Below are 53952 nucleotides of genomic sequence, written 5' to 3' on the forward strand. Positions count from 1 at the left end.
AGAAGGCGCTGTAGCCAAAGCCGGTCCAGGGCCGCTCGGCCACGCGCCGCATCAGGCTTTCCCAGATGTCGGTCCGCCCGGTCAGGGTCGGGTCCTTGCCCAGCAGTTCGAGGATCAGCGCGGAATTGTCGGTCCAGACCCAGGCCGCGATGCCGACAGCAGTCACCGCCCCCCAGACGGCGACGACGGACAGCACCGGTCCGCCCCGGCGCATGATCCACAGGCCCCCAATGACTCCAAGCCCGGCCATCAGACACAGCAGCGAGGTCTTGGATTGGGTGCCCAGCATCAGGCCGATGCTGAGCGCCAGGGTCAGCAGGGCCATCCAGACGGTCCGCTCGTGCCGGTCGGGGGCGGTCAGCACTGCGGCCGAGGCCACGGCGGTCGCCACCATGACGATGCCCATCTGGTTCTTCTCGTACCAGAGGCCGCGCCACAGACCGGCGTTGTCGTCCTGATGGATGCCGATGGCGGGGAAGGCCAGCACCATGACCAGACTGCCGACCGCCATCACCAGCCCCGTGTGCATCAACAGGCGCGGCAGGTGTGCACCTGTGAAGGCGACGCCCAGATAGACGGCAAAGGCACTGGTCATGAACAGGGCAATGACGCGCCGGTCGGTCACAGCCGGATCGATGGACCAGTAGCGCGAGGCCAGGGCCAGCAGGGTCAGAAGGCCCAGGATGATCCACGCCGGCCAGGCCGAGGCCATCCGCCCGAGGCGGTTGAGGATCAGCCCCAGGGTGATGGCATAGACCGGCAGCCAGATCAGTCGCAGGATCGGCGTCTCACCCTGATCCGGCGCAAAGACCGGCCCGATCAACGCCCCCGTCAGCATGACGATCACAAACCCCGCCGCCACCTGCTCCCACAGAGGCGGCGTGGGCAGGGATGAACCCGAATCTCTGGCTGTTGCGCGCACCCCCGGAAGGTGAGCGTTTGGCGTTAACGAAGCGTTGGGGAAGCGAGTTCAGTCGCGGCTCTGGCTGCTGTGGAATATCCGGCCGATGACCACCCGATCCGCTTCGATCCTGTAGATGACGACGAACCCGTCGCGTCCGAACGGGATGACCCATTTCCGCTCCGCCGCATTGATGGACCGGCCCGCCCTCGGATAGACGACCAGAGTTTCCAAACCAGCCCGGATGACGGTTTCGGCATGCAGGGCGGCCGAAGGAGACAAGCCGACCAGCCAGTCGATCTGGGCGATCAGGTCCAGATTGGCCCTTCGGCTCAGGACGACCTTCAACCGGGCGAACGCTTCAGCCGACGGTGCAGCTCAGTGCTGAAGCCATCCAAGGCTTCGTCGAGATCGACGAAAGGGCCTTCATAGTCTTTGGGCGTCGTTGGCTGATCGGCTTCACCTTCGTCCTGGCTCGCCTCCGCCCAGGCCCGGCCCGGCTCGGCGAGCCCTCCGGCCCCCTGGAGACCGTCAAGGGATACGGCCCACGCCTCAAGCGTCATCTCGGCCATACGCTCGGGCGCCACGCCTGATTCACGCGCCGTCGCAGTCAGCTTTCGGAGTGTGTCATCGCTCAGTTTGAGGGTGAGGCTCGCCATACCGATCAGTGTCGCACAGCGCCGGGTCGCAAGCCAGAAGTTGCTACCCCGGATTGCAGAAGGGCCGCCTCACGCCTTCTCGACGAAGCTGTCGATGACCTTCTTCTCGCCGGCCTTGTCGAAGGCGACACGCAGCTTGCTGCCCTCGACGCCCTGGATGCGGCCATAGCCGAACTTCTGGTGAAAGACGCGCTCGCCCCGGCTCCACTGGCCGGACGGGGCAGCGGTCGTCGGGCTCTCGACGCGGCGCGCCACACCCTCGATGGGCGGGGAGCGCTGGGCCGAGCCTGAGGTCGCGCGCTGCTGGGCGCGCTTCCAGCCGGGGCTGTCATAGCCGCCGCCAAAGGTCGTGCCTTCGGACCAGCGGTCCTGCACCTGACGGGCGCTGGGGGCGGCGCCGTAATAGCCGGTCTCGCTTTCCGGCTGGACGTTGTCGATCGGCAGTTCGTCGACGAAGCGGCTGGGCATCTGGGCGGTCCAGCGGCCATAGACCAGACGGTTGGCGGCAAAGCTGATGCGGGCATCGCGGCGCGCGCGGGTCAGGCCGACGTAGGCGAGGCGACGTTCCTCCTCGAGGCCCTTTTCGCCCTTCTCGTCGATGCTCCGCTGGCTGGGGAAGACGCCTTCCTCCCAGCCGGGCAGGAAGACCAACGGGAACTCCAGCCCCTTGGCGCCGTGCAGGGTCATGATCTGGACGGAGTCGTCGCCCGAGGCCCGCTCCATCTCCATCACCAGCGAGACATGCTCCAGATAAGCCTGAAGCGTGTCAAAGCCCTGCATGGCCTGGACCAGCTCCTTGAGGTTATCCAGACGCGTCTGGCCGGTCAGGCGGTCGGCCTTCTGCATGTCGGTATAGCCGCTCTCCTCCAGCACGGTTTCGGTCAGCTGGGGGTGGGGCGTGTCGGCAGCCAGCGTGCGCCAGCGGTGCAGGTCGCGGGCGAACCCGGCGAGCGCCGTGCGCGTCCGGGCCTGAAGCTCGTCGGACTCGATCAGCCGGTGGACGGCGGCCATGGCCGAAATCCCGGCCGTGCGGGCCAGGTGCAAGATCTTTTGCACCGAGGTGTCGCCGATGCCGCGCTTGGGCACATTGACGATCCGCTCGAAGGCCAGATCGTCGTCTTCGGACTGGATCAGCCGGAGATAGGCATGGGCGTCACGGATCTCGGCCCGTTCGAAGAAACGCGGCCCCCCGATCACCGTATAGGGGATGGCCAGCATGACGAACCGTTCCTCGAACGCCCGCATCTGAAACGACGCCCGAACAAGAACTGCCATGTCCTTGTATTTCAGCCCCGTCTTGCGCGCTGTCTCGATCTCGTCAGCGATCAGGCGGGCCTCGGCCTCGCCGTCCCAGACGCCGCGCACGCGCACCTTGTCGCCGCCCTCATCCTCGGTCCACAGGGTCTTGCCCAGCCGGTCGCGGTTGCCCGCGATCAGGCCCGAAGCCGCGCCCAGGATATTGCCGGTCGAGCGATAGTTGCGCTCCAGCCGCACCATCTTCGCGCCGGGAAAATCGCGCTCGAAGCGGAGGATGTTGTCGACCTCGGCCCCGCGCCAGCCATAGATCGACTGGTCGTCATCGCCGACGCAGCAGACATTGCCGGTCGAGGACGTCAGCAGCCGCAGCCACAGATACTGGGCGACATTGGTGTCCTGATATTCGTCGACCAGAATGTAGCGGAACCGACGGCGATATTCCTCTGCAATATCTGCATGCTCGGAAAGAATCGTCAGGTTATGCAGCAATAGATCGCCAAAGTCGCAGGCGTTCAGGGTCTTCAGGCGGTTCTGGTAGGCGGCATACAGGGACTTCGCCTTGCCGTTGGCGAAATCCTCCGTCCCCGGAAGTTTGGCCGGCGTCCAGCCGCGGTTCTTCCAGTGGTCGACCAGGCTGGCCAGGGTGCGGGGCGTCCAGCGCTTGGTGTCGATCCCCTCGGCTTCCATCAGCTGTTTCAGCAGCCGTTCCTGATCGTCCGTGTCCAGAATGGTGAAACTGGACCGCAGGCCCACCAGCTCGGCGTGGCGACGGAGAATCTGGGCGGCGATCGAGTGGAAGGTGCCCAGCCAGCGCAGTCCCTCGGCCGACGGCCCGATCAGATGGGTGATCCGCTCCCGCATCTCGCGCGCGGCCTTGTTGGTGAAGGTGACGGCCAGCAGCTCCCACGGGCGCGCCTTGCCTGTCGCCAGGATGTGCGCCAGCCGGGTGGTCAGCACCCGCGTCTTGCCCGTGCCCGCCCCCGCCAGCACCAGCACCGGGCCCTCGGTCGTCTCGACAGCCTCACGCTGTTCGGGATTCAGCCCCTGCAGATAGTCGGGCAGGGGCGCGGAAGCCCGCGCCAGGTCGGAAATACGGGGAGAGAGGGGGAACGAGTCGGACATGGGCGAAACATAATAGGAACCGACGCGCGCCAAGGCCACAGCCTGCAGTAACGTAGAGCGTGGCGGGAACCTGTGCCGTTCGCCTCCGTTTGGATCAGCAGGCTTAACCGGAGGAAGACATGTCCGATCAATCGAACAATACGGGTGGCAATAATGGCGGCGGCGGCGGCAATGCCGGGCTGGCCTTCATCGTAGGCGGGATCGTCGTCGTTCTGGCCATAATCGCCTATTTCGTCTTTGCAGGCGGTGGCATGGGCACCCAGGACAAGAACATCGACGTCGACGTCGATATGCCTGAAGTGTCGGCACCGGACGTTCCGACGCCCGCGCCGGCTGAATAAGCCGATGTGATCGACCGTCCGTTATGGCCTAGCGCAGGCTGTAGCGGACGCTCGTCACCACCCGCACCTTCTTGTCGGGGGACTGGCTTTCGTCGCCGATCTCATCGCGCGACAGGATCTGGAACGACCCCTGGGTGGCTTCGCGGATCGGGCCCAGCGGCGTACCCGAGTCCTTGGCAAACTGTTCGGCCCCTGTGCGGGCTGAGGCCGTCGCCTCTGCGATCATTTCGGGTCGCACATCGTTCAGCCGGGTGAAGACGTAGGTCGGCCCGCTGAAGTCCTGAATGACCACCCCCTGCCGGACCAGATCGTTGAGCGACCGCGTCGTGGCCTGGACCCTGTCCACATCCGTCGTCCGTACAATCACCGTCTGCGCCAGAATGAAGCGAGGCCCGTTGTTCTGGCCGCCGTACTCCCGCGATTGCATGTCTGTGACCTCCAGCCGCCCGAGGGTGATGGCGTCGGCGGGATAGCCCTGGGCTGCGAGGAACTGCCGGACTGTCGCCAGGTCCGCATCAATGCGCGCCTGCACCTCGGACAGGATCTCGCCTGTCGCCGTGAACCGAACCGGCAGGATGGCGAGGTCGGCCACGACGTCTCGCTCAGACAGGCCGCGCACGGTCACCACCCGGTCGCCGACGCGGGCGTTGACCACGCCCTGACCGATCAGGGCTCCGGCCCCGATCAAGCCAACCGAAAGCACCCCGGCCACAATGACTGCGGGGACAAGACGTGGATCGATTTTCATGGGAGCATCCTGTGGATATCTCCGCACCATGCGCCGATGGCCCGGCGAGTCAAACGCTATCGGATGGGGCACTCACCGGGGCGGATTGCGCCACCCATTCCAGTGCCTTGACCCTGCAGGCCGAGGCCAGCGGACGGCGCCCGCGCGCGGCATCGATCTGCTTCAGCAGCGCGGTCAGACTGATCTCCAGCGTCGCTGCCTGCGCCTCCAGAACGGCCCAGAATTCCGGCTCCAGCGCGATGGATGTCGCATGGCCGGCCAGCAGGACGGACTTCTTCTTCAGCATGGCCCCTCCTGATCGGGCGTGACGTCCGGACGGGCTGAGGGTATGCTAAAGCAACCGTCCTGTCCGGAACCCGCCATGACCGACCTTGTCACACATATCCCTGGCATCGACAGCTTCAATCCGGTGCGGGTCGAGCGTCTGCGCCCCCTGACCGCGTTTCGGGCCTTCCGGCGGCTTGTGCGGAACAAGGAAGACACCACCCAGGTGTTCGAGATCATGAAGGCCCTCAACGGTCGCTCGACCACGCGCGGCTATCAAAAGCTGCTGCGCACCTTCGAGGGCGGGCGCCAAGCCTATCTGCGCGAGGAACTGGCGCACAAGCTGGATGACCCCGACTGGCTGGCCCGCTTCCCCGAGGGCTCGGTCGGCGCCACCTATCGGGCGTTCCGCGAGGTGCGCGGCTTCACCGCCGACGGTCTGGCCCAAGTCGAGCGCGAAGTCGTGCCCTTCATCGACGCCGAGCATCCGACCGTGTGGTATTCGCGACGTCTGCGTGATGTGCACGACATCTGGCATGTGCTGACCGGCTTTGAGACCGACGCTCTCGGCGAGGCCTGTGTGGTGTCGTTTTCCTACGGCCAGACCGGCAGTCTGGGCTTCGCCTTCATTGGCTGGGGCGCGGCCCGGGAAATCCAGCGCGAGAACCACAGCGTCCCGGCCCGTCGCGCCGTCTGGCAGGCCTGGCAGATGGGACGGCGCGCCAAATGGCTGCCCGGGCTGGATTACGAGGCCCTGTTCGCCTGTCCGCTGGATGAGGCCCGTCAGCGGCTCGGTATCGGCACGCCGGACATCTACCTGTCGGTCCCGGCCGGGGTTCGCCAGTCGCTGAAGCTGCGCGGCCAGGGCGTCTAGCGACGGGCCTCGGCCCGGATATCGACGCGGCGGTGCTGCATCGGGCTGGCGGCGGTGGCGGCGTCCAGCTCTGGCTCTCCGGCCGCGACGACCTCGATACGAGCCCCCGGCACGCCTCGCTCAACCAGATGGGCCCGCACCGCTTCAGCACGGTCTTGTGCCACCCGTAGATTGGTCTCGGCATCGCCACTGGCATCGGTTCGCCCGGTCAGCGTCAGGGACCAGTTTCCGTCGGCCAGCGCCTTGCCCTCAATCAGGGCGTCCAGCATGGCGCGGGCCTCATCCGTCAACGTCGTCTCGCCCAGTCCGAACAGGACCCTGGCCTCGACGGGATCGGGCAGGGGCGCAGGCGGCTCGGCCTCGGCCAGCACTTCAGGGCGCATGATCGATGTGCCTTCAGGCGGCGTCTCCGCCTCGACGCGGGGCGTGGGCGGTTCTACCGGCTCTGGCGCCGGCTCGGGTCGGTCCTGACAGGCGGATACGATCAGCCCCAGACCCAGCAAGGCGGGAAAGAGAGGTCTCATGTGCCTGACGGCGAAGGAAGCGGGATCATGCCTTCGTCTCCTTTCGGGGGCGGTGTTTTCTTGGCGCGGGCCAAAGCAGGCTCGCGCGGCGGGGCATAGGATACCACGGTGTCACCGGGCTGGGGTTTCGGCCGCGAGGCGTGGCTGAAGAAGTGCAGCTTGCCGCCGTCGCGCACCAGCACAAGCAGATCCGCATCGGGCGGCAGGTCGGCGCGCGCGTCCTCGAGCGTATATTTGTCGGTAAGCCGGGTCTTGCGGAAGTCCCAGCCCTCTCGTTCGCGCCGCGCGATCTCCTCGACCCCGAGACCCGAGGCGAACAGGGTCCGGCCGCGCAGGGTGGGGGGCAGGGCGCGCGGATTGTCGTCCGAGGTGTCGCCCAGCTGGAACACCGCATGTCGCCCGACCTCGGGGGCCAGTTCATTGCAGACCAGCGCGTTATAGGCCTCGTTGTCCGTGGTCGCGACGAGAGCCTGAAACTCGCTCATGTCGACATGATCCTCTGTCACCTCGGCCAGGATTTCGCCGTGGAAGACCCGCATGCCCCGTTGCCGGGCCGTGGCCAGACGTTGCCAGCTGGTGTCGGCGATCAGCACCGGGATGTTCAGCGACTTGAGCAGTTCCGCCAGCGACAGGCTCCACTGCGTCGTCCCCACGATCAGGACGCCCTTGTCACCCGATCCTGTGACCTTGAGCCAGCGGGCGGCCAGTTTGGCGGTAAAGCTGTGCGCAAGGATGGTGGCGATCACCACGGCGAACGACAGGGTGACCAGGGTGCCGCCGTCGGCATAGCCAAGCTCGCCCAGCTTCAGCGCGAACAGGCCGCTGATGGCCACGGCGACAATGCCGCGAGGGGCGATCCAGCCGATGAACAGCTGTTCGCGCATCGGCACCCGGCTGAAGGCGAGGCTGAGGAGTACAGTCGCCGGTCGCACCAGAAACAGCAGCACCAGCAGAAAGGCCAGGAACCGCCATTCGAACTGGCGCAGCACCTCGAGATTGAGCGAGGCCGACAGCATCACGAACACGCCGGACACAAGCAGGACGGTGACGTTCTCCTTGAAATGCATGAAGTCGCGGAAGCTGGCCAGCTTCATATTGGCCAGCGCCACGCCCATCACCGTCACGGTCAGCAGGCCGGACTCCTCCTGAATCATATTGGCGCCGACGAACACGCCGATCACGGTGATCAGCAGGATGGGCGACTTCAGGAATTCGGGCACGTAGCCGCGGGGAAAGGCCCAGGCGACGATCCGGGCCGCGCCCCAGCCGATCAAGCCGGCGACCACAGCGGCCAGCAGCAGCGACATGACCACGCCGACGACCGTGTCGCCCTCGCCGGCACGATGCAGGACCTCATAGGTCAGGACGGCACACAGGGCCCCAAGCGGGTCGTTGACGATGGCTTCCCATTTCAGAATGGCGCGCGGCCGCTGGGCCAGGTTGGTCTGGCGCAACAGGGGCAGGATCACGGTCGGCCCGGTGACCACCAGAATCCCGGCGAACAGGATGGACACCGGCCAGATCAGCCCGGCGACGTAGTAGCAGGCCAGCGCCCCCAGCACCCAGGCGATGGGCACACCCAGAAACACCAGCCGGTGGACCGCGCCCTCGGCGTGGCGCAGCTCGCGAAAGTTCAGGTTCAGCCCGCCCTCGAACAGGATGATGGCGACGGCCAGGGCGATGATCGGCTCCAGCAGAGGGCCGAAGACCTCTTCGGGACGGATAAAGCCGGTGACAGGTCCGCCGATGATTCCGGCCAGCAGCATCAGGGCAATGGCGGGCCAGCCGGTCTTCCACGCGACCCATTGCGCGCCAATTCCCAGCACGCCGATCGCCGCCAGTACCAGTGCCTGATGTTCCATTATCCCCGCCGTGACGCGCAACGCTCCCGGCCCTAATGGACCAGCCGCCCAAGCGTTACAGGGAAAGTGCCCCGGCTGAAACCGGCTGGAACCGGATGGGACTGCCGGACCCCGGGCGAGGCTCGCAATGCCAGGCGATTCGGCGCAAGTCTCCGGGCCTTCTCCCGCGTCCATGGTCTCGCCCGTGCCTGCTCCCTCTGCCGTCCCTGTTGCCACCCGCTGGCTGATCGCGGGCATTGTCATCTGCGCCCTCATCTGGGGCACGACCTGGTATGCCATCACCCTGCAACTGGGGCCGGTTGCGCCCACGGTCTCGATCGTCTGGCGGTTCGGTCTGGCGGCGCTGGCCCTGTTCGGCTTCTGCCTCGCGACCCGTCGTCCGCTACGGCTGAACCGGGTTCAGCATCTGGCGGCGCTCGGGCAGGGGGCCTTCGTCTTCGCCATCTCCTACGGTTTCGTCTACGCCTCGGAAGAACGCGTGCCCTCGGCCGTCGTCGCGGTCATCTTCGCCGGTCTGGCCTTCATCAATCTGGTGCTGTTTCGCGTCATCGCCGGGCAAAAGGCCTCGCGTCTGGCCTGGGGTGGGGCGGCGCTGGGCCTCTTGGGCGTCGCCGTTTTGTCGGGCTCGGAGATTCTGGGCAGCGACATGACTGAGGCGGCGGGCCTTGGCGTCGGCATGGCGGCGCTGGCCGTGCTGAGTTCGGCGTTCGGCAACTATTTCGCCTGGAGGGGACAGGTCGCCGGATCAGCCGTCATGCCCGCCACCGCCTGGGCCATGGCCTATGGCACCGCCATGCTGGCCGTCTTCGGCCTGACGCAGGGGGTCGAATGGCGGATCGAGCCCACCTTCAGCTATATCGGCTCGCTGATCTATCTGTCGCTGTTCGGCTCGGTCGTCGCGTTCGTGATCTATTTCACCATCGCCCGCAGCCGGGGCTATGCTCTGGCCAGCTATATCTCGGCCCTCACCCCGCCGATCGCCATGCTGGTGTCGGTGCTGTTCGAGGGCGCCAGCTTTGGCCTGACGGCGCTGTTCGGCCTCGCCCTGGTGCTGGCCGGTCAGGTCCTGCTGATCCGTGCGCCGAAGGTCAGCTAGCGTCCGGATCGTCGAGATCCCGTTTCGCGGCCTTCTTGCCGCTCTTTGCGGATTTTCGCGCCTCCTCGATCATGGCCTTGCGGCGCAACATGACCATCAGCGGGATTAGTCCGTGGCTGACACGCTTGTCCTTGCGGGGATCACTCATCGTCGTCTTCCCGTTTGTGGCCGTCCAGGTGGCGGTCTGCGCGGTTTCGCGCGGCGTCCTGCCCGGTCCGGTCGGCGCGGGTCCGCCCGTGACGTGCGCGGCTGGCTTCTGCGGCCGCCTTGCTCTCGGCTTTGGCGCGCGCCTTGCGGGCGCGGTTCAGGTTGATGATCTCGGCCATGTGGCGAAGCCTACTCCAGCATGTCAGGGAATTCACTCGGTGCCAGCCGGGGCCATCCCTATATATCCCCGCATGGACCTCATTCGACTCATTCTCAACGTTCTCTGGCTGATCTTCGGCGGCCTGATCTCGGCCTTCGGCTGGTTCTTTGGCGGGGCGCTGCTGGCGCTGACCATCGTCGGCCTGCCGTGGACCTTCGCGGCCTGGCGGATCGGCGCCTATACCCTGTGGCCGTTCGGGCGCGAGGTCGTCTGGCGCGACCCGGACGCCGGCGACATCGGCGCCGGCCCGGTGGGTGTGGTGTTGAACGTCATCTGGTTCATCTTTGCCGGCTGGTACATCGCGCTCAGCCACCTGATCGCGGCCTTCTTTGAGGCCATCACCATCATCGGCATCCCGTTCGCCATCAAGGATCTGGAGCTGGCCAAGCTGGCGCTGGCGCCTGTCGGACGCACCATTCGCGACAAACCCTGACGCGTCTTTCAGCGCTGCCGTATGCAACGGCCTTCTGCCCCTTCCCGTTGATTGGAGACATCCAACAGACAGGGAGCATGACCATGCTGGAAGCCATCAAGGAACATATGGACGTCATTGGGTCGGACGGCGGTCGCATCGGCCGCGTTGACCACGTCAAGGGCAACCAGATCGAGCTGGCCAAGCTGGATCTCGACACCGGCTTCAAACACCGGATGATCCCCATGGACTGGGTGACCCGCGTCGATGAGCACGTCCACCTCAACCTCACCGAAGACGAGGCCAAGGCCCGCTGGACCGACAAGCCGTAGGCTGGTCCGCCGACATTCTGGAAGGCCCCGCTATCGTCGGCAGGGCCTTTTCGCGTCAGAAGCCGGTGAGCAGCCGATCCAGCGCGCGGCGGATGTCGTCTTCACGGTCACCCAGCGACCCTCGGGTCGCCCCGAGCGAGCGGCGATCCAACGCCGCCAGTTCTGAGAGCATCAACACGAACGCCTCATTCGCGTGGACAACCCTCAGGGTCACCTTCGTAAGGACCGCCTCATCCGGCATGCGGAAGAGCGGGGCCACCAGCACCGTCGGCCCCTCATCGTAGAGGTGGGACTGCACGACCATCACGAAGGGGGCGATCTCGCGGGATCGCGGCGCCGGATTGTCCAGAATGTCGAACTGGCGGATCACCAGGTGCGGACATCCTCGCCAAACACGCCGTGGCGGTCGATCCGGTCACGGTGCAGGGCGATGGCCTCAGCGTTTTCGGAGGCCCACTGACGGGCCTTATCGGGGTCTGGAACGACACCAGCACGCTTATGGTCCAGCACGGATCTGAGACTTTCGACGGTCAGGGCCTCGACGTCGATATTCAGCGCGCGTGCCTCATCCAGCAGCGCCTGATCGATCTCGAGTCTGAGCTCGGCCTTTCCCATCCCGGAATCCTAGCACGAAGTCGTGGCGTGGGCGATCCAGCCGCGCCATCTAGCCCTTAGCCCGGTGCGATCATGGTTTCGGGCCGGACGATGGCGTCGAAATCCTCGCCGGGGATGCCGAGGGCGATGGCTTCCTCGCGCAGGGTGGTGCCGTTCCTGTGCGCGGTCTTGGCGACCTTGGCGGCCAGGTCGTAGCCGTATTTTTCCTTGAGCGGCGTCACCAGCATCAGCGAGTTCTTCAGGCCGCGCTCGATGTTGTCGAGGCGCGGCTCGATGCCGACCACGCAGTTGTCGGTGAAGCTGATCGCCGCATCCGCCAGCAGTCGCACCGACTGCAGGAAGTTGTAGGCCATCATCGGATTGTAGACGTTCAGCTCGAAATGCCCCTGCGAGCCGGCAAAGCCGATGGCGGCATTGTTGCCGTGGATGTGGACGCACACCTGGGTCAGGGCCTCGCACTGGGTCGGATTGACCTTGCCCGGCATGATCGAGGAGCCCGGCTCATTCTCCGGCAGGGCCAGCTCGCCCAGACCCGAGCGCGGGCCGGATCCGAGGAATCGGATGTCATTGGCGATCTTGAAGCACGACATGGCGACCGTGTTGATCGCGCCATGGGTCATGACCATGGCGTCGTGCGCGGCCAGGGCCTCGAACTTGTTCGGGGCCGAGGTGAAGGGCAGGCCGGTGATCTGGGCGATCTTGTCGGCCACGCCCTCGGCGAACCCGACGGGCGCGGACAGGCCGGTGCCGACCGCCGTGCCGCCCTGGGCCAGCTGCATCAGATCGGGCAGGGTCGACTGGATCCGCTCGATGCCCTTGGCGATCTGCTGCACATAGCCGCTGAACTCCTGGCCCAGGGTGATGGGCGTGGCGTCCTGGGTGTGGGTGCGGCCGATCTTGATGATGTCCTTCCACGCCTGGGCCTTGTCGTTCAGGGCGTTGTGCAGGGTCTGCAGCGCCGGCAGCAGGCGGTGCACCACCTCCTCGGCGCAGGCGATGTGCATGGCCGTTGGATAGGTGTCGTTCGACGACTGGCTCATGTTCACATGGTCGTTCGGGTGCACCGGCGCCTTGGAGCCCATCTCGCCGCCCAGCATCTCGATGGCGCGGTTCGAGATCACCTCATTGGCATTCATGTTGGACTGGGTGCCCGATCCGGTCTGCCAGACGACCAGCGGGAAGTGGTCGTTCAGCTTGCCTTCGATCACCTCATCGGCAGCCTTGAGGATGGCCTGACCCAGCTTCGGATCCAGCTTGCCCAGCGCCATATTGGTCTCGGCCGCCGCCTTTTTGACGATGCCGAGCGCGCGCACGACCGGCAGGGGCTGCGTCTCCCAGCCGATCTTGAAATTGCCCAGGCTGCGCTGCGCCTGCGCCCCCCAGTAGCGGTTGGCCGGCACATCGATCGGGCCAAAGGTATCGGTTTCGACGCGGGGCTTGTTGGTATCGGACATGAGCGGCTTTCCGGGTGCGGGGATCAGGGGCTTGGCGCGGGAATGGGCGCGGGTGTAGCACGAAGCGTCAGGGGGGCAAGCGACCCCGGCGGCGGAGGATAAGATGCGATATCGGGCCATGATCACCCTTGCCGCTGCGGCCCTCGCAGGGTGCGCGACCGAGGCCCGCGTGACCGGCGACCCCGTGCGGGTCGATCTGGTCACCGAGCGGGGCGTGATCACGCTCGAGCTGGCGACGGACAAGGCGCCGCTGACGGTCTGCAACTTCCTGTCGTACGTCACCGACGGCCACTATGAGGGCGGCAGCTTCTTTCGCACCGTGGTCGCCTCGACCAATGACAATTCCAACCCGATCAGCGTGATTCAGGGGGCCACGCCGCGCGGCTCTGACGACGACCTAAACCCGCCGATCCCGCTGGAGCGCACGCGCGACACCGGCCTCAGCCACGTCGCCGGCACCATCTCCATGGCGCGCGACGGACCCGATACGGCGACGTCCAGCTTCTTCATTGTGGTCGAGGATGCGCCGGCGCTCGACTATGGCGGCGCCCGCAATCCAGACGGGCAGGGCTTTGGCGCCTTTGGCCGGGTGACCGCCGGCATGGAGGTGATCCACGACATCCATCGCAGCCCGGCCGACGCCGACGAACAGCTGACACCGCCGGTCAAAATCCTGACCGCGACCGTGGTGGGCGAGGTGCCCGCCCCCTGCCGTCCATGAGCGCCGACTGGATCGGGATCGGCAAGGTCCGGGCGCGGGAGACGGGGCAGGGGGTCGAGATCACCATCGATGGCCTGACTACCCAGGCCAAATACTACAAGCCGCTGGTCTATGAGTTCATGCGCAAGGAATGGCGCGGCGCCCGGCCCTCATGGGGTGATCACGTCGTCGAGATCGACATGGAGCATGTCGGCGAACCCCCGCACATGGACCTCGACAATCTGGCCAAGGCCCTGCTGGACGCCATCAAGGGTTATCTGTTCCACGACGATGCCCAGGTCGCCCGCCTGCTGGTCCAGCGGCACGAGGGCGAACGCGAGCGGATCACGATCCGGGTGTTTCCCAGACCCTGACTCAAGGGACGATCGTATACCCCGGCGGAGCTTTGGTTTCGACGTGGCTGGGGTGATACATATCCAGGTAGATCACATTGGTTGCCGGTTGTGAGCCGGGGCAATCGACCTGATAGCCATCAATGATGGTGCCATAGGGCCCATCTCCAGCACTGCCGAGACGCTCGAACGTCGGGGCCTTTCCATCGGCGCAGCGAAGACGCGACAGATAGGCTCTTTGCCCGGCCGGCATGTTGACACGTACGGGATTTTGCTCTGTGCCAAGGGGATGGGCAGCGGCCTCGACTGCAACGCGTGCAGCCCGATCTTCAGGAACCCCGCCAAACATATCGGCGAATGGATCGTCAGCCTCCATATCAGAGGCACACCCCCCCAAAACCAGCATGGCAAGGACGGGCACAAGTCGCTTCAGCATTCAGACCTCCCAAAACACGGGTGCAGGTTGGAACCGATACGCGGCCGAGGTAAGGTTAGGTCAGTCTCAGGCGTCGGGCCCGATCGGCGGATAGCGGTCAAAGGCCGGGATCTGGTCCAGAGTCGCCATCCAGCCGATGCGTTCGGCCGTCTGGATCTGGGCCTGAATCGGCAGGGCGTCGGGATCGTCCAGCGTGGCCCCCTGGATATCCGTCATGCCCGGGAAGATGACCTCATTCGCATAGAAGAGGCCCGTTCCGCAGGCGACGCAGAAGGACCGCCGCCCATGTTCGGAGGAGGCGTACGCCCGGGTCTCACCCGTGATCGTCAGGCTGTCGGTCGGCACCAGACACCAGCTGACGGCGGGCGCGCCCGCCGACTTTCTGCAGTCCAGACAATGGCAAAGCGCGTGATGCTCAACCTTGCCGTCCGTCCTGTATCGCACCGCCCCGCAGTGGCATCCGCCCTCAAGCATGTCGTCCTCCCTCGCTCCATGTTCCGCAAATGTTCCACACCTGACGGGTCGTGGCAAGCGGCGAAGGCGGCCTCAGCGACGGAAGGCGTATATGGTGCTGAGCAGCAGTGCGATGTCCACGCCGACCAAGGTCTGCGGCTCCGAGGCCGGGCTGAGCCCTTCCTCCCGCTCACGCCGCTGGACGCATTGCGCTGCCTGATCCGCCAGGACCAGGAAGTTCGGCGCGGTCGGCAGGCTTTCCAGAATACAGCCGTCGAAATAGGGGTAGGTGGCATCCTCCGAGCAACCGAACGACGACCGGTCCCGCCGGGCCGCGCTCATGATCATCCGGTTGGGCGCGGCCAGCCGGTCTGTGAACACGCCCGAGAAACAGGCCGAGACGATCACCACGGTCGGGCGGGTGCCGCACCATCCGTCGATGCGGCGCGCCATCTCATCGGGGCTCAGAAGACGATTAGGCCCGAACACGATCCCGCGCGGCGATCCGTGCGAGGTAAAATACAGGAAACACCCCCGCGTCGCCTGTTCGGCATTGCGCCCAATGGCACTCAGCGCCTGATCGGCCGAGGTCGGATTGGGCACATCGGGTCGCAGGGTGAAGTCGACCATGTCGCTGCGGGCAAAGCCGACGTCCTGGAACCCCGCCACCAGATCACGCCGGGCATTGTCGAACGCCTGGATCGGCGTGCCCCGGCTGGTCGTCCAGTCCGCCGCCACGATCGATGCGGCCCAGCCGTCGAAGGTCTCGCCCGGGGCCTGACTGTTTGAGGTCGTGGCACAGGCCGCCAGCGACAGGCCGGCGATCAGAGTAATGACGGCACGACGGATCATTATGCAGCTCCCCAGCCCAATCAGCATTGCCCGCCATTGATCCCCGCGCAAGGCGGGCGGTCAACCCGTCCGGTCCTGATTCCGGATCCCCGCTCGACTCAGCCCGGCGGACGCCACTTGCCGGGGGGCTGCCAGGTGGGGGCCTGACCGCCGGGTGACAGGACGGACAGGGGACTTCCGGCGGGCCTGGACTGGGGCGGTCTGAGGAGAGACGCCAGGGACTGGACCGGGGCCGGAGTGAGGGTCGTGGCGGGAGCGGGCGCCGGCGCATTCAGCTCCGGATAGATGTGCCCGTCCGCCTTGCGTTGATCGAAGGTGTAGAAGGCCGGCATCGTGATGCGGCGGCCCTGGGTCACCTTCAGTACGCCGTGCTCGTGGTGATAGCCGGCGCTGAACGCCACCAGCATGCCGCGCTGCGGCTTCAGCACCCGGTCCTTGGCGGTGAAATACAGCTCGCCGCCCTCATAGTCGTCGTTCAGATAGACGATGCTGGAAAAGTCCCGCCACGGCGTGCTGTGGGCGGTGCCGTCCGGGTTGCTGTTGTCGGTATGCGGCGGCAGGCACGAGCCTTGCTCCCAGATGTTCAGTTGCACCGTATCGGTCCACAGCGGCCGGGTCAGGGCGTAGAACTCGCCCAGCATGGCCGTGGCCCGTTTCTGGAAACCGCCCATGATCTCCGCCGCCGAGGCGTCGTGCGCCGCCACATCGTTCATATAGACGATGCGGCCCTCCCAGAAGTCGATCCCGATCCGGCGATGCTTCACCAGACCATGCACCTGATCAAACATCTCCAGCAGGCGATCACACTCAGCCGGCGTCAGAAAATCCGGGACGATGATGAAGTCCTGCGCGCCATACTCGGCCGGCGTGATCGGGGCAGTGGCCTCGGACGGCGTCAGCACACCATCGACGACCCGCCTGCGCCCCGCGAAATTGGCCTCGGTCTGACCGGGATCAATGGACGCCATCCGGCTGTCCGACGCCCACGCCCTGCGATCCACGCGTTACACTCCTTCGGCGATTTCAATGGTTTCGCCGGGCACCGTGCATTGCAAACGGAAACATATCAAGCGGCTGGTTACCGTCTACCCCGGCGGCAATGCGAGGGTTGCATCAGCCCTCGCAGCGCGCCTGCGGTAAACCTTCGCCGGCCTTGAATCGCGCGCGCACCGGCTGATGGTCCGAGTGACGGAATCCCAGCTCGACCCCGGCCACGGACACAACGTCGACACCCGGGGAGACAACGAAGCCGTCGATCACCGTCGTGTAGTTTTCGCCCGGCTGATAGGCCCGCTCGTTCGTCCGCACTGAGGGCGTCGCGCCATCAGCGACCACACGCCAGCCCTCGGGCAAGACCTCGGGATCGAAGTCATGGATCCAGCCCAGATACTCATCCTCCGTTGTATGAGGGAACTGCGTGGCGACCAGTCGCAGGTTGAAGTCACCGCCCATCACGACTCGATACCCCAGGGCGTGTGCAGCCACGGCCCGCTCCAGCAGCGTCGCCACCTGACGCTTGCGCAGGGCTCCCCCCTCGTCGAAGGCCGAAGTATGAAGGTTGACGAACACCCAGCACCCGCCGGGCCCCTCGACATAGGTAGCAAGCGCGCCGTAGCGCCGTCGGATCAGCCCGTCGTACGGATCTCCGTCACTGGGCATGGGCCAGATCTCTGACTGCACCAGCCCGTGACGGGCGTAGGTGGCCATACCGTTACTGATGCGGAGCGGCGGCGGCAGATAGCGGGTGCGGAAGTCCGCGTGGAAGAGCCTCTGATACCCAGCCAGCGCCCGGTCGGTGCGACCCTTGAGATCGGTCCAGTAGTTGACCACGCTGGCGCGCGCGTTCTCCTGCGTCAGAATAATGTCGGCATCGCTCTCGCCCAGCCAAGCGGCGATTGCACCGGCCGATTCACGCGTCGTGCCCGGCCCGGGCGGCAACCACGACCGCCCGCCATCGGCGAAGAAGTCCGACCCTCGACCGAGCCCGCTGTAGCCCAGGTTCCAGGTGATGACGCTGATCGTGTCCATGGACTGCGGCCACTCCGGGTGCGCGGGGAAGCTGCGCGACGTACCCTCTTTCCCGGTCGTCGAACAGGCATGCAGAACAAACAGGCCCGCGCAGAACACGGCCGCGGCGGCCAAAGTGGCTCTAGCCCGCATTTGGCCGGAACCGCGCATTGGGCAGACGCAGGGGCACAGCTGCCTCCTTCTTGTCGGAAATCTTGTCGAGCGCGAATTGGACACCCCAGGCCAGAATGGCGAATCCGCCGCCCTCGCCGGCGATCATCCGGATGAAGCCGAACAGGTTCATGGAATTGGCCAGCTCCGAAACCATTTCCGCGTGACGCTGGGCCAACTCCCAGTCGTCCGTGGCGGGGGGCGGCGTGAATGCCTGGACATTGTCCAGAACACCCTGAAGAAGGGTCTCGTAAGAGCCCATGTACACAGCCAGGGCGAAGGCTCCGATGATGGCAAGTGGCCCATAGGTGAAGACGGCCGTCATCACGACCGCCTCGCCCATGAACATATGCTTCAAAGACGTGAAGTTGATCAGCATGTTGATCCCAATCAGCAGGCCGGCGAACACGAACAAGGGATTGAACTGGCTCTGCAGCAGCTTGGCGGCGAGGGCGATGTGGCCGAACCCGCTCTCTGCCAGGATCATGGCGCCGACATAGCCGTCGCCCGATCCGGCGGTCGGTGACGGACCGGAGACGGCGGTCTCCCGCGCAAGGACAAAGATGTCCGAGATCACGCGAGCCTCGGCCCGAAAGGATGCGCCGTCACTGAGGTATTGTGCGGCGAGCATCAGCAGGACCATGGCCCCCACGCCGAACAGGCAGACGCTGTAAAAGTTGTAGGTGGCATAGGCGGCCTGCAATCGCTTGCAGTAGACCGGCTTTCGGCCTTCCTTCACAGCCGCCCGGATCACGGTCGTCGAATAGATGTGAACGACAAGAACAACGAGGAGAGTGGCGAGCAGGGCCTGCCACCACCAGCGTGCAAGGATGCCCACCAGCGAAATGTCCGGCGTGAAATAGGCGATGATCAGGCTGGCTGCGGCGGCGATGGTCAGGATGACAGCCTCGCCGACCCATCCCTCTACATAGGCGCGCTGTGAAGGTCGGCGGGCGTGCGGCACCACGATGCAATGCCGCAGGACCCACACCCTTCCGCTGCGCTGGTAAGAAGCACGCAGCAGGGCGAAAGCGACAGCGTAGACGAACGCGATCAGCAGGGCATCGGCAGCGAGTGAAGGCAATGGCGGGCTCCGTCAGCTTGCCCGCCGAACCTTAGCTACTTCTTCCGGAACTGGTCCAGTGAGACGACCTTGGGGCCGTCGTCGCCGGTGGAGGGGGGCGGGGCGGCGGGTTCGGCCGGGGCCTCCTCGACCTCGTCCTCGATCACCTCAACCGTCTCGAACTGCAGCAGGAACTGCACCGACGGGTCAAAGAAGCGGGTGATGGCGCGATAGGGGACGGTCATCGCCTTGGGCACGCCGCCAAAGCGCAGCATGATGCTGAACTGGTCGGCGCCGACCACCAGATCCTCATACTGGTGCTGCAGCACGACGGTCATCTCTTCCGGATATTTGGCCACCACATCGGGGGGCAGCATCACACCGGTCGCCCGGGTCTGGAAGGTGATGTAGAAATGGTGGCCGCCGGGCAGGCCTTCGGGCTCGGCCGCGCGTTCCAGCGCCGCGCGGATCACGCCGCGCAGGGCATCCTGCGCCAGGCGTTCATAGTGCATTTCATCGACGGGAGGGGTCGCGTTGGTCATGCCTGCCTCTGTGAGGAACGCCTCCTGATAGCCCCGTGGGTCCACCAGTGAAAGGGGCGCGTCGCCATCAATGCAGGAAAGCGCCGGGATTCTGTTGCCAGGCTCCCGACAGGCCCCGCCTGAAGATCTGAACCTCCAGGAGTTTAGTCTGGAATTACTGGAACCGCATTACGCGGCGACAGCGTATTCCCCAGCGAAGTTATCGTTCGCAGTTACAAAATGGCCCGATAACGATGGGCCAGTACGGGCGAAAGCAATCCTCTTTACACGTCCGTCGATGCTAGTCGGCCCCATACCGTCCGCCGATAACGCGGGGGAAAATGGTGGAGCCGCCGGGAATCGCACCCGGGTCCGGTCCGCTTATTACAAGCGCCTTTATCGCCATAGTCCGGGCGAACCCGGACCCTCCCAATATAGGGGCAAAGGGATGAAAATCCAATAACCTGATGACGTCGCCCGTTTGCACTGGCCAGAGTTGCGGACGTCGGGCAATCATCAGGGCTCATTTTCCGAGGAGAGTCCCCGTGTTCACCCGTCTTGCAATGTTCGCCATGGTTCTGGCACTCGGGTCGGGCCTCGCCGCCGCGCCCGCCCTGGCGCAGGAGGCTCCGAAAGCCACCCTGTCCGCTGCCGACCGCGCCGGCCTCGACGCACGGATCGATCAGCTGAACGGCATGGTCGAAGCCGGACAGTTCTCGGCCATGATAGAATTCCTGCCGCCGAAAGTGCTGCAGACGATTGCCGACACTTATGGGGCCACCGTCGAGGAAGCGCAGAACGCCAGCCGGGAGATGGTCGATGAGCTGATGAGCCAGGTCGCCATCCTTGCCTTCGACATCGACCGGGCCGGGGCCCAGACCTTCGTCACCCCGGACGGTAGCCGGCAATATGTCGTCCTCGACCTCACCATGCTGATGGAAACCCAGGGCATCCAGATCAAGGCTGTGTCGCCCAACCTTGCCTTCATGGACGAGGGCATCTGGTACATCATGGACGTCAACGACCCCGCCCAGGCCAACATCCTGCGCGAGGCCTATCCCGAGTTCGAGGGCGTGACCTTCGAGCCCGGCACCATGGAAGTGATCGAGTAGCCGTCAGACCCGGTCCCAGTCCGGCATCTGGTTCCTGAACCAGGTCAGCTGGCGTTTGGCATAGTTGCGAGTGGCCTGCCGCATCTGATCCAGCGCGGCCTCCCGCGAGGTCTCGGCGCGCAGGTGGGCGGCCAGTTCGCGCACGCCGACGGCCTTCATCACCGGCAGGGCAGGGGACAGGCCTTGGTCCATCAGGGCCCGCACCTCATCCAGCGCCCCCCGCTCCAGCATCACCGCGCAGCGGGCGTCGCAGGCGGCGTAGAGGGCCTCTCGCGGCGGCAGGATCAGCTGCCCGGTCCAGCTTTCGGGCGTCAGGATCGGGCGGGTGTCGGCCTGCCAGTCCGACAGGGCGCGTCCGGTGTGCGTGGCCACCGCCATGGCCCGGATCAGGCGTTGGCGGTCGTTGTCCTCGATCCGGGCTGCGGCTTCAGCATCCAACTCCGCCAGCCACCGCCGGAACGCCTCTTCACCCATGCGATCATAGTCGGACTCGACGGTCTGTCGCACCGCCTCGGGCACCGGCGGGATATCGGCCAGCCCCTTGGTCAGGGCGGTGAAATACAGCCCCGTGCCGCCCACCAGCACGGCGGGCCACCCGTCGAGCTCGTCCAGCAGGTCCTGCACCGCCCGCACCCAACGCCCGACCGACCAGGGGTCGTCGCCGGCTGCCACGCCGTACAGCCGGTGCTCGGCCCGCACCTCTTCCTCGGCATCCGGCCGGGCGCTCAGCACGCGCAGCTCGGCATACAGCTGCTGGCTGTCGGCATTGATGATCACCGCCCCGGTCCGTTCGGCGAGGTCCAGCGCCCGCGCCGACTTGCCCGAGGCGGTCGGCCCCCCGATCAGGGTCAGTCTGGCAGGCTCGCCCTGGGACAAATGGAACCTCGCGCCGATGCGGTCAGGGGGATAGAAGGCCCGGTAAACCCCCTCGCGCGCCCAGGAGCAAGCCGTGCCCGACAGACAGGCCGTCATCGATCTGCTGAACCGTCTGACCGATCCGGTCACCGGCGGCGGCCTGATGGACGGCGGCAAGGTCAAGGGTCTGGTGGTGGCCGAGGATCGCGCGGGCTTTGTGCTCGAGGTCGATCAGGCCGAGGTTGCCCGCTATGCCCCCGTCCGCGATCAGGCCGAGGCGGCGCTGAAGGCCCTGCCGGGCATCACCCGCGTGTCTGTGATCCTGACGGCCGAGACCACGCCCGCGCCCGCGCGCCGCACCGCCGGTCTGTCGAAGGCCGCGGTCGATCAGGGCCGGGCCAGGGCCCCCGTGCCCACTGACCGCCCTGACCATGTGCGCCGCGTCATCGCCGTCGGCAGCGGCAAGGGCGGGGTCGGCAAGTCGACCGTCGCCGTCAACCTGGCCATTGCCTTGTCGCAACAGGGGCTGCGCGTCGGCATCCTCGACGCCGATGTCTATGGCCCGTCCCTGCCGACCATGCTCGGCATCTCGGGCAAGCCTGAGTATGTCGAGGGCAAGATGGAGCCGCACCGCGTGCACGGTCTTGCGGCCATGTCGGTCGGCCTGCTGACCGAAGCCTCCGACGCAATGATCTGGCGCGGTCCCATGGCGTCTCAGGCCCTGACCCAGATGCTGACCCAGACCCGCTGGGGCACAGCCGAGGTCCCGCTCGATGTGCTGGTCGTTGACCTGCCGCCCGGCACCGGCGACGTTCACCTCAGCCTGATCCAGAAGACCCCGCTGGACGGCGCGATCATCGTCACTACCCCGCAGGAGGTCGCCCTCGCCGACGCCCGCCGCGCCCACCGGCTGTTCGAAAAGGTCGGCACGCCGGTCCTCGGTCTGGTCCAGACCATGAGCGGTGACATCTTCGGCACCGAAGGCGGCCCGGCCGAGGCGGCCCGCTTAGGGATCCCCGTCCTCGGCGACATCCCGCTGGACGCCGCCGTCCGTCAGGCCGGCGATGCGGGCCGTCCCCTGACCCTCGACAGCCCGGATGGGGAGGCCGGTCGCCGCTTCGCCGATCTGGCCCGCGCCGTCGCCGACACCCTCAATCTCAAGGCGTCTTGAGAAAAATCGCCGGGAAGGGTTTTCAAACGCAACGCTAATCGCCACCTTGCCGGTTCCAGTCACACGAACCGCGAGCCTGCCATGTCCGTCGATGCCCTGTTCCAGCCCTTCCAGATCAAGTCGCTGAAACTGCCCAACCGCATCGTCATGGCGCCCATGACCCGGTCCTTCTCACCGGGCGGCATACCGACCGAGGACGTCGCCGGGTATTACCGCAGGCGTGCCGAGGGCGACGTCGGCCTGATCATCACCGAGGGCACGGTCGTCGAGCGCCCCGCCGCCCGCAATGACGCCAATGTCCCCGTCTTCCACGGCGAGGCCCTGCCCGAATGGAAGAAGGTGGTGGACGAGGTCCACGCCGCCGGCGGCCTGATCGCGCCGCAAATCTGGCACGTCGGCTCGGCCCGCGGCCAGGGGGCGGACTGGACGCCGCTCGGCAAGGTCGACAGCCCGTCCGGCATGACCACCCCCGGCAACCGCAAGCTGGAGCCGATGACCGAGGAGGACATCGCCGACACCATCGCCGCCTTCGGTCGCTCGGCCAAGGCCGCCCGCGAGCTGGGCTTTGACGCGGTCGAGATCCACGGCGCCCACGGCTATCTGATCGATCAGTTCTTCTGGAGCGGCCTGAACGACCGCAACGACCGCTGGGGCGGCCCGACCATCGCCGACCGCGCCCGCTTCGGCGCCGAAGTCGTCAAGGCGGTGCGCGAGGGCATCGGCGAGGACATGGCCCTGATCCTGCGCATCTCCCAGTGGAAGTCGCACGACTTCGCCGCCAGGAACGGCCACGATCCCGATGAGTTGGCCCAGTGGCTGGCCCCGCTGTCGGAGGCGGGCGTCGACGTCTTCCACGGCTCGCAGCGCCGCTTCTGGGAGCCCGAGTTCGAAGGCTCGGACCTCAATTTCGCCGGCTGGATCAAGAAGCTGACCGGCAAGCCCACCATCACCGTCGGCTCGGTCGGACTGGACGGCGAGTTCATCGCGGCCTTTGGCGGCGCCGGCTCAAAGCCCGCTTCGCTGGACGGCCTGATCGACCGGCTGGAGCGCGAGGAGTTTGACCTGGTCGCCGTCGGACGCGCCCTGCTGGCCGACCCTTACTGGGTGCAGAAAATCCGCGACGGCCGCCTCGACGAGCTCAAGGATTTCGAACGCAGCGCGTTGGCGACGCTCAGCTAGGAAGCGGTGAATAGTGAGTGGTGAGTGGTGAGTGGTGAGTGGTGAGTAGAAATCAGTACAGCCAGACGTTCGCGGCTCTACTCACGACTCACTAATACTACTCACCCTCTCACCGCCTCCGATCCAGCACCCGAAACACATAGGGGTGGTCGTCCTTCTCGCCCGCATCATGCGCCTCGGACGCCACCTCGACAAAGGCCGCCTCGTCAAAGGCCGGAAACAGGGTGTCGCCCTCGGGCTCGGCCTCGACCTCGGTCAGGTACAGCCGGTCGGCCCGGTCCAGCACCGCCTCATACAGCTGCGCCCCGCCGATCACGCAGATCTCGTCGACGCCGTCCTCGCGCGCCTGTTCCCGCGCCATCTCCAGCGCCTCGGGCAGGCTGGTACAGACGACCGCCCCGGTCGCCTCAAAGCTCTCATCGCGGGTCAGCACCAGATTCAACCGCCCGGGCAGGGGCTTGAGCGGCAGGCTCTCCCACGTCGCCCGCCCCATCAGACACGGCTTGCCCATCGTCACGGCCTTGAACCGCTGCAGATCGCCGCGCAGCCGCCAGGGCAGATCGCCCTTCATCCCGATCACGCCATTCCGCGCCCGGGCCGCGACGAGGGACAGGCGAGGGCGGATCATGCGGGGGCCTTTTCAAGCCAGTGCAGCCATTTCCGCTGCATGGCGGCTTCCAGATCGATGCCCGCGCTGTCGCAATAGATCAGCAGCATGCCCAGCACATCCGCCGCCTCATCGCCCAGCTTTGACGTATCCGCCTTACCCCGCGCCCGCCCGCTCATCCGCAGATGCTCGGCCGTCAGCTCGCCCAGCTCCTCCTGCAGCTTCAGCAGCGCCCAGTCGCGGTCACGGTCGATCCCGTGCTCGGCCGCATAGATGTCGGAGATGCGCAGGACGTCGGCGGTCAGATCGTTCAGCTTCATTGTCAATCTTGATGCCATTGCTGAACGAGTTGGGCGAGGGGTGGCAGGGGATGCCAAGCTTCCGCAGGGTCGGCGCCTGCCGGGACGAAATAGGTGTAAGCCGCCGCCCATACCGCAGTCATGGCTTCTGCGAATGTGGCCCGCGCGATATTTTCGTCGACAGACCCGGTCAGCACACCATGCGCGGCACTGTTCAGGAAACTGTATATCTCGGACAGCGACTTGGTGGTTTCTCCCGCTTCATCGTCCGCCATATGCCCTGGAACTCCCGCTCGCAGATATTCGCGCATGCCGAGAATCGGTTCGGAATTCCATGCCGTCACCAAGCCTTGCGCAAGCTCGACCGGTGTAGCCAGTCGTTCAGTTTGGTAAGACAGGTCCTGCGGCTGGGGAGGCGCGATGGACCGTATCGCCTGTCTGATCTTGTTGGATGCAGGGCCCAGTGCGGCCCGCAGATTCCTGTCACTTCGGTCCGCCACATATCTCAAGGGCTCCACGCCGATCAGATCCGAGGGCAAATGCAAGTCTTCACCGAACGGGACCACGTAAAAGCATCGATTGGGCCCCAGGGCCCCCACGAAGAGGCCTAACTCGAAAATGACATTGTCGCGCGCGGCGGGGAAAGTCTGGCCACGCATCTGGACTATGTCATCAGGCGTAAAGACAAAGATCGCGAATTCCGCCCGATCACAGAATTTCAGCAGGTCAACCAATGCGGCGCTGGACGGCTGGAACACGCCCTGCGACCAGACGGTGGGTTCACAATCGAACTCAAGATTTTCTTGGATGGCATAGGCGACATCCAGTGCCTCCACCGATGATCCGATGAACAGCGGCGGCCGACGGATCACTTCGAAACCTTGGCCGCGATATGGGGGTGGGCCCTATAGTCGCTGATGACGATGTCGGCGAGCTCAAACTCGGTCAGAGCATGCACCCGCCGGCCGAAGGTCAGGCGAGGGAAGTCCATGGGTTCCCGGGTCACCTGAAGCCGGGCCTGATCCAGATGATCCAGATACAGATGCGCGTCGCCAAAAGTGTGAATGAACTCACCAGGCGCGTAGCCCGTCACTTCACACAACATATGGGTCAGCAGCGCATAGCTGGCGATGTTGAACGGCACGCCGAGGAAGATGTCGGCCGAGCGCTGGTACAGCTGGCAGCTCAGCTTGCCGTCCGCGACGAAGAACTGGAACAGGCAGTGACAGGGCGGCAGGGCCATGTCGTCGACATCGGCCGGGTTCCAGGCCGTGACGATGTGGCGGCGGCTGTTGGGATTGGTGCGGATGCTCTCGACCACCTTCTCGATCTGGTCGATCACCCGGCCGTCCGGCGCGGTCCAGCTGCGCCACTGCTTGCCATAGACGGGGCCCAGCTCGCCCTCGGCATCGGCCCATTCGTCCCAGATGCGGACGCCATTGTCCTTCAGCCAGCGGATATTGGTCTCGCCGCGCAGGAACCACAGCAGCTCGACGATGATCGACCGGGTGTGCAGCTTCTTGGTCGTCAGAAGCGGAAACCCCTTCGACAGATCAAAGCGGATCTGCCGCCCGAACACACCCAGCGTGCCCGTGCCCGTCCGGTCCCCGCGCTGGACGCCATTGTCCAGAATGTCCCGCAGCAGGTTCAGATATTGATATTCGGGATGCGCGGGATCGACCGCCGGTCCGGCATGGTCGGTCAGGATCGGGGCGAGCGCGTTCATCGCATCACTCTGCCCGATTCGCGCGCGCGCGGCAGGTCTGCCGAATCAGCATCCACAGAAAACTGGGCGTCGCGGCGCCCTTCTCCACTCGGGGGAGAAGGTGTCAGGCTGAGCCTGACGGATGAGGGGGAGGTTGGCTGCGGGCGAACGAGCCGACGGTCTGGCACCCTCACGCCCCCTCATCCGAGCCGCTTACGCAGCCCACCTTCTCCCCCGAGGGGCGAAGGAACGCTGAGCCCGGCCGCACCAGTATGAAACTCGCCAGCCAATTCCCGAATGCCTTCAACACCCTTGTCGCTTCCTGGACCGTTCTGCCCCCCCTGGTCCCCGCCGCACCCATACTGTCCGGTTGCCGAATGCCTGGCCGATGGAGGTGCCCGCATTTCAGACGGTTCAGACTATTCAGACGGTTCAGACGGTGTTTTCGGTACCCGCAGTTCAGACCATCCAGACCATTCAGACGGTATTTTGCTCGCGCTACCCCCCGAACCCGCCCTCATCCAGAAACGCCTGCTCCTCGGCCGTGGTCTCCCGACCCAGCGCAGCGTTGCGGTGCGGGAAGCGGCCGAAGCGGACGATGATGTCGCGGTGGATTTCGCCCCATTTGCGCAGGTCGGCGTTATCCCCGGCCAGTTCCAGATACCGGTCCTGGTCCTCCAGCCGCTCGGAATGCTCGAAGGGCAGCAGGATGAAATTCCGCAGGTCGGGGGCCACGGCGCGATCATACTCCCGCGCCACGGCGTCCCGGGCCAAACTCAGCGCCAGCGGGTCGGTCGCGAACTGGTGCGCCGTGTCGCGAAACGCATTCCGGGGCAGTTGGTCCAGCAAGATGATCAGCGCCAGCGCCCCCTCCGCCGTCTCCATCCACCCGTCCAGCTCGCGCCGCGCCCCGGCCATGTGCGCCTCCAGAAACCGGTCCTTGAAGGCGGCATCGAACGCCTCGTCCTTGGCGAACCACTTGCCAGGGCCTGCCTCTTTCCAGAAGGCGATCACGTCAGAAGGGGTTATGTCTTGGGTCATGACCCAGACCCTATCCTCCCCGCTGCCCGTTTTCCACGACCGTGATTGTGACCTGTCCATCATCCGCGGCAAACGCGTCGCCGTGATCGGCTATGGCAGTCAGGGGCGTACCCATGCGCTGAACCTGCGCGATTCGGGGGTTGCCGACATCGTCGTGGGCCTGAAGGCCGGATCGAAGACCCGGGCGGTGGCCGAGGCGGACGGCTTTGAGGTCATGACCGCCGGCGAGGCCACGGTCGGGGCCGATGTCGTGGCCATCATGGTCTCGGACGAGGCGCACCGCGATCTGTGGGCCGACGAGATTGAACCGGCCATCAAGCCGGGCGCCGCCCTGATCTTCGCCCACGGCCTGTCGGTGCGGTTCGGTCTGGTCCAGCCGCGCGCGGATCTGGATGTGATTCTGGCCTCGCCGAAGGGCATCGGGCCGCGTATCCGCGACCTCTATGAAGAGGGGCAGGGGGTCTTCTGCCTGTTCGGCGTGCATCAGGATGCCTCGGGCAAGGCCCATGCCCTGGGCCTGTCCTATACTGCGGCGCTGGGCTGTGGGCGCAAGGGTATTATCGAGACCACCTTTGCCGCCGAGTGCGAGAGCGACCTGTTCGGCGAGCAGGTGGTGCTGTGCGGCGGGGTCAAGGATCTGGTCGATGGCGCCTTCACGAAGCTGGTCGAGGCCGGCTATCCGCCCGAGGTCGCCTGGTTTGAATGCTTCTATGAGCTGAAGCTGGTCACCGATCTGATGTTCGAAAAGGGCATCGCCGGGGCCTTTGGCCGGATCTCGAACACCGCCGAATACGGCGCCTATCTGACCGGGCCGCGCGTGCTGGGCGAGGCGTCAAAGGCGGCCATGGACGAGGTGCTGGCCGAGGTCCGCTCGGGTGCCTTCGTGCGCACGCTGATGGCAGACTATGACGCGGGCTCTCCCGACCTGCTGGCGCGCAGGAAGGCCTTGGGCGAGCGGCCGATCGAGGCCGTGGGGCGGCACCTCGCCGAGGTGGCTGGCAGATTTAAGGAGTAGGGAGGGGGCAGGGGCCGGAAAGCCCCAGATCAGCGCCCGGGTCGCGCTGCAGATAAAATGGTCGGAGTGAGAGGATTCGAACCTCCGACCCCTGCGTCCCGAACGCAGTGCTCTACCAGGCTGAGCCACACTCCGACTTGAGGAGGGGGCTTATACCGAGGCCGGACAGCCCCCGCAAGCCGGGATCGCGGCTATTTCTCAGGAAGGGAGAAACCGCTGCAAAGAAGCGAAAAGGGGGTGTTGCATCGCCCGCGACCTTGGCGTATCTCGGCGCCTCTCGCGAGCCTGTCTCGCGACGCACCGGCCCTGCTGGGGAATGGTGTAATGGTAACACTCCGGTTTTTGGTACCGTCATTCTAGGTTCGAGTCCTAGTTCCCCAGCCACCGCCTCCGGGCCCGCCTCGATCAGATTTCATCAGGATGCCGCGCTCGACGGCCCGCCCATCCTGAGGCAGGCTGGGCTCCTCATCGGGAGAGGCCAACATGTTCAAATCCATCGGTATTGCAGCGACCCTGGCGGTCATGGGGGCAACCCCCGTGCTGGCCCAGAGCTGGGAAGCGGTGTCATCGTCCGACTCGGCTGTGGCGGCGATCGACTGGAGTTCGATCACCATCAACGGTAACCGCCGCGAGGTGACCTTCGCCATGGTCTCGCTGGTCCCGGACGCCGTGCCGTTCGACTACGCCGTCTCGACCATCAACATGGACTGCTCACAGCTGCGCTACGCTACGCTCCGATCCAGCTTCTACGATCGTTCGGGGACCAGCGTGATCGACGATTTCGTCGGCGACGGCTCCTGGACCGCTCTGGCTGAGGGCACGATCATGGGGGATGTGCGTCGCGAGGTCTGCGCCAGCGATTCCTCGCGCACCGGCGCGTTCACGAGCGCCCAGCAGTTCGCGACCAACGCCTGGCGCATTGTGGAACAGTAGGCCCTACTGCAACTGACGCGCTGTAAGGGGCAGGTGGACCTTCACGGTCAGCCCGCCCCGTTGCGGCTCTGAGGCGGTAGCCTGACCGCCCAGCAGGGCCACCAACCCCTCCACCAAGGCCATGCTCTCGGCGTGGACCGCGTCGTCGCCGGCCGGTGTCGTCGCGCTGACGACCATGCTGATTTCGGTCGCGGAGGCCGCAAACGCCACGGCAGCGGCCTGACCGACCGCGCCCGGCTCGTAATGCCGTACGACCTCGCCCATGATCTCATGCAGGACGAGGGCAAGCGGCAGGTGCAGATTGTCCGGCAGGGCGGGAACCTCACCGTTCACCGACAGTTTCAATCCACGCGACTCGCACAGCCTCGTCCAGAAGCTGAGGGTCTCTTCCATATAGGTGCCGAAGTCCGGAGCTCCGGATCGCGTGCCCCGCTCAACCATCAGGCTCATGGCGCTGACCAGGTCGCTGACCCAGTTCATGTGCCGCCGCCCTTCGGGATCGGTCACGCCGCGCAAGCGGATGGAAATGAGCGTCTGGATGAGCCTCAGTTCACGCGTCGACGCCGGTTGCGCCCCGTCCAGAGGATCGATTGCTGATACGCCCATTTGATACCCGAAAGACACGCCCCGACCGGGTGAATAGCAAAGGTCGAACCAATCCGATACAGGTGCGTTCCAAGTGTACGCAATCGGACAATTGCGGTCTTTGGTCTGTGACGCCGCCCTGTTCAGCGGTGCGTGGTAGTGCTGTTGAACCTTAACCAGCCCAAAGAGATCAAGGTTATGGTCGTCGAGGACCAGCCCATCCTGGCGATGGAGCTGGAACTGATGCTGTCCGACCACGACTGCGAGGTCGTAGGGCTGGCCATGGATCAGGCCAGCGCGCTCATGCTCGCCCGACGGCACACGCCCGACCTCGCCCTGGTCGACGTCAACCTTCTGGATGGACTGACCGGGCCGCAGATCGCCCGTGAGTTGGTGGAGCGCCACGGCGTGGCTGTGGTCTTCATGACCGCCAACCCCGAGCAGATCCCTGAGGGCTTTGCCGGCGCGCTCGGCGTGGTCTGCAAGCCGTTCGACGAATCGACCCTGCGCGATGTGGTCGACTTCGCCTGCCGCTTCAGGACGTCCGGGGACATCTCGTGCCCGCCCCGGCGCCTGAAGCTGGCCCCCTGGCTAAGGACCCCACCGGGGGATATCGCCCCGCACTAGGAGGGGCCAGGCGCTCAGGCCGTTTCCCAGCCCTTGTCGATCGCCCAGATGGCGAAGGCATAGTCGTGGGCGACTTCCTTCAGATAGTCGAAGCGCCCCGACGACCCCGCGTGGCCGGCCTCCATGTTGATCTTCAGCAGAACCGGCTTGCCCGAGGTGGTGGCCGGACGCAGGCGGGCGACCCATTTCTCGGGCTCCCAATAGGTCACGCGCGGGTCGGAAAGGCCGCCGGTGGCCAGCACCGCCGGATAGGCCTTGGCCTCGATGTTGTCATAGGGGCTGTAGCTGGCGATGTAGTCGTAGGCTTCGGCATCCTCGAGCGGATTGCCCCATTCGGGCCATTCCGGCGGGGTCAGCGGCAGGCTGACGTCGCTCATGGTGTTGATGACGTCGACGAACGGCACCTGGCCGATCACTCCGGCCCACAGGTCGGGCCGCATATTGTTGACGGCGCCCATCAGCAAGCCACCGGCGGAGCCGCCCTGGGCCACGATGTGCCCGGCCTTGCCGTGTCCGGTCGAGATCAGGTGCTCGGCGGCGGCGATGAAGTCGGTGAAGGTGTTCTTCTTGGTGAAGCGGCGGGCATCGAGGAACCAGCCCCAGCCCTTGTCAGAGCCCCCGCGCACATGGGCGATGGCATAGATCCAGCCCCGATCAACCAGCGACAGCCGGTTGGTGGAGAAGCTGGCCGACATGGGGATGCCATAGGAGCCGTAGCCGTAGAGCAGCAGCGGGGCCGAGCCGTTCACCGGCGTCGTCTTGCGGCGGACGATGGTGACGGGCACCAGCTGGCCGTCGCTGGCCGGGGCATTCAGCCGCTCGACGACATAGTCGGCCGCGTTGTGGCCCGAGGGGATCTCCTGAACCTTGCGGAGTTTCCGCTCCCGCGTCGCCAGATCATAATCATAGGTCGAGGTCGGGGTGGACGGTGAGTTATAGCCATAGCGCATGACCGTGGTGTCGAACTCGGATGCCCCGGCCAGATTGAGCGCATAGGCGGGCTCGTCGACGGCGATCTCATGCTCGGCGCCCGCGCGGTCGCGGATCACGATCCGGGTGTTGGCATCGGCGCGCTCCTGGCGGGCGATGAAGTCCTTCACCAGCGAAATGCCCTCGATGTAGCGGCCCGGCGTGTGGGGGATCAGGTCTGTCCAGCTGGCCTTGCCCGGCGACCCGGTCGGGGCCTCACAGACCTTGAAGTCGATCGAGTCGTCGGCATTGGTGTGAATGACCCAGCGATCACCCCAGTGGTCGGCGTCATACTTGCGGGCGACCTCGCGCGGCTCAACGACTCGCGGCGTGGCGGTGATGTCGTCGGCGGGAATGTAGCGGGTCTCGGAGGTTTCCTGATTGCCGATGCCGATGATCATGAAGCGGTCATCGGACGTGCGCCCGACGCCGATGAACATGCCCTCATCCTCTTCCTCATAGACCAGGGTGATGTCGCCACCGCGCGCCGGGCGTCGGAAGATCTTGTCCGGACGGCCGTTGTCGTTGCGGTTGGTCCAGAAAATCCACTGGCTGTCCGGCGAGAAGGTCAGGCCGCCCGAGGCCGACTCGATCGGCTCGCCCACCAGTTCGCCGGTCGCCAGATCCTTTACGTAGATGCGGTAGACTTCGGACCCCTGCGCGTCCTCGGAATAGCCGAACAGGGCGTGGTCGGGGGTCCAGGCGGTGTCGCCGACGTCGGAATAGGCCTTGCCCTCGGCCAGCGCGTTGGCGTCCAAAAGCTCCTGAACGGTGATGACCGGCATCAGTCCCGGTCGCGCGTCCCGTTCGGCCTGGGTCGGCATGCGGGTGCGGCGCATGTAGCGCGGGTGCTGATCGCCGGTTTTGTACTCGGTGTAATACTCCCATGGACCGTCAGGAGAGGGGACCGAGCTGTCTGCTTCCTTGATGCGGCCCTTCATCTCCTCGAACATCGTGGCCTGCAGCGGCTCGGTCGAGGCCAGCATGGCTTCGCGATAAGCGTTCTCGGCGGTGAGGTGCTCCTTGACGTCGGCCTTGATCAGGGTCGGGTCGCGCAGCACCGCCTGCCAATTGTCGTCCTTCATCCACTGGTACTCGTCCACCCGGGTGCGGCCCAGCTGTTCGATGGTGACCGGGATCTTCTTGGCGACGGGGGGGACGGGCATGTTGGAGAGGGCGCCTTTCGCAGAGCGGGCAAGGGTCGGGGAGGCGGCGGCCGCAAGGGCGGTGGCGGCGGTGGACGCGATCATCTGCCGACGGTTCATGACAGGCTCCAGAGAAGGGCGGAAATCGGAATGCGGCACCATGATCCGCGCCGCGCCGGGGCGTCAAATGAACTAACGGCCATGATGGGGTTCAGGGGGCCAGAACCGCCGGGGTCATGCGCAGCAGCAGGTCACCGCCCTGGCCGATGGCGGCCAGACGGCTCGACACATGGCCGAGCACATTGGCGGCATAGACTTCGTACAGGGTGATACGGCCGTCCAGCCAGTCGGCGTCCCCCTCGCCATTGGTTTTGAGCGTCTGGGCCGCCAGGGCGCCGCGCGCGAGGAACCAGCCGCCGATGACATCGCCCATGAGCTTCAGATAGGCGTCGGCCGCAGTCAGTACATCGGCGGTGCCATCTTCGGCCGCCTTGCGATCCAGCAGCCACAGGGTGGCGTCCTCGACTGCCGACAAGGCGTTGGCCATCCGCTCGACCGGCTTGCCGTCATAGAGGGCCGCAAGAGGAGTCAGGACCGTCTTCATCTCCTCTATCAGCAGGCGCGCCGAGGCCCCACCGTCCTGCGACAGCTTGCGGCCAACCAGATCCATGGCCTGGATGCCATTGGTGCCCTCATAGATCGGGGCGATGCGGGCATCGCGGTAGTATTGGGCCGCGCCCGTCTCCTCGATGAAGCCCATGCCGCCGTGGATCTGGATGCCCATCGAGGCGACCTCGACCCCCATGTCGGTTGACCAGGCCTTGGCGATCGGCGTCAGCAGGTCCTCGCGGCCCTTCCACTGGCGGGCGACATCCGGATCGGCCGAGCTACGGGCCAGATCGGCGGCCATGCCGGTCGCCAGACAGATAGCGCGCCCGGCGGCGATCCGGGCCTTCATGACCGACAGGGTGCGGCGCACATCGGGGTGGTCGAGGATCGGGGCCGAGGCCTCGCCGGTCCAGACCGACCGGCCCTGACGGCGGTCCGTGGCATAGGCCAGGGCGTGCTGATAGGCGCGCTCGGCGATGCCCACACCCTCGACGCCCACGGCCACGCGGGCGGCGTTCATCATGGTGAACATATGGGCCAGCCCCTCATTGGGACGGCCGACCAGTTCGGCGGTGGCGCCTTCATAGGCCATGACACAGGTGGGCGAGGCGTGGATGCCCAGCTTGTGTTCGACCCCGACCGGGCGGAAGGCGTTGCGTTCGCCCCGCGAGCCGTCGGCGTTCAGCAGGTATTTGGGCGCCAGGAACAGGCTGATGCCCTTGGGGCCCGGGGGCGCATCGGGCAGGCGGGCGAGGACCATGTGGACGATATTGTCCGTCATGTCGTGGTCGCCCCAGGTGATGTAGATTTTCTGGCCGTTGAGGCTGTAGGTGCCGTCGCCCTTGGGCGTTGCTGTGGCCGTCAGGGCGCCGAGGTCCGAGCCGGCATTGGGCTCGGTCAGGACCATGGCCCCGGTCCATTCGCCGGAGATCAGCTTTTCGAGATAGGTGGTCTTCTGGGCCTCGGTGCCGTGGGCCTCCAGCGCCTCGATGGCCGCCAGCGACAGCATGGGACACAGGCCAAAGGCCATATTGGCCGAGTGCACGGTCTCGAACGCGGCCAGCTCCAGCGCCTTGGGCAGGCCCTGACCGCCGTGCGCCGTCGGGGCGGCCAGCCCCATCCAGCCCCCCTCGATGAAGGTGCGATAGGCCTCGCCAAAGCCCGGCGCGGGAATCACCCCGTCGCCTTCCAGCTTCGAGCCCGCGCGGTCCCCGGACACGTTCAGGGGCGCCAGGGTGCCCTCGGAGACCTGACCGGCGGCCTCGAGCACAGCATCGACCACATCGGCGTCAAGGTCGGGATAGGCCCCGGTGGCCTGAAGGTCCTCAAGGCCGAGGACGTGCTTCAGGGTGAAACCCAGGTCGCGAAGCGGGGCGCGGTAACTCATTGGGACTCCCTTGATCGAACAGGTAGCGATACGATTGCGCCGACACTTGGCCGGGATCGCTGGATTTGCCAAGTTTGGTCCACTGCCGTCACGGAAGGGAAGTCATGGCTGAGCCCCGGAATCGCTACTCGCAGGTCTCGCTGATCCTCCACTGGTTGATCGCCGTGCTGGTGATCGGTCAGATCGCCCTGATCATGCTTAATGATGCGACCGAGGGCGGGCCGTGGATGGGCCTTCACAAGTCGGTCGGCCTGTCGATTCTGGTCCTGACCCTTGTGAGGCTGGGCTGGCGGATCGCCAATCCGGCCATCCCCCTTCCGGCCGAAATGCCCCGCTGGCAAAGGCTATTGGCCCGGGCGACCCATGTGCTGTTCTACGTCGTGCTGATCGGTATGCCGCTGGGCGGCTGGGCGGCGTCCTCGGCGGCCGGTCGCGATATAGCGTGGTTCGGCCTGTTCAACTGGCCGCTGCTGCCGATCTCCGGCGGGCGCGAGGTCGCGGGCCAATTCATGGATGCGCATGAAATGGGCGCCAAGCTGCTGTACGTCCTGCTGGCCCTGCACATCCTTGGGGCGCTGAAGCACCACTTCGTCGACCGTGACAATGTGCTGCACCGGATGCTGCCCTTCATCTCCCGCCGACCGTGAGTGATCGGGTTGCGGAGGCCGCAGCGGCCCTGTCGCGCGGTGATCTGGTGCTGCTGCCGACCGAGACGGTCTATGGGCTGGCCGCCGATGCGGCGAATGCCGAGGCGGTGGCCCGGATCTTTGCCGCCAAGGGCCGCCCGCGCTTCAACCCCCTGATCGCCCATGTGGACAGCGCCCTGGCCGCCGCGCGGGTGGGTGTGATGACGCCGATTGCCGAGGCTCTCGCCGCGCGCTTCTGGCCTGGTCCGCTGACGCTCGTGCTGCAGGCCCTGCCGGACAGTTCGGTCTGTGACCTCGCGCGGGCGGGGCTGGACAGTGTGGCGGTGCGGGTACCTGGACATCCGCTGGCCCGGGGCGTCATAGAGGCATTCGGCGGCCCCGTCGTCGCCCCCTCGGCCAACCGGTCGGGGCGGCCCAGTCCGACAACGTATCGCGATGCCGTCGAGGAGACCGGTGCGGCAACCGCGGTTGCGCTGGACGGCGGAGGCTGCATGGTCGGGCTGGAGAGCACCGTCGTGTCGCTGCTGAGGGATCGTCCCCGGCTGCTGCGTCCGGGCAGCGTCACGCGTGCAGACCTCGAGGCCGTGATCGGCCCGCTGGAGGCCGACGCGGGCGAGGGGCACCGGTCGCCCGGGCGTCTGACCCTGCACTATGCGCCCGACGCGCCGGTCCGGATCGAGGCCGCAGATGCCGCTCCGGGCGAGATCCTGCTGGGCTTCGGCCCCGGCGTCGGCGATTCGCGCTGGAGCCTCAGTCCCTCAGGCGATCTGACCGAGGCGGCTGCGCGCCTGTTCCGCCTGTTGCGCGAGGCCGACCGTGAGCATCCAACCGGGATTGCCGTGTCGCCGATTCCCGACACGGGGCTGGGTGAAGCCATCAACGACCGCTTGCGCCGGGCTGCAGGGTTCGTCGGTTAGAGGAAACGAGCCTTGAGATCGACGCTGGGCGTCCTGCCGACGTGGGCCAGACAGTCGCTGATCCAGACGTCCGCCGCTGCCCGGCCCTTGTCCTTCAGCCGGTTGAGGAAGGTCCATTCCGTGTCGAATTTCGACCGTAGCGGCAGGTCCGACAGATGGGTGTCAGCCTCGATGGCGTGCATCCGCAGCTTGCGATAGCCGTCGTCGCCGGTCTGGTTCAGCCGCCCGGCCTCAATCAGGTCCTGAACGAAGGCGACGGCCCGCAGTTCGGCCACCAGCGGGGCGTTGAAGACGATCTCGTTCAGACGATCCATGATCACATCGGCGTCCCGGGGCGTCTCGTCCCGCTGGAACGGGTTGAGCGGCAGCAGCAGGATATCATCGGGGGTCGAGGCATAGAACAGCGGCCACAGCGGCGGATTGGCCAGATAGCCCCCGTCCCAATAGGGCTCGCCCTCGATCTCGACCGCCTGGAACAGGTGCGGCAGACAGGCCGAGGCCAGCAGCACATCCGCGGTCAGTTCGGCATTGTCGAACAGACGAACGCGGCCCTGTTTGACCGCCGTCGTGGCCACGAACAGCTGGATGTCAGATCCCCGGACTGCCTCGAAATCGACGACCGCGTCCAGAACTCGTCGAAGAGGATTGAGGTTGAACGGATTGAATTGATAGGGCGACATGGTCATCGCCAGGCTTTCGGCGGACCGCCACAGCGGCGTATCCTTCATCCAGGCCGGGCTGAAGGTTGCGCTCCAGATCGAGCTGTCGCCAAAGACGTTGCGGCCACCGGACAGATTGATCTCGCGCCACAGCTTGTCCAACGCCTTCCGGGCCCCGTCGAAGCCTCCAGCCTCGAGACCGGAAATCAGCGCGGCGGCGTTCATGGCACCGGCCGAGGCGCAGGTCACGGCGCGGTAATCCAGCGCCTCAGTCTCCAGCAACCGGTCCAGCACACCCCACTGGAAGGCCCCATGCGAGCCTCCGCCCTGCAGGGCCAGGCAGACCGGCGGAGGAGGGGCCTTGCGCGCCATCCGGCCTATTGCGCCGTCCAGCCACCGTCGATCGAGAAGGCGGTGCCGTTGGCGGACGCCCCGAGGTCGGAGACCAGATAGAGGAAGATGCCGACCAGCTCATCGGTCGTCACAAACCGCTTGGTCGGCTGGGACTTGAGGATGATCTCTTCGAGCACGCGGTCCTTTGAGATGCCGTGGGTGCGGGCCTGATCGACGATCTGCTTGTCGACGATCGGCGTCTCGACAAAGCCGGGGCAGATGGCGTTGCAGGTGATCCCCTCGCGCGCCAGTTCCAGCCCGACGGTCTTGGTCAGGCCGATCACGCCGTGCTTGGCGGCGACATAGGCGGACTTGAAGGGGCTGGCCACCAGACCGTGAGCCGAGGCGACATTGATGATCCGGCCGCGGCCCTGGGCCTTCATGATCGGCACCGCCGCCCGCGTGGCATAGAAGGCCGACGACAGGTTGATGGCGAGGATCTGTTCCCACTTGTCGGCGGGAAATTTCTCGATGGCCTCGACGTGCTGGACGCCGGCGTTGTTGACCAGAATGTCCAGCCGTCCCAACTCGTGCTTGGCAAAGGCCACCATGTCGGCGACCTCTTCGCCGTGACGCATGTCGGCCCCGTGATAGCGGACGCGCACGCCACAGGCGGCCTCCATCTCGGCGCGATTGCGCTCGATCTCGGACGGGTCACCCAGACCGTTCAGCACCACATCGCCGCCGCGCGCAGCCACAGCCCGGGCCAGAGCCAGCCCAATCCCGGAGGTCGACCCCGTGATCACCGCGACCTGGCCGCGCAGGTCATTCATGTCGCGCGGGCGGGCCTGTTCGGACTCTGCCTTGTCACCGCGCTTGGGCCACTGGAACATCGAATGCCTATTCGTGAGTGAAACGTGGCGTGATCTATAGCGGGTGATGCTGCGGTGCGCCACGCGGCGATGTCAGGAATTTCCTGTTCGGGTGAATATCCAGTCGTTCTCGGTCGACGGGCTGGCCTGAAAGCCATAGCCGTCGCTGTTAAAGGCCTTGAGATCCTCGGCCCGATCGATGCGATTTTCGATGGCGTAGCGCGCCATCGTGCCGCGCGCCTTCTTGGCAAAGAAGGAGATGATCCGGCTTTCGCCGTCCTTCTCTTCGCGGAAGTGGATGTTGACTACCGGCAGCTTCAGCGCCTTGGCGTCCACGGCACCGAAATACTCCTGGCTGGCCAGATTGACGAGGGTCGGATCAGCATGGCCCTCGGCATCGGCGTTGAGGGCCTTGGAGATCCGGTCGCCCCAGAAGTCGTAAAGGCTCGACCCCCGGCGGGTCTTCAGCCGCGTGCCCATCTCAAGCCGATAGGGTTGGATCCGGTCCAGAGGCCTAAGCAAGCCGTACAGGCCGGAGAGAATACGCAGATGGCACTGGGCCCAGCCCAGATCGTCTGCGGCAAGGCTGCGGGCGTCTAGGCCCTGATAGACATCGCCGGCGAAGGCGAGGGCGGCCTGCAGGCCCTCTTCACTGTCGGGGTCAAAGGCCTTGAACCGGACCTGATTCAGTTTGGCCAGATCGGCCGAGATGCCCATCAGCCGCCGAAGGTCGGCCTGGGTCTGGCGCCGCGCCGTCACCGACAGGCTGTGGACGTCGTCGGTCATCCGATGCGCCGTTGCGGGCACCTCGGTTGCGGGGTCTGAGAAGTCCAGCCGCTTGGCCGGAGACAGGATCATCAGCACATCGGGTCTCCCTCTGACGGGGGCTGACTTAGTCAGGTTCGTCCGGGAATGAAACCGGCGGCAGTCCGTCGCAGGGGGTCAGAACAGGACGCCGGGGTTGAGGGTCCCCAGCGGGTCCAGCGCCTGGCGCACGGCACGCATGGCATCCAGTTCGACCTCCGATTTGTAGCGGCGTGCCTCGTCGGTCTTCAGCCGCCCCAGGCCATGCTCGGCCGAGATGGAGCCGTCATAGCGCGCGACGATGTCGTGGACGATCCGCGACCCGGCTTCCCAGCGGGCCAGAAACGCTTTCAGGTCCGCGCCTTCGGGACACAGGACGTCATAGTGGAGGTTGCCGTCGCCGACGTGGCCGAAGACGCTGATCCGGGCGCCGGGCTCAAAGGCCTCGACGGCTGCCGAGGCCTCCTCGATGAAGTCTGCAATCTGCGAGACGGGCACGGAGACGTCGTGCTTCCAGCCGCCGCCCTCGGGCTTCAGCCCTGCCGACTGTTCCTCCCGCAGCCGCCAGAAGGCCGCAGCCTGGGTCTGGTTAGCAGCTATGGCGGCATCCTGGATCAGGCCATCCTCGAAGGCCCCGGCCAGCAGCCGTTCCAGCGCCGCAGGAGCTGTGTCGGCATCGCCCGACCCCAGTTCGATCAGCACCGACCAGGGCGGCGCGCTCTCCAGCGGCTCCCGCGTGTCCGGAATCCATTTCAGGACCAACTCGGTGCCGAGCCGCTTCATCAGTTCGAAAGCCTCAACGCCGCCGCCCGACTCGGCCTTCGCGCGGGCGAGCAGTGCGACCGCCTGCTGCGGCGTGTCCAGCCCAACCATGGCCGTGGCTCGCCCCCGCAGAACCGGCGACAGCTTGAGGGTCGCGGCTGTGATGATGCCCAACGTCCCCTCGGCCCCGATCAAGAGCTGCTTGAGGTCATAGCCGGTGTTGTCCTTCCGCAGCCGTTTAAGGCCATTGAACACCCGCCCGTCTGCCAGCACGGCCTCGATCCCCAGCACCAGATCGCGCGCCATGCCATAGCGCAGCACCGACGTGCCGCCCGCATTGGTCGACAGCACCCCGCCGACGGTCGCCGTACCCTCCGAGGCGAGGCTGAGCGGAAAGCGCCGCTGGACCGCCAGTGCTGCCTGCTGGGCTTCGTGCAGGGTCACCCCCGCTTCGACCGTCAAGGCGTCATCGAGAGGGCTGACGTCTCGAATGGCGCGCAGACGGCGGGTGGTCAGCAGGACCTCGCCCATCGGGATCTGGCCGCCGACCAGGCCCGTGTTGCCGCCCTGGGGGGTGATCGCCACCCGATGCCGCGCACAGATGGCGACCACGGCAGCAACCTCGGCTGTCGAGCCCGGCTGCAGCAACAGGGGGGTGTGGCCCTGCCAGCGATCCCGCCATTCTCGCAGATAGGGGGCGAGGGTATCGGCATCCTCGCTCCACCCCTTGGGGCCGAGGGCCTGCTTCAACTCGGAGATCGCCATGGGGGAGGGGACAGCCATATCCGCTTGTCTCAGATGCCGGGGCCGGGGAAAAGGGCGGATGTCTGATCCGTCACCGACCGACTGTCGTCCCATGGCTGCGCCGGTCGCGGCCGTGGGGGTGATCTGCTTGCGCGGCGATCAGGTCCTGCTGATTCGGCGGGGCCAGCCCCCGCGACTGGGCGAGTGGAGCCTGCCGGGCGGGCGGGTCGAGCCCGGAGAGACCCTGCGCGACGCCGCCTTGCGTGAACTGGCCGAGGAAACCGGAGTCGAGGCGGACCTTGGCCCGCTGGTCGATGTGGTCGACGGCATTTTCCCCGAGAGTGGACGCCACTATGTGCTGATCGACTTCCTCGCGCGCTGGACGTCGGGCGAGCCGGTTGCCGGAGACGACGCTGCTGATGCTCGCTTCTGGCCGCTGGACGAGGTCGAGCAACACGTCGCCTGGGCTGAGACGATCCGCGTCATCCGGCTGGCGGTGGCGCGGCTCGCGGCAGAGTGATGCACCCTTGTCCGGTTTCTGTGGCGGGGCGGCGTATTACCGCCTAGCCTGTCGCAAACACAGGGAGACGCGTGGCTGATGCAAATCTTGGATATCTTTGGAATCGTGGTCGTCGTCTTTGCGGTGATCCTGCTCTTCAGCGTGATCAAGATCGTGCCGCAGGGCCGGGAGTTCACGGTCGAGCGCTTCGGCAAATACACCAAGACCCTGTCGCCCGGCATCAGCCTGCTGACCCCGTTCGTCGAGCGCATCGGGCGCCGCATGAACATGATGGAGCAGGTCCTCGACGTCCCCCAGCAGGAGGTCATCACCAAGGACAACGCCATGGTGAAGGTCGACGCCATCGTCTTCATCCAGGTGATGAGTGCCTCGGCCGCGGCCTATCGGGTTGAGGACCTGCCCTATGCCATCACCCAGCTGTGCTCGACCAACCTCAGGACCGTGATCGGCTCGATGGAGCTGGACGAGGTCCTGTTCCAGCGCGACAGCATCAACAGCCGCCTGCTGACGGTTATCGACGCGGCGACCGAGCCCTGGGGCGTCAAGGTCAACCGCATCGAGATCAAGGACCTGACCCCGCCGGTCGACATCACCAATGCCATGGCCCGCCAGATGAAGGCAGAGCGCGAGCGCCGCGCCGTCATCACCGAGGCGGACGGCGAGAAGCAGGCCGCCATCGCCCGCGCCGAGGGGGCCAAGCAATCGGCCATCCTCGAGGCCGAGGGCCGCCGCGAGGCCGCGTTCCGCGACGCCGAGGCCCGTGAACGCGAGGCCGAGGCCGAGGCCAAGGCCACCGCCATGGTGTCGCAGGCCATCGCCGCCGGTGACGTCAACGCCATCAACTACTTCATCGCCCAGAAGTATGTGGAAGCCTTCGCCGAACTGGCCCGGAGCCCGCAGCAACGGACCGTCATCGTTCCCGCCGAGATGTCCGGCCTGGTCGGCACCCTGGCCGGGGTTGGCGAGCTGGTGGGCCTGGCCCGCGAGCAACAGACCCGCACGCCGCCGACCGCGCCGCAACCGCAGCGGACCGCCGCGCCGCGCACCCCGCCGACCCGCCCCGCCGGGGGTGGTTCGGTGCCCCGTACCTGACGGCAGGACAGACGCACATGGACGCGCTCATTTCGCTTCACGCCAGCCAGCCGTGGTGGATATGGCTGGGCCTTGGCCTCGTACTGCTGGCCGTGGAGTCAGCCCTGTCGAGCGAGTGGCTGCTGTGGCCGGCAGTTTCGGCCGGGATCGTCGCGGTGCTGACGGCCATCGGCCTGCGCTACGGCTTTGCGGTCGAGATCATCGCCTTTGGCCTGCTGACGGCAGGACTGACTCTTCTGTCGAACCGGCTGATCAAGCGGATGAACCCGGTCGACATGCCCGATATCAACGACCGGGATTCGCGGCTGATCGGACAGCAGGCCCAGGTCATCACGCCGTTTCTGGACGGGCGGGGCCGGGTGTTCATCTCGGGCTCCGAGTGGGCCGCCGAGCTGGAGGGCGAGGCTTCTCCGGCTATCGGCTCGCGCGTCGTTGTCGAGGCCATCCAGGGCGCTCGGCTGAAGGTCCGCGCCCCCTGAACAGCAAAAGGCCCGCTCCCTCCGAAGAGAGGGCGAGCCCCGAAAACATCGGATAAAACCGAGGTTTAGGCTTGGACTTGCAGTTGTCCGGCCGACGTCTTGCCGCTGCGCTGATCGCGCTCCAGCTCGTACGAGACCGTCTGGCCTTCATTCAGCGAGCCGAGGCCCGCACGCTCGACGGCCGAGATGTGGACGAACACGTCCGTGCCGCCGTCGTTGGGTTGGATGAAGCCGAAGCCCTTGGTGGTGTTGAACCATTTAACAGTGCCGGTAGCCATGTTGAGACCTCCGTTGGCGTTGGCCCGGAGAAACACTCTCTGGGCCCGTCGTGTCTGAGGTAACGGCTTATCTCGATGCGTCGCAAAGTAGAAAAAGGGCGTTGCGCAGAGATGTTGACCCGCGCCTTATGCGCCGGAACCCGGGCGAAAGCAAGGCCTGGGCCAAAAAGGGGCCTTGGCGCTCTGCGGAAGTGGACATCAGTGCGGACGGTCCGCGATGTCGAAAGCCACGGAGATACGATCGAACTCACAACCAGTCGGCAGGGTTTCATGGGGCACGAACGACGGGAACAACAATAACATGCCAGGCTTGGGGGTGATCCGGACGGTCGGCCACGGCGGCGCGACGCCGGCCCATTCCGGCAGCCCGCCCAGCACGATCCCCCCGGGCAGAGCCTCCGCGTCAGCGGATGTGTCGGGCACGCTCACATAATAGACGCCTGTCAGCCAGCGGCCGGGGTGGTGATGAAGCCGTTGGTAGCCGTCACCCCGGAACATCAGTGCCCAGGGCGTGAAGGTGGCGCTGGCAGGCCTTGTGGCAACGAAGGGGTGGTCGCCGGACAGGTCACCTGCATAGCCCGAGACCGCGTTACGGATGGCCTCGACCAGAGCCGGGGCGGCGACGTCATCCGACGCGGGAAAGACGCGGGTGCGCAGCCCGCCGCGGCTGGCATGGCCGACGGGGTCTGTGTGCAAGTCGGGGTTCGCCTTGATCTCGGCCGTCAGTGCGCGGTGGAAGGCGTCTGTATCCGCAAACCCGGCGGGGACGGGCAGAACCGTCGACTGCAGAAAGCGGTCGATCCCCATGATCGCGGTCGCCTCATCGCCCCGTCCCATCTGAGCGAGAGCGACGGCCTTGTAGTAGAGGGCGTGCGACGCCCCGGGAGCTATGGAGAGCGTCGCATTGGCCATCTCGAGCAGGTCGCCGGGCTTGCCTCTCGCCCTCATGGCGCGGGCATCAAGCAGATCGACGTGAGCCGGATCGAGTGACGCCACCGCATCTTCGAACGTCGCGGCTTCAGCCACGCGACCCTGCCGAATCAGGATCGTGAAGGACAGCAGGGTAGCCCAGTCCCGGTCAGACCACGCACGGGCCACGGCAAGGGCCCCCTCCAACTCGCCCGCCCGGAACAGGGTCCGGGCCAGCAGGCCATGCAAGGCCTCATGTCCGGGGAACCGGCCACATGCCGCGGCAAGAACTGACCGGGCTTCAGCCTGCAGCCCAGCACTTTCCAGCGCCTCCGCCAGGGCAGCATGTACAGAGGGCTTTTCGTGAAAGCGTTCCGCGGCTCCGCGCGTCAGTTCGACCCACGCCAACCGGCGTTGCCGGGACTCAGTACCGACCCACCGGATAGGGCTCATGCCCCGGAATCAGGAAGTGAACGAGCCGTCCGGCGTGACGAAGTCAGCGCCCTCAGCCGACAAGGCCTGGAGCTTTACCAGCTCGGGCTTTTGCCACTCGGCCGCCGCCTGCGAGTCGCAGCCTTGGACAGATTTCGCCGTGGACTCAATATCCTGCATGGAAAATCTCGCGTTTCTAATCCGTGGGCGATCATCATGTACGGTCTCGGGACAGCCGGTCAAGGTCCCGTCGGCGGTTCTTCACAACAGCGTCGGCTGGACCGTCTTGCCGTCGCCCGCCGGAGCTTTCCTGCCGCGACGCCCGATCTCGGTCGCGGCGCTGAAGCGGATGTCGATGTCCCGGTCGCGGGCGAGGGTCGCCAGCACCGTATCGCTCAGGCACGACCACGGCTGGCCCCGGTGCGCGCCACTCGGCACACGGGGCAGCAGGCCGGGCTCGCGGCTCCACTCCAGCAGCTGCTCCAGCGACACGGTGTTCAGCATGTCGCGCAGATGGTGGGCGGTGACATAGGCGTCGGGCAGGGCCCTGTGGGCGGGCAGGCCCTTGTCGTGGTCCAGCCCCTCGGGCCGACGCAGATAGCGTAACATCTGGTTGGAAAGCGGCAGGTTACGAAGGCTAGTCTAGGCCCGGCCGGAAAGCCTTACAGGCTAGGGTTTTGAGCCAAGCGTTACCGAGGTCCGGCGCGCCAACCCAGCCTCTTCCCAGACTGGCCTGAAGGGGTGGCGGGGACGTTTCCTAAGTTGCGCGGCTTAACGTGGGAAACCCGGAAATTGTCACCTGCGCCATACCTGCGAGCGCGGGTGCAAGGCCGGGACGGCAATCGACCAGACTGGCCTGTCACGCCACTTATGGCTCCGCCGACGGTTCCCCTGCTATCCTCGGCATTCATGCTTCAGATCACCGAAGGGCCGTCATTGCGGCGAGCTGGAAAACGTCCGTCCCGTCACGCAGTGGGACGCAAAGCCCTGCTGTTCCTCGGCCGGATCTGGCTCAATCTTTAAGCGTGACACGCGGTCTTCTGTTCGAGCTCAGATCGTTCCATGGCCTCGTTAATCGCAGCGAACAGGGTCTCGGCGGTGATCGGCTTAGCGAGGTGGACGTCAGCGCCTGCGGCCCGGCTGGCCTCAACATGCTCCCGCATCGCATTGGCTGTCATCATCACAATCGGAATCTCTCGGCAGGGTGATGATGGCCCACGTATCATCTGCACGGCTTTGAGGCCGTCCATGACCGGCATCTGCATATCCATAAGGATAATGTCGAAGCTCGTTGCGAACGCTGCGTCTACAGCCTCCTGGCCATCGACCACACTGACAACCTCGGCCACACCAGCCAACATCAGCTCCGCTACCTTGCGGTTCGTGGGATGATCATCAGCGACGAGCACGCGCAGGAGCCGTTCCGAGGGCTCGATTACCGTAGCGTTCTCGCTCGTGCTTCTCGGGGCGGTGGTGAGTTCAAGCGGCAGCTCGAACCAGAAGGTCGACCCTATACCCGGCTGGCTTTCGCAATCCAGCACGCCCCCCATTAGCTCCACCAGATTTCGACAGATGGACAAGCCGAGCCCGGTGCCGCCGAATTTACGGGTGATCGTCTCATCCGCCTGTTGGAAACGGTCAAACAGCCGGTTTTTGGATTCCGGCGCGAAGCCGATCCCTGTGTCCGACACCGAAAAACGCACCAATCCCCCGGGCGTTTTCTCGACCGACAGAACAATTTTTCCGGCGGAAGTGAATTTGGAGGAGTTGCTGAGGAAATTACCCAGAACCTGTCGGAGTCGCAGCAAGTCTCCAATGTAATACCTGCCGACATTATCGGCAATTTTGCTTTCGTATATTACATTCGAATTCTCGCTCTGAAGTCGACACTTTTCGATATTGAACGAAACTAACTCATTCAAATCGAACGCATCGTTCGTTATATTAAGCTCGCCCACATCGATCTTCGCCGTGTCCAAAAGGTCCGACAGCAAAGCCGTGAGCGTTTCGCCGGACGAGCGAATGATCTCCAGCAGTTCAAGCTGGTCGTGCCGGTTACATTTGCGCTTCAGAATGTCGGAGGCCGCGACGATTCCATTCAGTGGCGTACGAAGTTCGTGGCTCATGTTTGCCAAGAATGCTGATTTTGCTCGCCCGGAAGCCTCGGCTGCGGTCAGCGCAGCTTGCAGCGCGATATTCATCTTGTGCTGATCGGTCACGTCCTCACTGACCGTGACAATATAGGCGGGCTTATCCTCGTCGAACGTCGCGACCTTCCGCGTCGTCCAAAACTGTTCACCAGCATTCATGGTCGTAACCAGTGCGGCCTGTTCGACCTTCATCTCCCGGGTAAGAATGACCTCCTGATCTTCGTCCCAGGACCGCTTCGCTTCTTCGGCGGGGAATAGTTCATGAACTGTCTTCCCAACGGCCTCGTCCGACGACAGGCCCGTAGCGATCTCTGCTGTCTTATTGATAAGGACAAACTTGCCGGTCTCGGCTTCTTTGACGACCAAGAGGACCGGCATCATGTCCATGATCGTGCTGTAGAATTTCTCCTTTCTCGCAACCGACCGCCGATCGTTTTCGGAGCGCCGCTCCATATCGGTCAATCGCGACGAGGTTTCGGACAGCCGCCGCTCAATCTCGGCCGTCGCCAGCTGTGCGGCATGTCGATCTATGATGTTTGAAGCGAGGATCGAGAGGTTTTGAACCGAATGTAGCTGTAACCCCGTCGGCGATCTGGCGTCGCGATGATAGATCGCGATTACGCCCAGGACTCGTCCGGCCATGCCGCGGATAGGCTGCGACCAGCAGGCCCGCACACCAATCTTCTCCGCTAGGGGTTTGACGTTGGTCCACAGCGGATCGGATTGAATATCCTCGACAACGACGAGGCGGTTTCCGTAGGCCGCGGTACCGCAGGGTCCAGCATCCGGACCAACCGCTGATCCGCTCACCGCCTGGTCGAAGGCGTCCGGCAGGCTCGGCGATGCGCCCGAAAGCAGATGCTCGCCGGTCTCATCCATCAGCATGATACTGACCAGAGATTCGGGATGAATCTGTTCGGCATGCCTCACCAAGGCTTCCAGTGAATCCGACAGAGACAGGTCCGGGGCAAGCCCCTCCAGCGAAAATGTCGGCGAGGTCTGGCGCGAAACGGCGCCCCGATTCTCCGCCGCGGCGGCTCGACGGTTCGACTCGGTGTCCAATAGACTTCTCCGCCCGGCGCACTTCACGGTGAAAAGAACACGCCAACTGCCAAGGTTAGGTTAATCGCCTGAATCGAGACAACACGTGATACGGGTGACCGGGGTGGGGTCTGCTCTTGCGTGAACCGTGTCCGCTTCATGCTCTCCGATCTTTCGTGCCCCCCCGGGGGGGGGCTGGATCAAGTCACGTCAAACGCCGCCAAGAAAATAACGGGGCACGGAGTCCGTAGCCGCCAAGTCAAAGGCGAAATGTCCCACCATCATCGCGGCGAGCGTCATCAGAATGACGATCCATAATGCCAGTATCCCGCCAGTGAGGCGCCAGCTCTTGGGCGGTAGTCCCTGCATCAGAAACATCACGATCCCCGCGACGTTGATACACACAAGGTTGACCGCGAACAGAAACAGGGCGTCCACGGACGCCAGGGGATAGCCCGCGCCTGCATAGATTCCCGCAGCCGAAAGTGGCGGAACGAGCGCGACAGCAATCATCACCCCGACCAGCGAAAGTGAGCTCCCCCGGCTGAACGCGAGCACGCCGGCGGCCCCGCAGGCCAGCGCCAGCGCGATGTCGGCCATGTGCACGACGGTGCGGTTACTCAATTCAGGAACCGCGGGATCGATGGCGACCGTCGCGCCGATGAGAAACCCGATCAGCACGGCCAAGACGCACCCTACAGCAAGCGTTGCTGCGGCCCTGACGCCCAGCTGTCGGTTTCCCACCGTCGTCGCGAGGGCGAGTCCCATGCTGGGCCCCAACAGCGGCGCAATGATCATGGCGCCGATCACCACCGCAGTCTGTCCGCTACGCATTCCAAGCGCCGCGATGACGGACGACAGGGTGACGGTCAGGAGATAGCTGGGCCGGACGTGGAGGCTTTCCTCGATATCATCGTAGAGCTCGTCCGTGCTGATGCGATCGCGACTAAAGAAGTGCTCGAGGGCCGAAGGGCGGGGCCGGTCGCCGGACTCAGCCAGTTCTGAGGCGGCGGTTTCCTCGATCGGCGGCAGTACCGCCTCCAGTTGCGCCACATAGGCGGTGAACGTGGGGATCCTTCCGAAGGCCAGGTTCATCTCATCCAGCAAGCGCTCGGTGTACCGCTGCTGCACCAGACAGCTGAATTTCTCCTGCCCACCGGGAACGGTTTCGCGCCAAAATCGCCGGCAATGGCGCGGCAAAATTTCTAGGAGCCGATCAATTTCAGTCTCGGTCAGAAATATGTCGACCAGACGCGCGGCCATCAGAATCTTCCCATCTGGGTGTTCATCCTCAAGGTGAGGTGGGCTGGATCGTATCTGAAGCGATCTGGGTAGTCAGCCCAAGCCTAGCAGTTGGTCCGTATGGGAGGCAGCGTATAATCGAGCGGAGAACTCCCGAGGTCCAATCCGACCACGAGAAAGCTAGGAGCGGCGGTTCAAGTCGCAAGCCTTAGCCCAGAGCTTCCTCACCACCTACGCAGCGATCTACATCACGTTCGACATCCAGCGGCATCTGACCTGCAGCCCCCTTCGACGTTTCCGCGCCGACGCTGGCCCGGTCTGGGCGACGTTGGTCGCCTGATTTCAGGCAGGGTGGGGCAGGTTTCGACTTGGCGTAGTTAGCCTGTCAATGCCTCCGCGACGAAGCCGTCCGCGCGGCCAAGCCAAGATGAGAGAAGTAGATTGCCACGGCCAAGGTTTGACCGGAAGATGGCCTCTGCGGAGGATCCGATGGGTCAGAGTTGTATGACGAGATCTGACATTGCGTCGTGAAGACCGAAGCCGATCGCGGGGGAACCTCAGCCTTTGGGCCGCCTGCGCCCTTTTTCTCGGCTGGCTGGCCCTTGATGGAGCGGTGGCGCATGGCACGCCGCGCACAATCCCGCAGAACACAACGTTCCCTGCAGCAGGGCCTGTATCTGCCGAAGTCGAGTCTGATGAAGCCGCGATAGACGATGACGGTAATCGTGCACGACGAGAAGCAGCGGCACGGGCGCGCGCGGCAGCGGAGGCAAGTCGGGAAGCTGAAAGGCAGCGCCTAGCGGAATATGAGCTGGCGCTTGACGCGGCGGAATCGTCGCTTGACCGTGCTCACGGCCGACGAACTGCAGACGAAGAGGCAGTTCTGGGCCTGCGACAGCAGGCATTGGAGGCGCGAGTCAGTCCCGTCACGGCTGACAGGGTCTACGACGAGTTGCGGGCCGAGCTCCGCTCGACACGAAGGCAGCTGTCTGTTGCGCTCACGGCGCTTGATGGCGGTGAACAGTTTCCAACCCCGCCGATCCCGGTGGCGCAGCCGCCCGAGGGCGTGTCGACGGGATCGGCGAAGGCGCGGGAGCACAGTCTGCGTCTAAGGCGCGACCAGCTATTGCAGAGGACTCGGGACGAACAACGCACAGATGCCCGCCTCTTGTTGGAGAGACTGACCCTTCTGAACGAGGCCCGGCTCGAGCTGCTCCCCTATCTGAGTCCCCAGAAGCGCCAACTGGTGACCGGGCTTTCATTGTCAGCCTGGGATCAGGTTGCTGCGGAACTGGGGCACCTAGCTCTGATCGTGCGGTACCATGCGGTGGTTCGCGTTCACACCCTCAGGGCCGGAGTGTCCAGCTCGGATGTTCTGCCTTTGGTGACGCGCCTGGTGGGGTTGCTGTTTCTCTCGGCAATCGCCGTTGCGGGTTTCCTGCTTTGGCGAGCGAACATGCGCCGGCTGATACCCGCCTGGGAGCAGAACGTCCGGGATAACAACCTTGCAGCGCTCCGGGCGTCTCCCGATTTTCGTCTCTGGCTTCTGCAGTTGGTATCCTCCCTGCGTAGCCCGCTCGAGTGGATCGCCCTGGCGCTCGTCCTGCGTTGGCTTCTACCCGACGACATCAGAGCCCTGCCGGAAGTTCAAATTGCTGGGTTGGTCATCGCGGCGTTCTTGATCGCTGCACTTGCTGCCCGAGTCCTTGATTTTACGTTTGGCGGGGGGAGCGCCCAATGGGTGCGCAAGGCTCGCGAGTTGGGGCCATTGCGCCTCAAGTCGATGCGATTGGTTGCGAACGTCGTCGTCACCCTGGCCTTGGCATTGACGGTCACCGCACGACTTGTTGGGCAGGGGGCAGTCTATCGCTGGGTTGAGGCGTTGGGCTGGCTTGTGGCGACTGTGGTCGCGGTTACGCTGGTTTATCGATGGAGGCATGTCACCTACGACCGGATTGAGCGTCAGCGTCGGCCAGGCCCCCTGTCGAAATGGATGCTGGCCAACCGATCAGGGCGCATGGCTCCTGCGGCTCTGCTCGTTGGAACCGTTGTCGTGGTGGGCCGTGCTCTCACTCGAAGGGCGAAATCCGTTGGCGGACGCTTTGCCGCTGTCCGGCGTGGGTTCGCCTACCTGTTTCGGCAGGAGCTGAGCCGCACCGACCGCAGAGCGGTTTCGGACCTTGTCGGCCTTGGGCCGCCGCTGGCCGAGGCACTCTCCCCGGATGTGCATGGGGATGTTTGGATCACGCCGCCTCTGCAAGGTGCGCTCGATCATCTCATCCGGAAACCTGGTCCCGGTCTTGTCGCTCTCGTCGGCGAGAGGGGATCGGGAAAGTCGACCGCGTTGAAATATCTCCACAGACGCCTCGGGAAGGCGAAACTTTGTCAGGCGGTCGATTTGGTCGGATCTGACCAAGGAGTCGACCAAGAGGATGAACACATCGCCATGTTGCTCGACGGCGTCGATGAACTCGTACACTTCGACGTTGGGGGCCTTGCCGATCTGGACGCCTGCCTTGAGCGGGCTCGCAAAACCGCTCACCGAGATCTCTGGGTACTCTCCTTTGACAGCGCAGTATGGCCTCTGATTTGCCGCCTGCGCGACCCAACGACTCTCTTTGCTTCCGTGATCCATGTCCCCCGGTGGTCTGACACGGCTATTTCGGAGATACTGACGGCCCGAAGTCAGCAGGCAGGGATAAGGCCGCGCTACGAGCGACTCGTTGATCACGCATCGGAGCTCGACGATATCGACCTGCTCGAAGCTGTCGAAGCCAAGGCGGCGGCTTTTACGCTGCTGTTATGGGATGCGTCGCGCGGCAATCCTGGTGTCGCGCTCCATTTGTGGCGCTCCGTTCTTGGAACCGACGCCGAAGGGCAGACTTTTGTTCGCCCGTTTCAGCCTGTGTCGGAATTGGCAATCGAACGCCTGCCGCTGGATGCCCTGTTCGTCTACCGGGCAGTATTGCGTCAGCCGGGTGCACCGCTGGAGCAACTCGCCGCCGCCACGCGACTGCCGCCAACTACGGTCACCGATGTTCTCAGAGTTGCGGTTGGTCGAGGGCATATTGAACCTGCGGGAGCCGGTCACCGGGTGTCCTGGAGCTGGTTCAGGGCCGTGACCCGGGGGCTAAACCGTCGTCACCTCGAGGCAGATTCATGACGTTCAGGGCGCAAGTGCAGCTTACTGCTGCTGTCCTTTCAGTCTCCGTCGGCTGGGCTTCCGCGGGTCCGGCAGTCGCGGCTTCCGCTGTAAATCTGGCAGAACTTGCTGGCTTCGTCCGGTGGGGAGGCGTGGCTGCATCCGTAGCGGTGTTTGTCGGAGCCATTCTGGTCCTTCGGGGCCTTACGAGATTGTCCGGCGTGCTGTCTCAGCGTTTCGTCAGCAGACGGCCAGCGATCCAGAAGCTGGAATCAGCTTCCCAGTTCATCGTTTACCTTGTCGCCGTCATCGTTGCCGTTCGCTTGAGCTTGAGGATGGATGCGACTGCTTTGACCGTGATCGGAGGCGGTCTCGCCTTCGCAGTCGGCTTTGCGATGAGAGATCTTATGGCAGCAGTGATAGCGGGCATAATCATAATGTTCGACCGACCATTCCAAGTCGGCGATCGAGTAGAATATGCAGGTCAATACGGAGATGTCATCAAGATCGGCTTGCGGAGCGTCCGCATGAATACACTCGATCATAACGTCATTACGATCCCAAATAACAAAATTCTGACAGATGTGACATCGAGCGGAAACTACGGGGCACTCGAAATGCAGGTCCCCTTCGATATTTTCATTGGGATCGACCAGAACGTTGAGTTGGCCATGGACCTGGTCCAAGAAGCTTGTCTTACCAGTCCCTACGCCTACCTTGACCAGGCGGCGCCAGTGTTGGTTAAGCAGCATATCGAAGGAAATTTCGTGGCCTTCCAGATAAAGGCGCGTCCTTACGTCTTCGAGGCGACACATGAGAAGAAGTTTGAGACTGAGGTGACGCTGCGGGTCCAGCGAGCGTTCAGAGAGCGTGGAATTCATCCGCCGCGAATAAGTCTCGCCAACTGAGACTTCATTTCCGCCTGTCTTAATAGAACGGGGTTCCGGCAGCTCTTAGGGCCCAGCCTGACAATACCGGAGCCCTGAAACGCCTGTATTTTTCCCTGTTGCCAAGGAATTCACGGCGAAACGACACTGGCTTATGGGTGACCAGAGACAGCCCGGCATTTGGCGGGGCTAAGCAGGTGTCATTAGGTCGGTGATGTTTCAGGGAAAATGCGTGGCGGACAGGGTGGGATTCGAACCCACGGTAGGCTTCCACCTACGGCGGTTTTCAAGACCGCTGCCTTAAACCACTCGGCCACCTGTCCCCGGTGTGGGTCGGCGTCATAGCAGGGGGAGGGGGCGTTAACCAAAGAAGAAAATGATGCGGGCATTCTGACGGCCTCAAATTAATTTCGGGGCCGGTGCGTCATGTCCACACCTGTATCTGCGGTTCGTATCCTGACGGTTGTGCTGGCGGGCTTGAGCCTGTCGGCCTGTGGCACGGTGGGGGCCGCTGCGGGCCTGGCGGGGGATGTGGCCGAGGGCGGCTATAACCTGGCGGCGGGTACGGTGCGGCTGGGGGCGCGGGCGACGGGTCTGACCGGCGGGTCGCGGTCCGGGGCCTCGGTCCGGGTCGACAATCCGGCGCCGATCGTGTCGGGGACCATGCGGCCCTATCAGATCCGGGGGCGCTGGTACCATCCGGCCGAGGACGCCGATTATGAAGAGGTCGGCATGGCGTCCTGGTACGGGCCGGGCTTTGACGGGCGGCCGACGGCGACCGGAGAGCGGTTTGACCAGAATGCCCTGACGGCGGCGCACAAGACCCTGCCTCTGCCGGGTCTGGTCGAGGTCACTAATCTGGACAATGGGCGGACCGTGGTGCTGCGGCTGAATGACCGGGGGCCGTTCGTGGACGGGCGGATCATCGACCTGTCGCGCGGGGCGGCGGATGAGCTGGGTCTGCTGCAGAGGGGCGTGGGCCGGGTGCGGGTGCGCTATCTGGGGCCAGCACCGAGGCTCTGACCGTCGCGCCTGTTGAAATCGACGCATCGGGCTTGGTTTCGTCCCGTCATGCCGCCATTCTGGACAGATGACGCGCGGACGGTTCATCACCTTTGAAGGCGGGGAGGGCAGCGGCAAGTCGACCCAGGCGGGGCGGCTGGCCGAGCGGCTGCGCGCGCGGGGCCTCGAGGTCCTGCTGACGCGGGAGCCCGGCGGATCGGCCGGAGCCGAGGCGATTCGTGAACTGGTGGTCAATGGCGAGGGCGAGCGCTGGTCGCCCCAGACCGAGGTGCTGCTGATGTTTGCGGCGCGCAACGACCATCTGGAACGTACCATCCGCCCGGCACTGGCCGCGGGGCACTGGGTCATCTGTGACCGGTTTGCGGACTCCAGCCGGGCCTATCAGGGCGGCGGCGG

The 53952-nt window shown here is 65.1% G+C and carries 61 protein-coding genes, 3 tRNA genes and 1 other RNA gene (2 of these 65 running past the window's edge); 23 read left to right on the forward strand and 42 right to left on the reverse strand.

The genetic code is table 11. From position 1 onward, the window contains the following. The 4 genes from B4K74_RS04065 to B4K74_RS04080 form a co-directional block, all read right to left on the reverse strand. A protein-coding gene (locus tag B4K74_RS04065; RefSeq protein WP_286691860.1) for an O-antigen ligase family protein crosses the window boundary here: on the reverse strand, positions 1-862 show its 5' portion. Its footprint begins 407 nt before the window's first position; 862 of the gene's 1269 nt are visible here — the first part of the coding sequence; the start codon lies at positions 860-862; the stop codon falls past the left edge of the window. A gap of 108 nt (positions 863-970) precedes the next feature. Beyond that, positions 971-1249: a type II toxin-antitoxin system RelE/ParE family toxin gene (locus tag B4K74_RS04070; protein ID WP_286691861.1), complete on the reverse strand. Its 279-nt coding sequence runs from the start codon at positions 1247-1249 to the stop codon at positions 971-973. Further along, positions 1246-1560 (reverse strand): hypothetical protein, encoded by a 315-nt coding sequence (locus tag B4K74_RS04075; protein ID WP_286691862.1) that lies wholly within the window; start codon positions 1558-1560, stop codon positions 1246-1248. Before B4K74_RS04075 ends, B4K74_RS04070 begins: the two co-directional genes overlap by 4 nt. Positions 1561-1629: 69 nt before the next feature. Beyond that, a complete protein-coding gene (locus tag B4K74_RS04080) occupies positions 1630-3939 on the reverse strand; it encodes an ATP-dependent helicase (RefSeq protein WP_286691863.1) in 2310 nt (769 codons plus the stop codon). Between the two features lie 119 nt (positions 3940-4058). Between B4K74_RS04080 and B4K74_RS04085 the strand changes: the two genes are divergently transcribed. After that, positions 4059-4280: a hypothetical protein gene (locus B4K74_RS04085; protein WP_286691864.1), complete on the forward strand. Its 222-nt coding sequence runs from the start codon at positions 4059-4061 to the stop codon at positions 4278-4280. Positions 4281-4308: 28 nt separating this feature from the next. Here the strand turns inward: B4K74_RS04085 and B4K74_RS04090 are convergent, their stop codons facing one another. Further along, the gene (locus B4K74_RS04090) at positions 4309-5028 is read right to left on the reverse strand and encodes an SIMPL domain-containing protein (protein WP_286691865.1); all 720 of its coding nucleotides are present in this window, start codon (positions 5026-5028) and stop codon (positions 4309-4311) included. 49 nt (positions 5029-5077) lie between these two features. Beyond that, positions 5078-5314, reverse strand: coding sequence for a ribbon-helix-helix domain-containing protein (locus B4K74_RS04095; protein WP_286691866.1), 237 nt, complete (start codon positions 5312-5314; stop codon positions 5078-5080). Positions 5315-5389: 75 nt separating this feature from the next. Between B4K74_RS04095 and B4K74_RS04100 the strand changes: the two genes are divergently transcribed. Beyond that, on the forward strand, positions 5390-6166 hold the full coding sequence (locus B4K74_RS04100; protein WP_286691867.1) for a Coq4 family protein: 777 nt from the start codon (positions 5390-5392) through the stop codon (positions 6164-6166). Here the strand turns inward: B4K74_RS04100 and B4K74_RS04105 are convergent. Together B4K74_RS04105 and B4K74_RS04110 are read right to left on the reverse strand one after the other, a co-directional pair. Continuing rightward, complete coding sequence (locus B4K74_RS04105; protein ID WP_286691868.1) at positions 6163-6690, reverse strand: OmpA family protein; 528 nt, start codon at positions 6688-6690, stop codon at positions 6163-6165. The genes B4K74_RS04100 and B4K74_RS04105 overlap by 4 nt on opposite strands. After that, on the reverse strand, positions 6687-8552 hold the full coding sequence (locus tag B4K74_RS04110; RefSeq protein ID WP_286691869.1) for a cation:proton antiporter: 1866 nt from the start codon (positions 8550-8552) through the stop codon (positions 6687-6689). The genes B4K74_RS04105 and B4K74_RS04110 overlap by 4 nt, the downstream gene beginning before the upstream one ends. 184 nt (positions 8553-8736) lie before the next feature. Here B4K74_RS04110 and B4K74_RS04115 point away from each other — a divergent pair, with 184 nt between their 5' ends. Continuing rightward, positions 8737-9648, forward strand: a complete 912-nt coding sequence (locus tag B4K74_RS04115) for a DMT family transporter (protein WP_286691870.1) — start codon at positions 8737-8739, stop codon at positions 9646-9648. Here the strand turns inward: B4K74_RS04115 and B4K74_RS04120 are convergent. Both B4K74_RS04120 and B4K74_RS04125 read right to left on the reverse strand, forming a co-directional pair. Further along, positions 9641-9796, reverse strand: coding sequence for a hypothetical protein (locus tag B4K74_RS04120; protein WP_286691871.1), 156 nt, complete (start codon positions 9794-9796; stop codon positions 9641-9643). The two genes, B4K74_RS04115 and B4K74_RS04120, sit on opposite strands and share 8 nt — an antisense overlap. Beyond that, positions 9789-9974 (reverse strand): DUF4169 family protein, encoded by a 186-nt coding sequence (locus tag B4K74_RS04125; RefSeq protein WP_123286506.1) that lies wholly within the window; start codon positions 9972-9974, stop codon positions 9789-9791. Before B4K74_RS04125 ends, B4K74_RS04120 begins: the two co-directional genes overlap by 8 nt. Positions 9975-10046: 72 nt before the next feature. Between B4K74_RS04125 and B4K74_RS04130 the strand changes: the two genes are divergently transcribed. Beyond that, positions 10047-10448, forward strand: coding sequence for a YccF domain-containing protein (locus B4K74_RS04130; protein ID WP_286691872.1), 402 nt, complete (start codon positions 10047-10049; stop codon positions 10446-10448). A 77-nt stretch (positions 10449-10525) separates the two neighbouring features. Then, positions 10526-10759: a DUF2171 domain-containing protein gene (locus B4K74_RS04135; protein WP_123286508.1), complete on the forward strand. Its 234-nt coding sequence runs from the start codon at positions 10526-10528 to the stop codon at positions 10757-10759. Between the two features lie 55 nt (positions 10760-10814). On the opposite strand, the gene B4K74_RS04140 is transcribed toward B4K74_RS04135, so the two are convergent. Genes B4K74_RS04140 through fumC form a run of 3 tightly spaced genes read right to left on the reverse strand, consistent with a single transcriptional unit; the run spans position 10815 to position 12828 of the window. Continuing rightward, a complete protein-coding gene (locus tag B4K74_RS04140; protein WP_164461831.1) occupies positions 10815-11129 on the reverse strand; it encodes a CcdB family protein in 315 nt (104 codons plus the stop codon). After that, positions 11126-11374 carry a type II toxin-antitoxin system CcdA family antitoxin gene (locus B4K74_RS04145; protein WP_123286510.1) on the reverse strand — a complete coding sequence of 83 codons (249 nt, stop codon included), beginning with the start codon at positions 11372-11374 and terminating at the stop codon, positions 11126-11128. Before B4K74_RS04145 ends, B4K74_RS04140 begins: the two co-directional genes overlap by 4 nt. A gap of 56 nt (positions 11375-11430) precedes the next feature. Further along, on the reverse strand, positions 11431-12828 hold the full coding sequence (gene fumC / locus B4K74_RS04150) for a class II fumarate hydratase (protein WP_286691873.1): 1398 nt from the start codon (positions 12826-12828) through the stop codon (positions 11431-11433). 118 nt (positions 12829-12946) lie between these two features. On the opposite strand from fumC, the gene B4K74_RS04155 reads away from it, so the two are divergent. Beyond that, positions 12947-13549, forward strand: coding sequence for a peptidylprolyl isomerase (locus B4K74_RS04155; RefSeq protein WP_286691874.1), 603 nt, complete (start codon positions 12947-12949; stop codon positions 13547-13549). Beyond that, entirely contained in the window at positions 13546-13902 is a 357-nt protein-coding gene (locus tag B4K74_RS04160) for a RusA family crossover junction endodeoxyribonuclease (protein WP_123286513.1), read from the forward strand. Before B4K74_RS04155 ends, B4K74_RS04160 begins: the two co-directional genes overlap by 4 nt. A gap of 1 nt (position 13903) precedes the next feature. Here the strand turns inward: B4K74_RS04160 and B4K74_RS04165 are convergent, their stop codons facing one another. The 8 genes from B4K74_RS04165 to ssrA form a co-directional block, all read right to left on the reverse strand. Then, the gene (locus B4K74_RS04165) at positions 13904-14317 is read right to left on the reverse strand and encodes a hypothetical protein (RefSeq protein ID WP_286691875.1); all 414 of its coding nucleotides are present in this window, start codon (positions 14315-14317) and stop codon (positions 13904-13906) included. Between the two features lie 66 nt (positions 14318-14383). Further along, positions 14384-14791: a GFA family protein gene (locus tag B4K74_RS04170; protein ID WP_286691876.1), complete on the reverse strand. Its 408-nt coding sequence runs from the start codon at positions 14789-14791 to the stop codon at positions 14384-14386. Positions 14792-14863: 72 nt separating this feature from the next. Continuing rightward, a complete protein-coding gene (locus tag B4K74_RS04175) occupies positions 14864-15622 on the reverse strand; it encodes a C13 family peptidase (RefSeq protein WP_286691877.1) in 759 nt (252 codons plus the stop codon). Positions 15623-15720: 98 nt separating this feature from the next. Continuing rightward, positions 15721-16623, reverse strand: coding sequence for a prolyl hydroxylase family protein (locus B4K74_RS04180; protein WP_164461837.1), 903 nt, complete (start codon positions 16621-16623; stop codon positions 15721-15723). Between the two features lie 112 nt (positions 16624-16735). Beyond that, complete coding sequence (locus B4K74_RS04185; protein WP_164461839.1) at positions 16736-17650, reverse strand: endonuclease/exonuclease/phosphatase family protein; 915 nt, start codon at positions 17648-17650, stop codon at positions 16736-16738. A 121-nt stretch (positions 17651-17771) separates the two neighbouring features. Beyond that, entirely contained in the window at positions 17772-18884 is a 1113-nt protein-coding gene (locus B4K74_RS04190) for a hypothetical protein (RefSeq protein ID WP_286691878.1), read from the reverse strand. Between the two features lie 35 nt (positions 18885-18919). Beyond that, positions 18920-19405, reverse strand: coding sequence for an SspB family protein (locus tag B4K74_RS04195; RefSeq protein WP_286691879.1), 486 nt, complete (start codon positions 19403-19405; stop codon positions 18920-18922). 79 nt (positions 19406-19484) lie between these two features. Further along, positions 19485-19848: a transfer-messenger RNA gene (gene ssrA, locus B4K74_RS04200) on the reverse strand. 81 nt (positions 19849-19929) lie between these two features. On the opposite strand from ssrA, the gene B4K74_RS04205 reads away from it, so the two are divergent. Continuing rightward, positions 19930-20496, forward strand: a complete 567-nt coding sequence (locus tag B4K74_RS04205) for a hypothetical protein (RefSeq protein ID WP_286691880.1) — start codon at positions 19930-19932, stop codon at positions 20494-20496. A 3-nt stretch (positions 20497-20499) separates the two neighbouring features. Here the strand turns inward: B4K74_RS04205 and miaA are convergent, their stop codons facing one another. Further along, on the reverse strand, positions 20500-21468 hold the full coding sequence (gene miaA, locus B4K74_RS04210; protein WP_286691881.1) for a tRNA (adenosine(37)-N6)-dimethylallyltransferase MiaA: 969 nt from the start codon (positions 21466-21468) through the stop codon (positions 20500-20502). Between miaA and B4K74_RS04215 the strand changes: the two genes are divergently transcribed. Together B4K74_RS04215 and B4K74_RS04220 are read left to right on the forward strand one after the other, a co-directional pair. Beyond that, the gene (locus B4K74_RS04215) at positions 21446-22522 is read left to right on the forward strand and encodes an Mrp/NBP35 family ATP-binding protein (protein ID WP_286691882.1); all 1077 of its coding nucleotides are present in this window, start codon (positions 21446-21448) and stop codon (positions 22520-22522) included. The two genes, miaA and B4K74_RS04215, sit on opposite strands and share 23 nt — an antisense overlap. A gap of 81 nt (positions 22523-22603) precedes the next feature. Then, the gene (locus tag B4K74_RS04220; protein WP_286691883.1) at positions 22604-23701 is read left to right on the forward strand and encodes an NADH:flavin oxidoreductase; all 1098 of its coding nucleotides are present in this window, start codon (positions 22604-22606) and stop codon (positions 23699-23701) included. 109 nt (positions 23702-23810) lie between these two features. Here B4K74_RS04220 and B4K74_RS04225 read toward each other — a convergent pair whose 3' ends face one another. From B4K74_RS04225 to B4K74_RS04245, 5 genes are all read right to left on the reverse strand, one after another. Beyond that, on the reverse strand, positions 23811-24329 hold the full coding sequence (locus B4K74_RS04225; protein WP_286691884.1) for a dihydrofolate reductase: 519 nt from the start codon (positions 24327-24329) through the stop codon (positions 23811-23813). Further along, positions 24326-24628: a phosphoribosyl-ATP pyrophosphohydrolase gene (locus B4K74_RS04230; protein ID WP_286691885.1), complete on the reverse strand. Its 303-nt coding sequence runs from the start codon at positions 24626-24628 to the stop codon at positions 24326-24328. Before B4K74_RS04230 ends, B4K74_RS04225 begins: the two co-directional genes overlap by 4 nt. Positions 24629-24630: 2 nt before the next feature. Beyond that, a complete protein-coding gene (locus B4K74_RS04235) occupies positions 24631-25479 on the reverse strand; it encodes a nucleotide-binding protein (RefSeq protein WP_286691886.1) in 849 nt (282 codons plus the stop codon). After that, entirely contained in the window at positions 25476-26333 is an 858-nt protein-coding gene (locus B4K74_RS04240) for a thymidylate synthase (RefSeq protein WP_286691887.1), read from the reverse strand. Before B4K74_RS04240 ends, B4K74_RS04235 begins: the two co-directional genes overlap by 4 nt. A 477-nt stretch (positions 26334-26810) precedes the next feature. Continuing rightward, the gene (locus B4K74_RS04245) at positions 26811-27353 is read right to left on the reverse strand and encodes a DUF924 family protein (protein ID WP_286691888.1); all 543 of its coding nucleotides are present in this window, start codon (positions 27351-27353) and stop codon (positions 26811-26813) included. A gap of 22 nt (positions 27354-27375) precedes the next feature. Between B4K74_RS04245 and ilvC the strand changes: the two genes are divergently transcribed. Continuing rightward, positions 27376-28368, forward strand: coding sequence for a ketol-acid reductoisomerase (ilvC, locus tag B4K74_RS04250; RefSeq protein WP_183211062.1), 993 nt, complete (start codon positions 27376-27378; stop codon positions 28366-28368). A 58-nt stretch (positions 28369-28426) separates the two neighbouring features. Here ilvC and B4K74_RS04255 read toward each other — a convergent pair. Next, positions 28427-28503: transfer RNA gene (locus B4K74_RS04255), tRNA-Pro, on the reverse strand. Positions 28504-28678: 175 nt separating this feature from the next. Here B4K74_RS04255 and B4K74_RS04260 point away from each other — a divergent pair. Continuing rightward, a tRNA-Gln gene (locus B4K74_RS04260) sits at positions 28679-28752 on the forward strand. 99 nt (positions 28753-28851) lie between these two features. Next, positions 28852-29301 (forward strand): surface-adhesin E family protein, encoded by a 450-nt coding sequence (locus B4K74_RS04265; protein ID WP_286691890.1) that lies wholly within the window; start codon positions 28852-28854, stop codon positions 29299-29301. 3 nt (positions 29302-29304) lie between these two features. Here the strand turns inward: B4K74_RS04265 and B4K74_RS04270 are convergent, their stop codons facing one another. Continuing rightward, positions 29305-29907 carry a hypothetical protein gene (locus tag B4K74_RS04270; protein WP_286691891.1) on the reverse strand — a complete coding sequence of 201 codons (603 nt, stop codon included), beginning with the start codon at positions 29905-29907 and terminating at the stop codon, positions 29305-29307. A gap of 138 nt (positions 29908-30045) precedes the next feature. On the opposite strand from B4K74_RS04270, the gene B4K74_RS04275 reads away from it, so the two are divergent. Beyond that, on the forward strand, positions 30046-30513 hold the full coding sequence (locus B4K74_RS04275; RefSeq protein WP_286691892.1) for a response regulator: 468 nt from the start codon (positions 30046-30048) through the stop codon (positions 30511-30513). A 14-nt stretch (positions 30514-30527) separates the two neighbouring features. Here B4K74_RS04275 and B4K74_RS04280 read toward each other — a convergent pair whose 3' ends face one another. Beyond that, complete coding sequence (locus tag B4K74_RS04280) at positions 30528-32747, reverse strand: S9 family peptidase (protein ID WP_286691893.1); 2220 nt, start codon at positions 32745-32747, stop codon at positions 30528-30530. A 91-nt stretch (positions 32748-32838) separates the two neighbouring features. Continuing rightward, positions 32839-34623 (reverse strand): acyl-CoA dehydrogenase, encoded by a 1785-nt coding sequence (locus tag B4K74_RS04285; RefSeq protein WP_286691894.1) that lies wholly within the window; start codon positions 34621-34623, stop codon positions 32839-32841. A gap of 104 nt (positions 34624-34727) precedes the next feature. Between B4K74_RS04285 and B4K74_RS04290 the strand changes: the two genes are divergently transcribed. Both B4K74_RS04290 and B4K74_RS04295 read left to right on the forward strand, forming a co-directional pair. After that, a complete protein-coding gene (locus B4K74_RS04290; protein ID WP_286691895.1) occupies positions 34728-35270 on the forward strand; it encodes a cytochrome b in 543 nt (180 codons plus the stop codon). Continuing rightward, positions 35267-36187, forward strand: coding sequence for an L-threonylcarbamoyladenylate synthase (locus tag B4K74_RS04295; RefSeq protein WP_286691896.1), 921 nt, complete (start codon positions 35267-35269; stop codon positions 36185-36187). The genes B4K74_RS04290 and B4K74_RS04295 overlap by 4 nt, the downstream gene beginning before the upstream one ends. On the opposite strand, the gene B4K74_RS04300 is transcribed toward B4K74_RS04295, so the two are convergent. The 4 genes from B4K74_RS04300 to B4K74_RS04315 all read right to left on the reverse strand — a co-directional run bounded on the left by B4K74_RS04300 (position 36184) and on the right by B4K74_RS04315 (position 40400). Beyond that, a complete protein-coding gene (locus B4K74_RS04300) occupies positions 36184-37218 on the reverse strand; it encodes a patatin-like phospholipase family protein (RefSeq protein WP_286691897.1) in 1035 nt (344 codons plus the stop codon). The two genes, B4K74_RS04295 and B4K74_RS04300, sit on opposite strands and share 4 nt — an antisense overlap. Positions 37219-37223: 5 nt before the next feature. Further along, positions 37224-38012 carry a 3-hydroxybutyrate dehydrogenase gene (locus tag B4K74_RS04305; protein WP_286691964.1) on the reverse strand — a complete coding sequence of 263 codons (789 nt, stop codon included), beginning with the start codon at positions 38010-38012 and terminating at the stop codon, positions 37224-37226. Between the two features lie 132 nt (positions 38013-38144). Further along, on the reverse strand, positions 38145-38915 hold the full coding sequence (yaaA, locus tag B4K74_RS04310; RefSeq protein ID WP_286691898.1) for a peroxide stress protein YaaA: 771 nt from the start codon (positions 38913-38915) through the stop codon (positions 38145-38147). Between the two features lie 78 nt (positions 38916-38993). Then, complete coding sequence (locus B4K74_RS04315) at positions 38994-40400, reverse strand: FAD-binding oxidoreductase (RefSeq protein ID WP_286691899.1); 1407 nt, start codon at positions 40398-40400, stop codon at positions 38994-38996. 40 nt (positions 40401-40440) lie between these two features. Here B4K74_RS04315 and B4K74_RS04320 point away from each other — a divergent pair, with 40 nt between their 5' ends. From B4K74_RS04320 to B4K74_RS04330, 3 genes are all read left to right on the forward strand, one after another. Then, positions 40441-40881, forward strand: a complete 441-nt coding sequence (locus B4K74_RS04320) for an NUDIX hydrolase (protein WP_286691900.1) — start codon at positions 40441-40443, stop codon at positions 40879-40881. Between the two features lie 93 nt (positions 40882-40974). Then, the gene (locus tag B4K74_RS04325) at positions 40975-41973 is read left to right on the forward strand and encodes an SPFH domain-containing protein (protein WP_164461882.1); all 999 of its coding nucleotides are present in this window, start codon (positions 40975-40977) and stop codon (positions 41971-41973) included. Between the two features lie 17 nt (positions 41974-41990). Continuing rightward, positions 41991-42452, forward strand: coding sequence for an NfeD family protein (locus B4K74_RS04330; RefSeq protein WP_286691901.1), 462 nt, complete (start codon positions 41991-41993; stop codon positions 42450-42452). A 65-nt stretch (positions 42453-42517) separates the two neighbouring features. Here the strand turns inward: B4K74_RS04330 and B4K74_RS04335 are convergent, their stop codons facing one another. The 6 genes from B4K74_RS04335 to B4K74_RS04360 all read right to left on the reverse strand — a co-directional run bounded on the left by B4K74_RS04335 (position 42518) and on the right by B4K74_RS04360 (position 48525). After that, entirely contained in the window at positions 42518-42730 is a 213-nt protein-coding gene (locus B4K74_RS04335) for a cold-shock protein (protein WP_123286543.1), read from the reverse strand. 198 nt (positions 42731-42928) lie between these two features. Next, positions 42929-43888, reverse strand: a complete 960-nt coding sequence (locus B4K74_RS04340) for a putative 2OG-Fe(II) oxygenase (RefSeq protein WP_286691902.1) — start codon at positions 43886-43888, stop codon at positions 42929-42931. A gap of 213 nt (positions 43889-44101) precedes the next feature. Beyond that, positions 44102-44251 carry a hypothetical protein gene (locus B4K74_RS04345; RefSeq protein WP_286691903.1) on the reverse strand — a complete coding sequence of 50 codons (150 nt, stop codon included), beginning with the start codon at positions 44249-44251 and terminating at the stop codon, positions 44102-44104. 81 nt (positions 44252-44332) lie between these two features. Further along, on the reverse strand, positions 44333-44680 hold the full coding sequence (locus B4K74_RS04350; protein WP_286691904.1) for a hypothetical protein: 348 nt from the start codon (positions 44678-44680) through the stop codon (positions 44333-44335). A 410-nt stretch (positions 44681-45090) separates the two neighbouring features. After that, complete coding sequence (locus B4K74_RS04355; RefSeq protein ID WP_286691905.1) at positions 45091-47283, reverse strand: GAF domain-containing hybrid sensor histidine kinase/response regulator; 2193 nt, start codon at positions 47281-47283, stop codon at positions 45091-45093. A 189-nt stretch (positions 47284-47472) separates the two neighbouring features. Continuing rightward, positions 47473-48525, reverse strand: coding sequence for a TIGR00341 family protein (locus B4K74_RS04360; RefSeq protein WP_286691906.1), 1053 nt, complete (start codon positions 48523-48525; stop codon positions 47473-47475). A gap of 592 nt (positions 48526-49117) precedes the next feature. Here B4K74_RS04360 and B4K74_RS04365 point away from each other — a divergent pair. Together B4K74_RS04365 and B4K74_RS04370 are read left to right on the forward strand one after the other, a co-directional pair. Further along, entirely contained in the window at positions 49118-51667 is a 2550-nt protein-coding gene (locus tag B4K74_RS04365) for a hypothetical protein (protein WP_286691907.1), read from the forward strand. Further along, complete coding sequence (locus B4K74_RS04370; protein ID WP_286691908.1) at positions 51664-52554, forward strand: mechanosensitive ion channel family protein; 891 nt, start codon at positions 51664-51666, stop codon at positions 52552-52554. Before B4K74_RS04365 ends, B4K74_RS04370 begins: the two co-directional genes overlap by 4 nt. Before the next feature lie 212 nt (positions 52555-52766). On the opposite strand, the gene B4K74_RS04375 is transcribed toward B4K74_RS04370, so the two are convergent. Continuing rightward, positions 52767-52856, reverse strand: a tRNA-Ser gene (locus B4K74_RS04375). A gap of 103 nt (positions 52857-52959) precedes the next feature. On the opposite strand from B4K74_RS04375, the gene B4K74_RS13485 reads away from it, so the two are divergent. Further along, positions 52960-53556, forward strand: coding sequence for a septal ring lytic transglycosylase RlpA family protein (locus tag B4K74_RS13485; protein ID WP_414630923.1), 597 nt, complete (start codon positions 52960-52962; stop codon positions 53554-53556). 67 nt (positions 53557-53623) lie between these two features. Further along, positions 53624-53952, forward strand: the 5' portion of a protein-coding gene (gene tmk / locus B4K74_RS04385; protein WP_123286547.1) for a dTMP kinase. It continues 316 nt past the right edge of the window; 329 of the gene's 645 nt are visible here — the first part of the coding sequence; it begins with the start codon at positions 53624-53626; the stop codon falls past the right edge of the window.

This window comes from Brevundimonas sp. UBA2503 (assembly GCF_002341485.1).
Lineage (GTDB): Bacteria > Pseudomonadota > Alphaproteobacteria > Caulobacterales > Caulobacteraceae > Brevundimonas > Brevundimonas halotolerans.

What these genes read in the sequence shown, in the direction of transcription:
- B4K74_RS04145 (WP_123286510.1), bottom strand. Translation starts at nt 11,374, where the DNA reads ATGGGAAAGGCCGAGCTCAGACTCGAGATCGATCAGGCGCTGCTGGAT.
- B4K74_RS04280 (WP_286691893.1), bottom strand. Translation starts at nt 32,747, where the DNA reads ATGAACCGTCGGCAGATGATCGCGTCCACCGCCGCCACCGCCCTTGCG.
- B4K74_RS04360 (WP_286691906.1), bottom strand. Translation starts at nt 48,525, where the DNA reads ATGGCCGCGCGTCTGGTCGACATATTTCTGACCGAGACTGAAATTGAT.
- B4K74_RS04090 (WP_286691865.1), bottom strand. Translation starts at nt 5,028, where the DNA reads ATGAAAATCGATCCACGTCTTGTCCCCGCAGTCATTGTGGCCGGGGTG.
- B4K74_RS04170 (WP_286691876.1), bottom strand. Translation starts at nt 14,791, where the DNA reads ATGCTTGAGGGCGGATGCCACTGCGGGGCGGTGCGATACAGGACGGAC.
- B4K74_RS04195 (WP_286691879.1), bottom strand. Translation starts at nt 19,405, where the DNA reads ATGACCAACGCGACCCCTCCCGTCGATGAAATGCACTATGAACGCCTG.
- B4K74_RS04075 (WP_286691862.1), bottom strand. Translation starts at nt 1,560, where the DNA reads ATGGCGAGCCTCACCCTCAAACTGAGCGATGACACACTCCGAAAGCTG.
- B4K74_RS04220 (WP_286691883.1), top strand. Translation starts at nt 22,604, where the DNA reads ATGTCCGTCGATGCCCTGTTCCAGCCCTTCCAGATCAAGTCGCTGAAA.
- B4K74_RS04335 (WP_123286543.1), bottom strand. Translation starts at nt 42,730, where the DNA reads ATGGCTACCGGCACTGTTAAATGGTTCAACACCACCAAGGGCTTCGGC.
- B4K74_RS13485 (WP_414630923.1), top strand. Translation starts at nt 52,960, where the DNA reads ATGTCCACACCTGTATCTGCGGTTCGTATCCTGACGGTTGTGCTGGCG.
- B4K74_RS04160 (WP_123286513.1), top strand. Translation starts at nt 13,546, where the DNA reads ATGAGCGCCGACTGGATCGGGATCGGCAAGGTCCGGGCGCGGGAGACG.
- B4K74_RS04125 (WP_123286506.1), bottom strand. Translation starts at nt 9,974, where the DNA reads ATGGCCGAGATCATCAACCTGAACCGCGCCCGCAAGGCGCGCGCCAAA.
- B4K74_RS04085 (WP_286691864.1), top strand. Translation starts at nt 4,059, where the DNA reads ATGTCCGATCAATCGAACAATACGGGTGGCAATAATGGCGGCGGCGGC.
- B4K74_RS04225 (WP_286691884.1), bottom strand. Translation starts at nt 24,329, where the DNA reads ATGATCCGCCCTCGCCTGTCCCTCGTCGCGGCCCGGGCGCGGAATGGC.
- B4K74_RS04080 (WP_286691863.1), bottom strand. Translation starts at nt 3,939, where the DNA reads ATGTCCGACTCGTTCCCCCTCTCTCCCCGTATTTCCGACCTGGCGCGG.
- B4K74_RS04285 (WP_286691894.1), bottom strand. Translation starts at nt 34,623, where the DNA reads ATGAGTTACCGCGCCCCGCTTCGCGACCTGGGTTTCACCCTGAAGCAC.
- B4K74_RS04165 (WP_286691875.1), bottom strand. Translation starts at nt 14,317, where the DNA reads ATGCTGAAGCGACTTGTGCCCGTCCTTGCCATGCTGGTTTTGGGGGGG.
- B4K74_RS04300 (WP_286691897.1), bottom strand. Translation starts at nt 37,218, where the DNA reads ATGGCGCGCAAGGCCCCTCCTCCGCCGGTCTGCCTGGCCCTGCAGGGC.
- B4K74_RS04305 (WP_286691964.1), bottom strand. Translation starts at nt 38,012, where the DNA reads ATGAATGACCTGCGCGGCCAGGTCGCGGTGATCACGGGGTCGACCTCC.
- B4K74_RS04315 (WP_286691899.1), bottom strand. Translation starts at nt 40,400, where the DNA reads ATGGCTGTCCCCTCCCCCATGGCGATCTCCGAGTTGAAGCAGGCCCTC.
- B4K74_RS04345 (WP_286691903.1), bottom strand. Translation starts at nt 44,251, where the DNA reads ATGCAGGATATTGAGTCCACGGCGAAATCTGTCCAAGGCTGCGACTCG.
- B4K74_RS04130 (WP_286691872.1), top strand. Translation starts at nt 10,047, where the DNA reads ATGGACCTCATTCGACTCATTCTCAACGTTCTCTGGCTGATCTTCGGC.
- B4K74_RS04245 (WP_286691888.1), bottom strand. Translation starts at nt 27,353, where the DNA reads ATGACCCAAGACATAACCCCTTCTGACGTGATCGCCTTCTGGAAAGAG.
- B4K74_RS04100 (WP_286691867.1), top strand. Translation starts at nt 5,390, where the DNA reads ATGACCGACCTTGTCACACATATCCCTGGCATCGACAGCTTCAATCCG.
- B4K74_RS04270 (WP_286691891.1), bottom strand. Translation starts at nt 29,907, where the DNA reads ATGGGCGTATCAGCAATCGATCCTCTGGACGGGGCGCAACCGGCGTCG.
- B4K74_RS04320 (WP_286691900.1), top strand. Translation starts at nt 40,441, where the DNA reads ATGTCTGATCCGTCACCGACCGACTGTCGTCCCATGGCTGCGCCGGTC.
- B4K74_RS04155 (WP_286691874.1), top strand. Translation starts at nt 12,947, where the DNA reads ATGATCACCCTTGCCGCTGCGGCCCTCGCAGGGTGCGCGACCGAGGCC.
- fumC (WP_286691873.1), bottom strand. Translation starts at nt 12,828, where the DNA reads ATGTCCGATACCAACAAGCCCCGCGTCGAAACCGATACCTTTGGCCCG.
- B4K74_RS04105 (WP_286691868.1), bottom strand. Translation starts at nt 6,690, where the DNA reads ATGAGACCTCTCTTTCCCGCCTTGCTGGGTCTGGGGCTGATCGTATCC.
- B4K74_RS04350 (WP_286691904.1), bottom strand. Translation starts at nt 44,680, where the DNA reads ATGTTACGCTATCTGCGTCGGCCCGAGGGGCTGGACCACGACAAGGGC.
- B4K74_RS04265 (WP_286691890.1), top strand. Translation starts at nt 28,852, where the DNA reads ATGTTCAAATCCATCGGTATTGCAGCGACCCTGGCGGTCATGGGGGCA.
- B4K74_RS04330 (WP_286691901.1), top strand. Translation starts at nt 41,991, where the DNA reads ATGGACGCGCTCATTTCGCTTCACGCCAGCCAGCCGTGGTGGATATGG.
- B4K74_RS04135 (WP_123286508.1), top strand. Translation starts at nt 10,526, where the DNA reads ATGACCATGCTGGAAGCCATCAAGGAACATATGGACGTCATTGGGTCG.
- B4K74_RS04185 (WP_164461839.1), bottom strand. Translation starts at nt 17,650, where the DNA reads ATGGACACGATCAGCGTCATCACCTGGAACCTGGGCTACAGCGGGCTC.
- miaA (WP_286691881.1), bottom strand. Translation starts at nt 21,468, where the DNA reads ATGACGGCCTGTCTGTCGGGCACGGCTTGCTCCTGGGCGCGCGAGGGG.
- B4K74_RS04240 (WP_286691887.1), bottom strand. Translation starts at nt 26,333, where the DNA reads ATGAACGCGCTCGCCCCGATCCTGACCGACCATGCCGGACCGGCGGTC.
- B4K74_RS04120 (WP_286691871.1), bottom strand. Translation starts at nt 9,796, where the DNA reads ATGAGTGATCCCCGCAAGGACAAGCGTGTCAGCCACGGACTAATCCCG.
- B4K74_RS04370 (WP_286691908.1), top strand. Translation starts at nt 51,664, where the DNA reads ATGACGTTCAGGGCGCAAGTGCAGCTTACTGCTGCTGTCCTTTCAGTC.
- B4K74_RS04290 (WP_286691895.1), top strand. Translation starts at nt 34,728, where the DNA reads ATGGCTGAGCCCCGGAATCGCTACTCGCAGGTCTCGCTGATCCTCCAC.
- B4K74_RS04110 (WP_286691869.1), bottom strand. Translation starts at nt 8,552, where the DNA reads ATGGAACATCAGGCACTGGTACTGGCGGCGATCGGCGTGCTGGGAATT.
- B4K74_RS04095 (WP_286691866.1), bottom strand. Translation starts at nt 5,314, where the DNA reads ATGCTGAAGAAGAAGTCCGTCCTGCTGGCCGGCCATGCGACATCCATC.
- B4K74_RS04230 (WP_286691885.1), bottom strand. Translation starts at nt 24,628, where the DNA reads ATGAAGCTGAACGATCTGACCGCCGACGTCCTGCGCATCTCCGACATC.
- B4K74_RS04175 (WP_286691877.1), bottom strand. Translation starts at nt 15,622, where the DNA reads ATGATCCGTCGTGCCGTCATTACTCTGATCGCCGGCCTGTCGCTGGCG.